This is a genomic window from Pandoraea pneumonica, assembly GCF_049918595.1.
Lineage (GTDB): Bacteria > Pseudomonadota > Gammaproteobacteria > Burkholderiales > Burkholderiaceae > Pandoraea > Pandoraea pneumonica_A.
Genome location: NZ_JBNCRZ010000002.1, coordinates 57,672 through 115,186, shown reverse-complemented (window position 1 = coordinate 115,186; position 57,515 = coordinate 57,672). Strand labels below are relative to the sequence as shown.

The 57,515-nt window shown below is 61.7% G+C and carries 47 protein-coding genes, 1 tRNA gene and 1 pseudogene (1 of these 49 only partly in view); 18 read left to right on the top strand and 31 right to left on the bottom strand.

The window, feature by feature from the left end; genetic code table 11:
• The first annotated feature begins 31 nt into the window (after window positions 1-31).
• Complete coding sequence (locus tag ACPWR9_RS07085; protein WP_426297771.1) at window positions 32-1,159, top strand: agmatine deiminase family protein; 1,128 nt, start codon at window positions 32-34, stop codon at window positions 1,157-1,159.
• A gap of 10 nt (window positions 1,160-1,169) precedes the next feature.
• Here the strand turns inward: ACPWR9_RS07085 and ACPWR9_RS07080 are convergent, their stop codons facing one another.
• The 5 genes from ACPWR9_RS07080 to ACPWR9_RS07060 form a co-directional block, all read right to left on the bottom strand.
• On the bottom strand, window positions 1,170-2,153 hold the full coding sequence (locus ACPWR9_RS07080) for an aliphatic sulfonate ABC transporter substrate-binding protein (RefSeq protein ID WP_426297773.1): 984 nt from the start codon (window positions 2,151-2,153) through the stop codon (window positions 1,170-1,172).
• A 142-nt stretch (window positions 2,154-2,295) separates the two neighbouring features.
• Window positions 2,296-3,327: a 4-hydroxyphenylpyruvate dioxygenase family protein gene (locus tag ACPWR9_RS07075; RefSeq protein ID WP_426297775.1), complete on the bottom strand. Its 1,032-nt coding sequence runs from the start codon at window positions 3,325-3,327 to the stop codon at window positions 2,296-2,298.
• 20 nt (window positions 3,328-3,347) lie between these two features.
• Complete coding sequence (locus ACPWR9_RS07070; RefSeq protein WP_426297777.1) at window positions 3,348-3,764, bottom strand: RidA family protein; 417 nt, start codon at window positions 3,762-3,764, stop codon at window positions 3,348-3,350.
• Between the two features lie 102 nt (window positions 3,765-3,866).
• Complete coding sequence (locus ACPWR9_RS07065; protein WP_426297779.1) at window positions 3,867-4,547, bottom strand: Crp/Fnr family transcriptional regulator; 681 nt, start codon at window positions 4,545-4,547, stop codon at window positions 3,867-3,869.
• 8 nt (window positions 4,548-4,555) lie between these two features.
• Window positions 4,556-5,161, bottom strand: coding sequence for a helix-turn-helix domain-containing protein (locus ACPWR9_RS07060; RefSeq protein WP_426311984.1), 606 nt, complete (start codon window positions 5,159-5,161; stop codon window positions 4,556-4,558).
• Between the two features lie 262 nt (window positions 5,162-5,423).
• On the opposite strand from ACPWR9_RS07060, the gene ACPWR9_RS07055 reads away from it, so the two are divergent.
• The 4 genes from ACPWR9_RS07055 (at window position 5,424) to ACPWR9_RS07040 (ending at window position 9,637) form a co-directional block, all read left to right on the top strand.
• On the top strand, window positions 5,424-6,332 hold the full coding sequence (locus tag ACPWR9_RS07055) for a DMT family transporter (RefSeq protein WP_426297783.1): 909 nt from the start codon (window positions 5,424-5,426) through the stop codon (window positions 6,330-6,332).
• Between the two features lie 207 nt (window positions 6,333-6,539).
• Window positions 6,540-6,872: a hypothetical protein gene (locus tag ACPWR9_RS07050; protein WP_426297785.1), complete on the top strand. Its 333-nt coding sequence runs from the start codon at window positions 6,540-6,542 to the stop codon at window positions 6,870-6,872.
• Between the two features lie 33 nt (window positions 6,873-6,905).
• Window positions 6,906-8,240 (top strand): NAD(P)/FAD-dependent oxidoreductase, encoded by a 1,335-nt coding sequence (locus ACPWR9_RS07045; RefSeq protein WP_426297787.1) that lies wholly within the window; start codon window positions 6,906-6,908, stop codon window positions 8,238-8,240.
• A gap of 83 nt (window positions 8,241-8,323) precedes the next feature.
• The gene (locus ACPWR9_RS07040; RefSeq protein WP_426297788.1) at window positions 8,324-9,637 is read left to right on the top strand and encodes a spinster family MFS transporter; all 1,314 of its coding nucleotides are present in this window, start codon (window positions 8,324-8,326) and stop codon (window positions 9,635-9,637) included.
• On the opposite strand, the gene ACPWR9_RS07035 is transcribed toward ACPWR9_RS07040, so the two are convergent.
• From ACPWR9_RS07035 to rpoD, 3 genes are all read right to left on the bottom strand, one after another.
• Window positions 9,624-10,541, bottom strand: a complete 918-nt coding sequence (locus ACPWR9_RS07035; protein WP_426298027.1) for a LysR substrate-binding domain-containing protein — start codon at window positions 10,539-10,541, stop codon at window positions 9,624-9,626. The two genes, ACPWR9_RS07040 and ACPWR9_RS07035, sit on opposite strands and share 14 nt — an antisense overlap.
• 203 nt (window positions 10,542-10,744) lie before the next feature.
• Window positions 10,745-10,820: transfer RNA gene (locus ACPWR9_RS07030), tRNA-Ile, on the bottom strand.
• A 28-nt stretch (window positions 10,821-10,848) separates the two neighbouring features.
• Window positions 10,849-12,948: an RNA polymerase sigma factor RpoD gene (gene rpoD, locus ACPWR9_RS07025; protein ID WP_426311986.1), complete on the bottom strand. Its 2,100-nt coding sequence runs from the start codon at window positions 12,946-12,948 to the stop codon at window positions 10,849-10,851.
• 79 nt (window positions 12,949-13,027) lie between these two features.
• Between rpoD and ACPWR9_RS07020 the strand changes: the two genes are divergently transcribed.
• Window positions 13,028-13,528: a hypothetical protein gene (locus tag ACPWR9_RS07020; RefSeq protein WP_426311987.1), complete on the top strand. Its 501-nt coding sequence runs from the start codon at window positions 13,028-13,030 to the stop codon at window positions 13,526-13,528.
• A gap of 14 nt (window positions 13,529-13,542) precedes the next feature.
• On the opposite strand, the gene dnaG is transcribed toward ACPWR9_RS07020, so the two are convergent.
• The 6 genes from dnaG to ACPWR9_RS06990 form a co-directional block, all read right to left on the bottom strand.
• Window positions 13,543-15,426 carry a DNA primase gene (gene dnaG / locus ACPWR9_RS07015; protein WP_426297794.1) on the bottom strand — a complete coding sequence of 628 codons (1,884 nt, stop codon included), beginning with the start codon at window positions 15,424-15,426 and terminating at the stop codon, window positions 13,543-13,545.
• 69 nt (window positions 15,427-15,495) lie between these two features.
• Complete coding sequence (locus tag ACPWR9_RS07010; protein ID WP_426297795.1) at window positions 15,496-15,942, bottom strand: GatB/YqeY domain-containing protein; 447 nt, start codon at window positions 15,940-15,942, stop codon at window positions 15,496-15,498.
• Window positions 15,943-16,238: 296 nt separating this feature from the next.
• Window positions 16,239-17,489: an NAD(P)/FAD-dependent oxidoreductase gene (locus ACPWR9_RS07005; RefSeq protein ID WP_426297797.1), complete on the bottom strand. Its 1,251-nt coding sequence runs from the start codon at window positions 17,487-17,489 to the stop codon at window positions 16,239-16,241.
• A gap of 217 nt (window positions 17,490-17,706) precedes the next feature.
• Entirely contained in the window at window positions 17,707-18,987 is a 1,281-nt protein-coding gene (locus ACPWR9_RS07000; protein WP_426297799.1) for an MFS transporter, read from the bottom strand.
• A gap of 142 nt (window positions 18,988-19,129) precedes the next feature.
• A complete protein-coding gene (locus tag ACPWR9_RS06995; RefSeq protein ID WP_426297801.1) occupies window positions 19,130-20,230 on the bottom strand; it encodes a M14 family metallopeptidase in 1,101 nt (366 codons plus the stop codon).
• Between the two features lie 229 nt (window positions 20,231-20,459).
• Entirely contained in the window at window positions 20,460-21,368 is a 909-nt protein-coding gene (locus ACPWR9_RS06990) for a LysR family transcriptional regulator (RefSeq protein WP_426297803.1), read from the bottom strand.
• A gap of 279 nt (window positions 21,369-21,647) precedes the next feature.
• Between ACPWR9_RS06990 and tsaD the strand changes: the two genes are divergently transcribed.
• A complete protein-coding gene (tsaD, locus tag ACPWR9_RS06985; RefSeq protein WP_426297805.1) occupies window positions 21,648-22,679 on the top strand; it encodes a tRNA (adenosine(37)-N6)-threonylcarbamoyltransferase complex transferase subunit TsaD in 1,032 nt (343 codons plus the stop codon).
• A gap of 67 nt (window positions 22,680-22,746) precedes the next feature.
• Here tsaD and folE2 read toward each other — a convergent pair whose 3' ends face one another.
• The 4 genes from folE2 to ACPWR9_RS06965 all read right to left on the bottom strand — a co-directional run bounded on the left by folE2 (window position 22,747) and on the right by ACPWR9_RS06965 (window position 27,108).
• Entirely contained in the window at window positions 22,747-23,550 is an 804-nt protein-coding gene (folE2, locus tag ACPWR9_RS06980) for a GTP cyclohydrolase FolE2 (protein ID WP_426297807.1), read from the bottom strand.
• Between the two features lie 200 nt (window positions 23,551-23,750).
• Window positions 23,751-25,676 carry a 1-deoxy-D-xylulose-5-phosphate synthase gene (dxs, locus tag ACPWR9_RS06975; RefSeq protein ID WP_426297809.1) on the bottom strand — a complete coding sequence of 642 codons (1,926 nt, stop codon included), beginning with the start codon at window positions 25,674-25,676 and terminating at the stop codon, window positions 23,751-23,753.
• Window positions 25,677-25,856: 180 nt separating this feature from the next.
• Window positions 25,857-26,753 carry a polyprenyl synthetase family protein gene (locus tag ACPWR9_RS06970; RefSeq protein WP_426297811.1) on the bottom strand — a complete coding sequence of 299 codons (897 nt, stop codon included), beginning with the start codon at window positions 26,751-26,753 and terminating at the stop codon, window positions 25,857-25,859.
• Between the two features lie 88 nt (window positions 26,754-26,841).
• Window positions 26,842-27,108 carry an exodeoxyribonuclease VII small subunit gene (locus ACPWR9_RS06965; protein WP_426297813.1) on the bottom strand — a complete coding sequence of 89 codons (267 nt, stop codon included), beginning with the start codon at window positions 27,106-27,108 and terminating at the stop codon, window positions 26,842-26,844.
• Window positions 27,109-27,337: 229 nt separating this feature from the next.
• Here ACPWR9_RS06965 and ACPWR9_RS06960 point away from each other — a divergent pair, with 229 nt between their 5' ends.
• From ACPWR9_RS06960 to ACPWR9_RS06950, 3 genes are all read left to right on the top strand, one after another.
• Window positions 27,338-28,453, top strand: a complete 1,116-nt coding sequence (locus ACPWR9_RS06960; protein WP_426297815.1) for an aromatic ring-hydroxylating oxygenase subunit alpha — start codon at window positions 27,338-27,340, stop codon at window positions 28,451-28,453.
• 232 nt (window positions 28,454-28,685) lie between these two features.
• The gene (locus ACPWR9_RS06955) at window positions 28,686-29,540 is read left to right on the top strand and encodes a DMT family transporter (RefSeq protein WP_426297817.1); all 855 of its coding nucleotides are present in this window, start codon (window positions 28,686-28,688) and stop codon (window positions 29,538-29,540) included.
• Window positions 29,541-29,594: 54 nt separating this feature from the next.
• Entirely contained in the window at window positions 29,595-30,479 is an 885-nt protein-coding gene (locus ACPWR9_RS06950) for a sulfurtransferase (RefSeq protein WP_426297819.1), read from the top strand.
• A gap of 193 nt (window positions 30,480-30,672) precedes the next feature.
• On the opposite strand, the pseudogene ACPWR9_RS06945 reads toward ACPWR9_RS06950, so the two are convergent.
• The 4 genes and pseudogenes from ACPWR9_RS06945 to polA form a co-directional block, all read right to left on the bottom strand.
• Window positions 30,673-31,542: pseudogene (locus ACPWR9_RS06945) on the bottom strand (ZIP family metal transporter).
• A 42-nt stretch (window positions 31,543-31,584) separates the two neighbouring features.
• Complete coding sequence (locus tag ACPWR9_RS06940) at window positions 31,585-32,460, bottom strand: dienelactone hydrolase family protein (RefSeq protein WP_426297821.1); 876 nt, start codon at window positions 32,458-32,460, stop codon at window positions 31,585-31,587.
• 259 nt (window positions 32,461-32,719) lie between these two features.
• On the bottom strand, window positions 32,720-34,126 hold the full coding sequence (locus ACPWR9_RS06935; protein ID WP_426298029.1) for an NAD(P)/FAD-dependent oxidoreductase: 1,407 nt from the start codon (window positions 34,124-34,126) through the stop codon (window positions 32,720-32,722).
• Between the two features lie 158 nt (window positions 34,127-34,284).
• Window positions 34,285-37,023, bottom strand: a complete 2,739-nt coding sequence (polA, locus tag ACPWR9_RS06930) for a DNA polymerase I (RefSeq protein WP_426297823.1) — start codon at window positions 37,021-37,023, stop codon at window positions 34,285-34,287.
• Here polA and ACPWR9_RS06925 point away from each other — a divergent pair, their 5' ends adjacent.
• On the top strand, window positions 37,024-37,758 hold the full coding sequence (locus ACPWR9_RS06925; protein WP_426297825.1) for a TIGR00730 family Rossman fold protein: 735 nt from the start codon (window positions 37,024-37,026) through the stop codon (window positions 37,756-37,758).
• Window positions 37,759-37,828: 70 nt separating this feature from the next.
• On the opposite strand, the gene ACPWR9_RS06920 is transcribed toward ACPWR9_RS06925, so the two are convergent.
• Window positions 37,829-39,073: a YeeE/YedE family protein gene (locus tag ACPWR9_RS06920; protein ID WP_426297827.1), complete on the bottom strand. Its 1,245-nt coding sequence runs from the start codon at window positions 39,071-39,073 to the stop codon at window positions 37,829-37,831.
• A gap of 359 nt (window positions 39,074-39,432) precedes the next feature.
• Here ACPWR9_RS06920 and ACPWR9_RS06915 point away from each other — a divergent pair, with 359 nt between their 5' ends.
• The 3 genes from ACPWR9_RS06915 to ACPWR9_RS06905 all read left to right on the top strand — a co-directional run bounded on the left by ACPWR9_RS06915 (window position 39,433) and on the right by ACPWR9_RS06905 (window position 41,784).
• Window positions 39,433-39,801 carry a hypothetical protein gene (locus ACPWR9_RS06915; RefSeq protein WP_426297829.1) on the top strand — a complete coding sequence of 123 codons (369 nt, stop codon included), beginning with the start codon at window positions 39,433-39,435 and terminating at the stop codon, window positions 39,799-39,801.
• 170 nt (window positions 39,802-39,971) lie between these two features.
• Window positions 39,972-40,943, top strand: a complete 972-nt coding sequence (locus ACPWR9_RS06910; RefSeq protein ID WP_426297831.1) for a homoserine kinase — start codon at window positions 39,972-39,974, stop codon at window positions 40,941-40,943.
• A 31-nt stretch (window positions 40,944-40,974) separates the two neighbouring features.
• Window positions 40,975-41,784, top strand: coding sequence for a BPSS1780 family membrane protein (locus ACPWR9_RS06905; RefSeq protein WP_426297833.1), 810 nt, complete (start codon window positions 40,975-40,977; stop codon window positions 41,782-41,784).
• Window positions 41,785-41,888: 104 nt separating this feature from the next.
• Here ACPWR9_RS06905 and ACPWR9_RS06900 read toward each other — a convergent pair whose 3' ends face one another.
• On the bottom strand, window positions 41,889-44,210 hold the full coding sequence (locus ACPWR9_RS06900) for a UvrD-helicase domain-containing protein (protein WP_426297835.1): 2,322 nt from the start codon (window positions 44,208-44,210) through the stop codon (window positions 41,889-41,891).
• 111 nt (window positions 44,211-44,321) lie between these two features.
• Here ACPWR9_RS06900 and ACPWR9_RS06895 point away from each other — a divergent pair, with 111 nt between their 5' ends.
• Entirely contained in the window at window positions 44,322-47,183 is a 2,862-nt protein-coding gene (locus ACPWR9_RS06895) for a valine--tRNA ligase (protein WP_426297837.1), read from the top strand.
• 29 nt (window positions 47,184-47,212) lie between these two features.
• Window positions 47,213-48,097 carry a UTP--glucose-1-phosphate uridylyltransferase GalU gene (gene galU / locus ACPWR9_RS06890; protein ID WP_150681348.1) on the top strand — a complete coding sequence of 295 codons (885 nt, stop codon included), beginning with the start codon at window positions 47,213-47,215 and terminating at the stop codon, window positions 48,095-48,097.
• Window positions 48,098-48,169: 72 nt separating this feature from the next.
• Here galU and ACPWR9_RS06885 read toward each other — a convergent pair whose 3' ends face one another.
• The gene (locus tag ACPWR9_RS06885; protein ID WP_058380179.1) at window positions 48,170-48,397 is read right to left on the bottom strand and encodes a sulfurtransferase TusA family protein; all 228 of its coding nucleotides are present in this window, start codon (window positions 48,395-48,397) and stop codon (window positions 48,170-48,172) included.
• 136 nt (window positions 48,398-48,533) lie between these two features.
• On the bottom strand, window positions 48,534-49,064 hold the full coding sequence (locus ACPWR9_RS06880; protein WP_426297839.1) for an NUDIX domain-containing protein: 531 nt from the start codon (window positions 49,062-49,064) through the stop codon (window positions 48,534-48,536).
• 243 nt (window positions 49,065-49,307) lie between these two features.
• Here ACPWR9_RS06880 and ACPWR9_RS06875 point away from each other — a divergent pair, with 243 nt between their 5' ends.
• A complete protein-coding gene (locus tag ACPWR9_RS06875; RefSeq protein WP_426298031.1) occupies window positions 49,308-50,603 on the top strand; it encodes a chloride channel protein in 1,296 nt (431 codons plus the stop codon).
• Window positions 50,604-50,651: 48 nt separating this feature from the next.
• On the opposite strand, the gene ACPWR9_RS06870 is transcribed toward ACPWR9_RS06875, so the two are convergent.
• The 5 genes from ACPWR9_RS06870 to alaS form a co-directional block, all read right to left on the bottom strand.
• Window positions 50,652-51,788 (bottom strand): threonine aldolase family protein, encoded by a 1,137-nt coding sequence (locus ACPWR9_RS06870; RefSeq protein ID WP_426297841.1) that lies wholly within the window; start codon window positions 51,786-51,788, stop codon window positions 50,652-50,654.
• Window positions 51,789-51,851: 63 nt separating this feature from the next.
• Window positions 51,852-52,046, bottom strand: a complete 195-nt coding sequence (locus ACPWR9_RS06865; protein ID WP_426297843.1) for a 4-oxalocrotonate tautomerase — start codon at window positions 52,044-52,046, stop codon at window positions 51,852-51,854.
• 41 nt (window positions 52,047-52,087) lie between these two features.
• Window positions 52,088-52,858 carry a class II aldolase/adducin family protein gene (locus ACPWR9_RS06860; RefSeq protein WP_426297845.1) on the bottom strand — a complete coding sequence of 257 codons (771 nt, stop codon included), beginning with the start codon at window positions 52,856-52,858 and terminating at the stop codon, window positions 52,088-52,090.
• Window positions 52,859-52,882: 24 nt separating this feature from the next.
• Complete coding sequence (locus ACPWR9_RS06855; RefSeq protein ID WP_426297847.1) at window positions 52,883-54,121, bottom strand: YbfB/YjiJ family MFS transporter; 1,239 nt, start codon at window positions 54,119-54,121, stop codon at window positions 52,883-52,885.
• 245 nt (window positions 54,122-54,366) lie between these two features.
• Entirely contained in the window at window positions 54,367-56,991 is a 2,625-nt protein-coding gene (alaS, locus tag ACPWR9_RS06850) for an alanine--tRNA ligase (RefSeq protein WP_426297849.1), read from the bottom strand.
• Window positions 56,992-57,235: 244 nt separating this feature from the next.
• Between alaS and ACPWR9_RS06845 the strand changes: the two genes are divergently transcribed.
• Window positions 57,236-57,515 carry the start of a CaiB/BaiF CoA transferase family protein gene (locus ACPWR9_RS06845; protein ID WP_426297851.1) on the top strand. 944 nt of this gene lie beyond the right edge of the window, so the window shows 280 of its 1,224 coding nt (coding positions 1-280); its start codon is at window positions 57,236-57,238; the stop codon falls past the right edge of the window.

Here is a 57,515-nt window from a genome sequence, read left to right as displayed (position 1 = left end):
TCGTGCGGAAATGCTTCGACAGGATGGAGATATGCAAGCAAGACGTCGTTTTCTGAAGCGCGGATTGATGGCCTCGGGCGCGGCTCTGATGAGTGGCGCCGTCACGGGTGGCTTGGCCCGTAGCGCCTTCGCGGCAGGTGCGCCGGACGGGGCCGCACCTACGTGGACCATGCCGGACGAGGGCGAACGTCACTCGGCCACGTGGATGGCATTCGGGCCAAGCGAAGACATTTGGGGCCGCCGTATGCAAGGGGCGGCCCAAGACGGTTTGGCGCGCATCGCGCAAGCGATCGGCGACTTCGAGCCGGTGAACATGCTCGTGCGCGAAGAGGACTATGACGTCGCCCAGCGCAAATGCGGCGACACCGTGAACCTGATCGTGCAACCGATCGACGATTTGTGGATCCGCGACACCGGCCCCGTGTTCGTGCGCGCTCGCACGGGCGAGAAGGCCGGGATCAATTTCAACTTCAATGGTTGGGGCAGGAAGCAAGCGTATGGCGACGATGCCAAGGTGGCCGATTTCGTCGCACAGGAAGCGGGCGTGCGAGCGCTGCATACCCGGCTCGTGCTGGAAGGGGGTGGCATTGAGGTCGACGGCGACGGCACGGCGATCATCACCGAGAGTTGCGTGCTCAACCGCAATCGGAACCCGGGCGTCGATAAGGCGGCGTGTGAAGTTGAGTTGAAGCGGCTGCTCGGCCTTCGCAAGATCATCTGGCTACCCGGCATCGCGGGCAAGGACATTACGGACGGTCACACCGATTTCTACGCACGATTCGCACGCCCCGGCGTGGTGATCGCCCACTTGGACAACGACACCTCGTCCTACGATCACGCGGTCACGATGCGCCATCTCGACTTGCTGCGTCAGGCCACGGATGCCGCAGGCCGTAAGTTGCAAGTGGTGGTGCTGCCGGGGCCTAACAGCGTTCGCAGCACGTATGAGTCCGATGAATTCGCCGCCGGGTACGTCAACTTTTACGTGTGCAACGGCGCGGTAATCGCGCCGCAATTCGGCGATAGCCAAACGGATAAAAGCACGCGCGACAAGTTGCGCGACTTGTTCCCCAAGCGAGAGATCGTGCAGCTCAACATCGACGGTATTGCAGGCGGCGGCGGTGGCATTCATTGCACGACACAGCAGCAGCCCGCGTGATCCGGGTCGATTAACCCAAGGAAGGCGGCGCAGCTTGTGCGACGTCGATACGCTTGGGCAACAGATTAAGCTCGAGGAAGGCGTCGGCGATTTGCTGCTGTTCGGCGAGCGTGGCACGTGTGATCCGCTCGATGCCGAAGCGTTGGCGCGACAGCACTAACTCGACCGCATCGCGTGGCACGTTCCATAGCTGCGCATATTCGGCGGCGGCGGCCGCGCGATTCGCCTCGACCCATTTGTCGACGATATTGAGTTCGTCGATGACAGCGCGCAATACGTCCTCGTTGTGTTGAACGTACGTGCGCGATGTGAAGAAGTACAAGCGATTGCCGACCAGGCCGGTGCCATCGGTCACGAGGCGCGCGTCGAGTGATTTTTGCGCGACAGCGAGGAAGGGATCCCACACCAGCCACGCGTCGATGGCGCCTCGCTCGAACGCCGCACGTGCGTCGGCGGGTTGCAGGAACACCGGCGTAATGTCCTGCGGCTTGAAGCCCGCCTGTTGCAGCAGGCGCACGTACAGGTAGTGCGTGTTTGAGCCCTTGGTGAAACCGACGCGCTTGCCCTTGAGCTGGGCGAACGATGTGATCGGTGATGCTTTCGGCACGAGCAGCCCTTCGCTGTTAGGCCGCTGCACACCTTGCCCGAAGTAGACGAACGGTGCACCGGCTGCCAGCGCAAACACCGGCGGGGCTTCACCGACGTCGCCAAAGTCGATCGAGCCGACATTGAGCGCTTCAAGCTGCGGCGGCCCTGACGGAAACTCCGTCCACGTCACGTGTACGCCAAGCGGCGCCAGCCGCTTTTCCAGCGTGCCGCGCCCCTTGAGTAGCGTGAGCAACCCCTTCTGATGCCCGATGCGCAACACGCGCGCACCGGTGGCACCGGTCGCCCCCGATTGCGCGGATGCGATGGGCGCGGCAGCGGCATAAGCAAGCGCGGCGGCGCCCGTCGTCAGCAAGCGGCGGCGGGCAGCGGAGAAGTCAGAAGACATAGCGATTCCATCGAAGTTGAGCGTGGCGTCCAGACTAATCGGGCACTGGCACGATGGGAACGAATCGCTTGTGGAATGCTTATGACGTTGCGGCCGGATTTCCCTTATTGCACGCGAAAATCGGCCCCCTCAGCGTCTGTCGTCATGCGTTCAAGCCACGCGATTGCTGGTCCTGCTCCTGCGATTCGAACAAGGCCTTGAAATTGCCCTCGCCAAATCCGTCTTCGCCGCGCCGCTCAATGATCTCGAAAAACACCGGACCGATCTGACGCTTCGTGAATCGCTGCAACAGCACGCGCTTCGGCCCTTTGCCGTCGACGAGAATGCCGCGTCCGGCGAGGCGTTCAATGTCGAGTCCGTGATTAGGCAGGCGCTGCGCGATACCGTCGTAGTACGTCTGCGAAGGCGCTGGCATGAATTCAATCCCCGCCTGACTCAACCTGTCGATGGTGTTCTCGATGTCGGAGGTCAGCAGTGCAATGTGCTGAATGCCTTCGCCACCGTAGTCACGAATAAACTCGTCGTTCTGGTTCAGTACGCCGGGTTGGTCGTGGGCGGCAGCGGCCACCGGAATCGATACACGCCCGCACGGGCTGACCATCGAGCGCGCGCGCATGCCCGACATGTGCCCTTTGACTTCGAGATACTGCTTCTCGGCAAAGCCAAACGTATCGCGATAGAAGTTGGCCCAGCGGTCGAGGTTCTCCGGATGCACGATGTTCGACGTGTGGTCGACGGCCACAATGCTGGCACCGCCGTCAGCGATGTTCCACGCCTCGGCAGATCCATTGAAAATCTGGCGGAAGTCGAAGTCGACGAAATACACCAGGCTATCCCCAATGCCGAGAATGGCTGGCGCGTCGACAACGAAGGCCCCTGCTTTGCTCGGCAGTGCTACGTCAGCACCACCCGCGAACGCTTGTGATTGCGCACGCGCAGCGTCATCGACGCGAATGCCAATGGCACGCACCGACGCGCCGTGCGTGTCGCGGAAGGCATTCGGCATCCCATTCACGATGAACGCTGCGGCGCCTTGCGTCAGGAGATAAACCTCACCTTGCGCCTTGCCGCGAACGCGAAACCCCAGGTGCTGAAAAAGCTCGATGAGCTCACGCGGATTCTCGGAAACGAATTCGACAAACGCGAATCCGTCGGTTTTGACTTGGCTAGTCATTGATGTGTCCTCGCAGCGGGTCAGGGCTTGCGCGTGGCGGCAACGACTTTGATTTCGACGATCAACTCAGGGCGAGCCAGTGCGGCGATGCCGAGAATGGTCCACGCCGGGAAGTCCGAGCGAATGTACTGCTCCTTCACCGCACGGAAGTCGGCCAGATGGTTTGTGAGGTCCGTGTGGTACGAGACCAATTCGACGACATCGGTGAAATCGAGCCCCAAATGCGTGAGCACCGCAGCGATGCGCTTGAAGGCCGCATCGATTTGTTCCTTCGGCGATTCGGGGATGGTGCCGTCGGCGCGCAAACCGATTTGACCGGCGATAAACACCAGTCCATTGGCCGTGACTGCGGGCGAGTATTGAAACAGGTCGAAGATGCGATTGCCGCCGAATGTGGCGTCGTCGTCAGGCAGCCGCAGGCGTTCGATAGTGGTCATGGCAATTCCTTCTCGTTGAGTTGAATGGGCAAATACCGGGAGGCGGCATGCACATCACTCTATCGAGGCGAAAACGCCAAGTCTGTATATCGCGCTACCAAGTCATCCAAGCAGTCGTGAGGCGTCGATCACCCAAATGCGACGTTGTTTTATCTCGATCACGCCGAGATCGGCGAGTCGCTTTAAAGCGCGGGTGACCGTGACACGTGTGGCACCGGTCATGGCGGCGATTTGCTCGTGAGTCAGCGCGATGGAGATAAGCGTGCGGCCATCGTGGTCTTCGCCGTAGAGCTCGGACAAGCGACCGAGGAGCTCCCCGATACGGGCTTCCGGTTTGGGCAGCGCCAGGTATTGAATGCGCGAGGCGAGTACGCGCTGCTTGAGCGCAATGATGCGCATCAACGACACCGCGATTTCGGGGTGCGTCGGAATAGCGTCGATGATGGCGCGAATGTCGAATTCGATAAGTTCTGAATCTTCCACCGTGATGGCCGTGGCAATGCGGCTGTCACCTTCTACAGCGGGGCTTTCACCGAACATCGACCACGGCCCCATCACTTCGAGAATGAACTCGGCGCCGTCGTGCTGAAAAATGGAGACTTGGACGCGTCCCGAGAGCAGGAAATAGAAAGTGGTGCCCTGCTCGCCCTGCCGATAGATCACCGAGCCTTTCACGTATTTCTTTTTGTGGCCGAGATGCGCCGCTTGGATCCACGTGTCGGCGGTGGCGCCGTCAAGGTGCCAGGTTTGTGTCGTGGGAAGCGCGAGTTTTTTTATGGGCATAAGTTACCTCACGTCCCTTCGTTGGAAAGGTACGACGGACTGGTCCCCGTCTGGCGGCGGAACATGGCAATGAATGCCGACGGCGAACTGTAGCCAAGATCGTCGGCAATCTTCTGGACGGATTTACCTTCTTCAATCTGCGTCAACGCGGCGACAAGCTTCAGGCGTTGCCGCCACTCGTTGAACGATATGCCGAGCGCCGCCTGAAAACGCCGGGATACCGTACGTTCCGTTGTGCCGAGAGATTCAGCCCAGTCGGCGAGCGAGCGCCGATCGCTCGGGTGCGACTGCAATGCATCGGTGATGGGTTGAAGCAGCGGATCGTCCGATAGCGGAAGGTAACTGTCTCGTCGAGGAGCCTTGCGCAACTGATCCATCAAAACCCGTACGAGCCGCAGGTCGTCGTCGGTCTCCGGTGTCACGACCTCGCGCGTCAGAAAGTCCGAAAAAATGGCGCGAATCAGGGGACTGAGTGCCAACGTGCACGCTGTCTCCGGCATGTCCGCACACCACGCGCGGTCGATGTAGATCGTGACGAATTTCACGCTGTTGCGGTTGTGGCAGTGATGATGCGCGTCGACGGGTATCCAGGTGGCGTAGTGCGGTGGCGACAAGAATCGCTTTCCCTCGACGCTCACTTCCATCACACCCGTAAGCGCAAAGCCAATCTTTCCCCAAGGCTGACGCCGGGGCATATAGGCAGCGCCGCCTTCATAAGTTGCCGACCTGAATGTCAGCGGTGCCGGTGGCGGTAGTGCTACCGAATCGGCTGCCGCGATTCGCTGTCCGGTTCTCTTCATGATTGTCTGAAAGTCGTTATATATCGACAAACGGATATTGGCTATTCTAGCCCCATTGCGCCGATGGAGCCGTGGCATGCCCCCGAAATACCTTTTCCTTAGTCTGCTCGCTGTCTGTATTTGGGCGGGCAATGCGATCGTGAACAAGCTTGCCGCCGGTGCCATTCCGCCCGGTGTCATCGCCTTTGATCGCTGGTTCGTCGCCTTCGTAGTGTTGACGCCGTTTGTCGCCAAGAGCGTTGTGCAGCATCGTGCGGTGATATGGACTCACCTTCCGAAACTCGCCGGGCTGGGATTGCTCGGCATGGCGCTTTGTCAGGGTGTCGGATACTACGCCGCGAGTTTTACGACCGCGACGAACATGGGCATTTTGCTGTCGTTGGTCCCGCTGCTAACGGTGCTGCTCAACACGGCACTCTTCCGTGATGTGCCGTCTCGCCGGGCCATGCTCGGTATCGCGCTGTCCTTCGTTGGCATTCTGCTTGTGATGACCAAGGGGGACGCGCTCGTTTTGCTTTCGCAAGGCGTTGGCCGAGGCGATGCACTGATGCTCTTAGTCGCGTCGACGTTCGCCGCATACGGCATCTTGCTCAAGCGCTGGGCCAGTCCGATGCCCGCATTCACGTCGATTTACGTGCAAATGGCGTGTGCGTTGGTATTTCTGCTGCCTACCTTCTTGCTCGCACCAGCCATGCAGTACTCGTCGTCGAACATTGCGATGGTGCTGTACGCCGCGATTCCCGGATCGATCGTTGCGCCGTTCGTCTGGATGCTGTCGGTGCAACGCCTCGGCGCGAATCGTGTGGCTGTATTCATGAACCTCATTCCGATCCTGACGGCTGTCGTTGCGGCGATTTTCTTGGGCGAAGCGCTGCACGCTTATCACCTGTGGGGCGGTGGGTTGACGATCTGCGGGGTCGCGCTGAGTCAGGCCAAGCGAGTGCAATCGGTTCAACAAAGGACGGGGGTTGCGACAGAAGCTTGAATTGCCGTGGAGCTTGCCGCACGGCGACAGGAGAACCTAGCGTTTACCCACGACCGCTAGTCGCCAATCATCAAGCGAGCCTGTAGATTCGGGACGTTTGCCGTGCCTTACATTCCCGCATGCATTGCATACCGGATTGCTGGTTTCGCCGTTCCAATGCGCGCCCTAGAATTTTTCTCCATATAACGTCACTTAAGTGAGAGAAAAATGGAGACAAATCAAGGCGTCGCGATCACGCATGCGGCGGATGTCAGTTGGCGTTCTCGTGAAGGCGCTGGCGATGGATCACTGGCGTGGGCAAATAGCTGTACCGGCAGCCGTCTCGCATCAGGGTTGGGCCGCTGGGCCAACGGGCGTTCATCCGCCAAGACGCTCGACTACGACGAAGCGCTTTTCGTCTTGAGTGGGGTGCTTGGCGTCTCCACTGAGGACGGTGACTTCACCGCTACCGCCGGGGAATTTCTGCACATCAAGCGAGGGACAACCGTTACGTATTTCGGCGCCGATGCCGAGTTTGTGTTTGTCGTTACAAAAAATTGAGCGCCGTTCACTCCTCAGACATCAGAGCTCAACATGACGACAACGCAATCGAATACATGGATGCTACCGGCCGATGACCGGTCTAATGGTTGGTCCGCAATCCTTTCCCCCAGAACGCCCCGCCCACCTGTATCAAAAGACGAAACATTTGACTGGCTGGTTATCGGCGGCGGGTATGCCGGCTTGGCTGCGGCGAGACGACTCGCAACACTCAATCCAACACAGACGATTGGCGTTCTGGAGGCCCAGCAGTGCGGAGAAGGCGCGCAGGGGCGCAATGCAGGGTTTGCAATTGACCTACCGCACAACGGAGACCACGACCCAGCCAATCCAGAAAAAGGTCACCGCAACATGCGGCTGAGCCGCTTTGGCATCAGCTACTTGGAAGCGGTGATCGCTGAGCACAGTATTGCGTGCCAATGGAGCAAGCGAGGTCGCTTCGACGCAGCAGTCTCGCCCGAGATGACGCGAAAATTGCTCAGGCCGACCATGTCCGAACTGGACGCGCTCGGGGAGTCATACGAGTTTCTACAGGGAGACGCGCTCGCAGCCAGGATTGGCACGGCCTACTATGACGCCGCGATTTTCACGCCTGGCACGCGTCTGCTGAACCCGGCCGCACTGACACGTGCGCTCGCCGAGACGCTGCCGGCAAGCGTGCAGTTATTCGAAAACAGTCCAGTGTTAGCGCTAGAGACAAGCCCGAATATTGTGGCGACGGTCGCCAGCGGCGCAAGCGTTCGCGCGCGCAAGGTCATCCTTGGCAACAACGCCTTCATCAATCGATTTGGCTATTTCCGCGGGCGAGCGCTGCCGTTTGTTCTCTTCGCGAGTATGACCCGGCCGTTAGCGGCGGAGGAACGGCAGCGTATTGGGAACGTATCCGATTGGGGGATAACGCCTGCGCACGCTCTTGCCGGGCCGACGCTGCGATACACGCAAGACCATCGAATCCTGGTGCGATACGGATTCGCCTACGCGCCGACGCTTCGTCATTCACCGGAACTTCGAGCTCATATGCAGCAGGCGCATCGCGAGCGCTTTCGCGAGCGGTTTCCGACACTTCCGAATGTTGGCTTCGAGCACTTCTGGGCCGGATATTTGGCGATGAGCCGTAACGGTGCCCCCGGGTGGGGAAAGCTGGCTGAGAACGTCTACGCAGCGGTTATTTGCAGTGGCGTCGGAATCGCAAAACAGACGGCAGCGGGCGTGTTGGCTGCCGAGTTAGCGAGCGATACCGAACACCCTTACATCGAGGACATGCTCAAACAAGGAACACCGGCGCCATTGCCTCGACGCCCGTTCCTAGATGTCGGCGTCCGAGCCTACGTTGCCGCCGAGAAGTGGCGCGGGAGGTCCGAACGCTAAGCCTGAAAAGCTGCTACCTGAAATTTCAGAAATAAAAAATACAAGGACCGACTTCCCTCGGGAAGCGAATGGAGTGAGACATCATGACCGACAACAAATCTGAATCGGCATTTGGCAAGTGGTGGGCGTTGATTCTGCTCACCGCGGTTTATGCCGTGAATATCGCAGACCGATTCGTGGCATCGACGCTGATTGAGCCAATAAAGCACGAATTTTCTCTCACCGACAGCGAAGTCGGCCTGCTGACTGGCACAGCTCTAGCGCTGTTCTACGTGACACTCAGCATGCCGTTAGGCATCCTCGCAGACAGAGTGCACCGAAAACGAATGGTGGCAGCCGCATTGGCCATCTGGTCAACGTTCACGATGATCTGTGGAATGAGCACGTCGCTAGTTTCGCTGTTCGTCTCACGCCTTGGCGTGGGCATGGGCGAGGCTGGCAGCATGCCAGCCTCCGTGTCGCTGCTGGCCGACAAGTTCGCACCAGCAGCACGGGGCACGGCGATGTCGCTATTCTCGATTGGTGCCGCTATCGGCGCATACCTTGGCGCGACTGGAGGTGGTTGGATTGCAGACCACTACGGTTGGCGTGCGGTGCTTCTGGTGTTTGGTGCGGCGGGCATTCCGTTGGCCCTGCTTGTCCTGCTGGGAATGCGCGAACCCAAGCGCGGAACGTTCGACTCCGGTTCCGAACAATCGGCTAAAGCGTCGTTTGTCGACACGCTTCGCTTCATTGGCAAATCAAGGCCGCTCCTGCACGTGGTCTTGGGCAGTGCAGTGGTGACGTTTTGGGGCTGGGGGTTGCTTTGGTGGACGCCAGCATTCTTGTCGCGAAGCTTTCACCTGACCACCGGGGCGGCTGGAGACGCGCTAGGCACGATTTACGGTGTCGGCGGAACGGCAGCCATGCTGCTGACTGCCCTTGTACTACGCAAGCCCAAGGGCAACATCGATAAGTTCCAGGCGCGCCTTGTCGCGGTCGTGACCATGATGGCGACCATCCCGTCGGTGCTTTCGTATGCTAGCCATTCGCTTTCAGTCGTCACGGTGATGTTGTGGGTGTTTATTCCGACCGTATACGTGTACATCGGACCGACCATCTCGCTGGCGCAGAATCTTGCTCCGCCGTCAATGCGAGGTCAGGTTATCGGCATTATTGTGTTCGCCACAAACGTTGCGAATCTGGTAATCGCCCCGCAATTACTTGGTTTTCTCTCTGATGTAGTGGCCGCGAAAGTGGCGCTTCCAGGTGAATCGCTACGCTATGTGCTCACTTGCACAGCATTGACTGGATTCTGGGCCGCGGGGCATTTCTTCTTGGCTGCCCGCCATGTCCAACGTCGGGGCGATATGGCATCAGACGGGCGCACGCAACAAGGTTCGGTCACGGCAGCTTGAGTTCGATATCTCCCTCCAAAATCTCCTGAATCTCCTCCCGTTGCCGAGCGGCGTATTGGAGGAGCCATTTGATGAACAAGGCAGTAGACGCGCGAGGAATCTCGTTGGCTGAGGTAACGATGTATTCGGCGAAGCCAGTACGCAGGTGCATTCGCGTCGCCTTAACAAGCGTGCCGTCTTTGAGGTCACGGAGGGAGCCATAAGACCAGCCCAGGCCGATTCCCTTCCCGGCATACACCGCCCGATACACAAGGTCTGACGTCGTCATATGAAACGCGAAGCGTGCCGGAGGTGTGTCCACTCCGGCCGCTTGCAGCCACGGCCCCCACTTGCCATAGGCCGTTATCCGAGAGTCGAGTTCGACGAGCGGTTCGTTGGCAAGGTCGCCCAGCGCCAGTGAGTCTTTCCCTCGCAGGAGCGATGGTGTACAGACCGGAAAGACAATCTCGTCGAACAGTTTGGAGGCCTGAAGTGAGCGCTGCGCAACGATGCCATAGCGTATGGACAAGTCTGCGCCCACCGGCACAGAGCTACTCGTTTCTTCACTGGCTAGGACACGGATGAGGATGTCGGGATGTGCTTCCCTGAATTCCAGAATCGCTGGCATTAGCCAAAAACTTGCCATCGCAAGACTGGCCGAAATCGTCACAGATGTGTCTTGCAAGCCTTGAATGTGAGAGATGGCGTTGCGGATTCCGGCGAGTCCCTCGGCGATAGCTTCCTGGAAGAGCAGCCCGGCCTGCGTCAGCGCAATCTCTTTGTGTCGCCGCACGAATAGGTCGACACCCAGGCGGCTCTCCAACGACTGCACCTGCCGACTGATGGCCGCTTGAGAAAGGTGTAGCTCCTCGGACGCGCGAGTGAAACTGAGATGCCGAGCCGAGGCTTCGAACGCGGCAATCATGTTCAACGAGGGTAGACGCGTGTGGTACGTCGACATAAGTGCGGTCTTTGCGGCTAAATCAATCTAGGCATGATAGCGCCTGCCATTGGCTGCTGCGACGTGAAGTTGGATGTCCTGGGAGCATAGACCATTGCAAAACATAGCCCATAGCTGAATCCAACAACAAAAAGGGCCAGCAGACTTTCGTCTGCTGGCCCTATTCTTGGTAGGCCGTGCTGGGTTCGAACCAGCGACCAAGGGATTATGAGTCCCCTGCTCTAACCGCTGAGCTAACGGCCCTTAACTACCGGCGCTCGCTCAGCAGCAATCAATTGCCTTCGAGGAACGACTTGAGCTTGTCGGAACGGCTCGGGTGACGCAGCTTACGCAGCGCCTTGGCTTCAATCTGGCGAATACGCTCACGCGTCACGTCGAATTGCTTACCCACTTCCTCGAGCGTGTGATCCGTGCTCATCTCGATACCGAAGCGCATGCGCAGCACCTTGGCCTCGCGCGGCGTCAACGAATCAAGCACGTCCTTCACGACGTCGCGCATACTACCATGCAATGCCGCATCCGCAGGCGCCACCGTGCCGGTATCTTCAATGAAATCGCCCAAATGCGAATCATCGTCGTCACCGATCGGCGTCTCCATGGAGATCGGCTCTTTCGCGATCTTCATGATCTTGCGGATCTTGTCTTCCGGCATTTCCATCTTCTCGGCCAGCGTCGCCGGATCCGGCTCAACACCGGTTTCCTGCAGGATCTGACGCGAAATCCGGTTCATCTTGTTGATCGTTTCGATCATGTGCACCGGAATACGGATGGTACGGGCCTGGTCAGCAATCGAACGCGTAATCGCCTGACGAATCCACCACGTCGCATACGTCGAGAACTTGTAACCACGACGGTATTCGAACTTGTCCACGGCCTTCATCAAGCCGATGTTGCCTTCCTGAATCAGATCCAGGAATTGCAAACCACGGTTCGTATACTTCTTCGCGATCGAAATCACCAGACGCAAGTTCGCCTCGGTCATCTCGCGCTTGGCCTTGCGGGCACGACGCTCGCCTTCCGACATCTTGCGATTGACGTCCTTCAACTCCGCCAACGGCAACACGACACGCGCTTGCAAGTCGATCAGCTTCTGCTGAAGTTCCTGCACAGCCGGCACGTTACGCTCGACCACCGAGCTGTAGGCCTTGTTGTCGGCCACAACGGTGTAAATCCAGTCAAGATTCGTTTCGTTGCCGGGGAAGCGTGCGACGAAATCGGCACGCGGCATGCCGCACTTGTCGACCACGATGTACAGAATCGCGCGCTCGACGTTACGCACTTCGTCCACTTGCGAACGCAGCGTGTCGCACAGACGCTCGACCGTACGCGCCGTGAAGCGAATCGTCATCAGCTCGGCCTGGATGGCTTCACCAGCCTTCACGTACGGCTTCGACTGATAACCTTCCTTCTCGAACGCACGGCGCATCTTGCCAAACCAATCGGCAATCGCGGCAAACTTGGCCAGCGAGTCACGCTTGAGCTGCTCGACCTGCGCTGCCGAAGCACCGCCGCCGTTGCTGCTGTCGTCTTCCTCGTCGGCTTCTTCTTCCTCTTCTTCCGCCTCTTCGTCCGCATCCGCGTCGAAGTCTTCGTCGTCAGAGGCCGAAGCCGCCGCATCAGCGTCCGCATTCGGATCGATCAAGCCATCGACCACTTCGTCAATGCGCATTTCTTCGCGCTCGACCTTTTCGGCCATCGCCAAAATCTCGGCGATCGTCGTCGGGCACGCGGAAATCGCCTGCACCATGTGCTTCAGGCCTTCCTCGATACGCTTGGCGATCTCGATTTCGCCCTCGCGCGTCAGCAGCTCGACCGTCCCCATTTCGCGCATGTACATACGCACCGGGTCCGTCGTGCGGCCAAACTCGGAGTCGACCGTCGACAGGGCCGCTTCCGCTTGCTCCTCGACTTCGTCGTCCGTTGCTGCATTCGGCGCATTGTCGTTGAGCAACAGCGTTTCGGCATCCGGCGCCTGCTCGTAGACGGCCACGCCCATGTCGTTAAACGTCGCGATCACGCCTTCCAGCGCGTCGCCCTCCACCACGTCGTCGGGCAGGTGGTCGTTGATCTCTGCAAAGGTCAGGAAGCCACGTTCCTTGCCCAGCTTGATCAGTGTCCTCAGTTTGCCGCGACGTTCCTCAAGTTCCTCGGCCGTACCGGGCTGGTGCGAGGAAAATGCGTCCTTGAGCAGTGCTTTCTCTTTTGCCCGGCGATCACGCGCCTTCTGCTTTTCCACTTTGGTCTGATCTTCGTTCACGGGTTGATCGTTAGTATTCGCTGCGACGTTCTGCTCATCCGACATGGCGGTCTTCGCGGCTTTGCCACGCGTCTTGTGAACGCGCAACTCAACTTCTGCCGCCGTGACTTCCACAGCTTCGGATTTGCGGGAGGCCCCGGTCTTGCGTGGAGCCTGCGTCGCAGGTGTACTGCGGCCCGCCGAGGTCGCTGCCTTGGCGGTAGTTGCGCTCTTCGCGCTTTTTTCAGCGGGTTGTCGGGCCTGCGGTTTCTCGCCGGCCGTCGCCTTCGGGTTGGTCGCCGCCTTCGTCGCCTTGACGGGCGGCTCGGACTTCACCGTGGGCTTGGCAGCTTTCGCCACCCCCACCTTTGCGGCGGTCGCACTCTTGCGCGTGGTGACATCGGTCACCTTTGCAGCCGTCTTGCCGGTCGTCGTCGATTTTGCGCCGGCGGCTGCCTTAACTTGCGTAGTACGTTTCGCCGAACTTGCTGGGCTGGCTGTCTTCTTCGTGGCTTGCGATGTCTTTGCGGCCTTCACTGCAACGCCAGCCTGCGCAGAACGAGACGCCCCCTTCCCACCGGATGCCGCCGCCGCGCTTGTCGCGCGCTTTGCCTTCGGTGCAGGGATAACCGTCTTTTTTCCGCTGGTCGTTGTCATCTTTGCCATAGCGATCTCGCTTGCCAGAAAACAGCCCACTGAAAACTTTCTATTATAGCACGCGGACTTACCTCAACTTCGCGCGCCTCCTGTGCTGACCGGAGCCAGCAGCCGCTTCAGTTCGTCGCGCTGCCGCGACACCGCCTGAGCGTGGCGGATTTCATCGGGCGTCAGTGACGTCCGTTTGAAAATTGTTTCGAGCTCGTCGCAAAGACTGTCGTACTGCAAGCGCCGAATCGCGCTACGCAGCTCGGTCAGCCGCAACGTCACCTGCTCCTCTCGACGCTCGACCTGCGCCTCGTCTGCCGGATCGAACAGCATCAAATCGCGGGCATTTTCCTCGAAAGCGAGAATTTCCCGGACGATATCGTCAAAACTGGCCCAATTCGGCGACGCTCGCAGGCGATCGTGCATAAAGCGGAAATCGGCCTGCTCACCCAGTTCGCGGCAGTGCCCAAGCACTTCCGAGAAGATTTCCGCATGCTGCGTCACTTCCCGCAATATCTTGGTCTCGTCCTCGGTCAATTCGTTTCCGAGGGCCGGGAACATCAGCAGGTTCTGCAAAGCACGATGCTCAGTCCCAACCACGCGCCGCTTTTCCCGCTTGGCAGGCGCCTTGTCCCAGGCGTTGGCACGGCGCACCGCGCTGACCTGCAACTCGCACAACTCCGCCACTTCTTCTACGGAATTGCCTACGCGCTCGGCCAAAGCATGCAGAATCTGTCCACGCAGCGCATTCGCGGGAAGCTGCTGCAACAGGGGCTTGGCTTCGAACAGCGCCCGTGCGCGGCCTTCCGGCTGCTGCATATCCTTACCCGATGTCACCTCACCGATCAGGAACTGCGACAACGGCATGGCGCGCGACACTTCGCCCGCGAACGCGTCGGTGCCGTACTCACGCACGAAACTGTCCGGATCGTGCTCGGTCGGTAGAAACAGGAATTTGAAGCTCCGGTTGTCGTCGGCATGCGGCAAACACGCTTCAAGCGCCCGACGCGCCGCGCGACGTCCCGCGGCATCGCCATCGAAGCTGAACACCACCGTCTCGGTCTGGCGCAGCAGCTTCTGCACATGCATCGGCGTGCAAGCCGTACCGAGTGTCGCCACCGCCTGGGGAAAGCCCAGTTGTGCCAGCGCCACCACGTCCATATAACCTTCGACCACGAGCACATAGCCCGCATCGCGAATACCGGCGCGTGCCTCGAACAGGCCGTAAAGCTCGCTGCCCTTATTGAAGAGCGGCGTCTCCGGCGAATTCAGATACTTCGGCTCGCCCTTATCCAACACCCGTCCGCCAAAGGCAATCACCTGCCCCTTCGTGTTCCGGATGGGGAACATGATCCGGTCGCGGAAACGGTCGTAACGACGTTTCGCGGTACCCGGCTCACCCTTATCGCTCTCGATAACCAGCCCGGCATCGAGCAACTGATCGTCGCGATAATCCTGGAATGCCGCCTCGAGGTTTTGCCACCCATCCGGGGCATACCCCAGACCGAAATGGGCGGCAATTTCGCCCGTCAGGCCACGCCCCTTCAAATAGTCGATGGCCGTGCGCGCACCCCGCAATTGCTTGCGGTAGTAGTCGCACGCACGCGTCATCACATCCACCAGGCCCAAGGTCTGCGCCCGCTGCTGGGCTGCGGCGGGTGCGCCCGGTAGCGGCGTCTCACGCGGCACGTCCAACCCGACGTTGCGGGCCAACTCTTCGACGGCCTCGACAAAACCAAGACCGGCATGCTCCATCAGGAAGCTGATCGCGCTGCCGTGCGCGCCACACCCAAAGCAGTGATAGAACTGCTTGGTCGGACTCACTGTAAATGAGGGCGACTTCTCGTTATGAAAGGGACAAAGTCCCATGAAGTTCGCCCCGCCCTTCTTCAACTGCACGTAACGACCCACCACCTCGACAATGTCGACGCGGTTGAGCAAGTCCTGCAAGAACGGCTGGGGAATCACTGGATAGATGCCATCGCAACGCAGTCTGACGCCATCGCCCAAGCGACGGTGCCGAACCGCATTTTCGGATTACGCAGTCAGCGCCGCCTTGACCTGCGCCGACACGGCCGTCATATCGGCGCGCCCGGCCAACTGGCCTTTGAGTACGCCCATGACCTTGCCCATGTCCTGCGGACCGGCCGCGCCAGTCTGCGCCACGGCGGCCTTCACGGCCTGCGCCACCTCATCTGCCGAGAGTTGCTGCGGCATGTAGACCTGAAGCACTTCGACTTCGGCGGCCTCCTTGTCGGCCAGATCGGTTCGGCCGGCTGCCTGGAACTGACTGATGGAATCTTTGCGCTGCTTGATGAGTTTGTCGGTCACGGCCACTACCGCCGTGTCGTCGAGCGTGATGCGCTCGTCGACTTCCTTCTGTTTGATCGCGGCGAGCAGCAAGCGGATGGTCCCCAGTTTGTCGGCGGCCTTGGCACGCATGGCCGTCTTCATGTCTTCGGTGATGCGTTCTTTCAGACTCATGAGCAGGGGTTCCGGAATTCGAATACGTTTCAGTGTAGTGCATGCCGCCCCAAAGAAAAGGACGGCCGGCAAGGCTTGACGCACACCGCTTGCGGCCGCAGCCAAGGCACCGGCGCAGGCAACAAACAGTGGCAAAAACACAAAAACCCGCTTGGAGGACGATTCACAAGCGGGCTCGACAGAGACGCAGATGCCGCACATCGGCGGCATCGGAACGGGTTTCGGCGGACGTTTGACCTACCAGAAAGCGCCGTCTCCACGAAGGAGAGAGCGTATCACAGCGATCTAGTCGCCGTCTACGACAGGGCGTCGCCTCCTGGGGCCGCCGCGCGCACGCTTTCGGACATCGCCTGCGCACAGGCCACTGCCGACGCCCACGCCCATTGGAAGTTGTAACCGCCCAGCCAGCCCGTGACGTCGACGACTTCGCCGATGAAGTGCAAACCCGGCTGCTTGCGCGCTTCGAGCGTCGTCGACGACAGCGCCCGCGTATCGACGCCCCCGCGCGTGACTTCCGCCTTGCGCCACCCCTCGGACCCGCACGGCTTCAACGTCCAGCCGGAAAACGCCTGTGCCAGCGAGCGCAAAGCCTTGTCCGACAGCTCCTGAACGCGCGCCTGGGGCGAAAGGCCGCTATTGGCCACCCACGCCTCGGCCAACCGCGCCGGCACCCATTGGGCGAGCAGATTGCCAAGCTGACGTTTCGACGTGGCTTTCGCCTCGAACAGCGCCGCCTCGATGTCGGTTGCGGGCGCCAGATTCAGCGAAATAGGCTGTCCCGGCGTCCAAAAGCTGGAAATCTGCAAAATCGCAGGCCCAGACAAGCCACGGTGCGTAAAGAGCAGATCTTCCAGGAAACTACCGGCTTCTTTGCCCTTCCCGGTGCTAACGTCCACTTCCAGCGAAAGCCCCGACAAACCGGCAAATGGCGCCCACGTCGCCGCATCGAACACCAGCGGCACCAGCGCCGGACGCGGCTCCACGATCTCCAAACCGAACTGCTTTGCGATGCGATAGCCCCAATCGGTCGCACCGATCTTCGGGATCGACAGCCCGCCCGTGGCAATCACGAGCCGTTTTGCCGCGATATGCCCCGCATCTGTCGTCAAATGGTACGGATGTGCACCGCCCGCCTCGGTGTGCGTGACGGTATGCACCGTACAAGGCATACGCCAGTGCACGTGCCCGGCGGCGCACTCCTTGCGGAGCATTTCGATGATGTCTTCGGCGCTTTCGTCGCAGAAGAGCTGCCCGCGGTGCTTTTCATGCCACGCAATACGGTGGCGCTTGAGCAAATCGAGAAAATCACGCGGCGTATAGCGTGCCAGCGCCGATCGGCAAAAACGCGGGTTCTCGGACAGGTAATTCGCCGGTCCGGCATTGATATTGGTGAAATTGCAGCGTCCGCCGCCCGAAATACGGATCTTCTCCGCCAGACGCGTCGCATGATCGATGAGGACGACGCGCAGCCCGAGTTGCCCGGCCGCCGCCGCGCACATCAGGCCGGCCGCACCGGCACCCACAATCGCTACATCGAACTTTTCCATGGCGCGCAACGTTCAAAAACCCGCACAGTATCAGGCGAATTATTTATATTTATCAATCGCTTACAGAAAGCGGCAGACGGACTTCATAAGGAGGGGCGAATGATACCTGAAGCACCGCGGAACTCAATGCTTAATTCGCACGCACCTCAGAAGCAGAAAAGCCCTCGATGGTGACGTCGAAGGCTTTTTATCTTGCGCGACACGAACGCCGCCTGTTTTACCGCAGTTTCAACGCCCGAATCCGCAGCAGCGCTGCCATGCTCAATACCGCAGCGCCCATCAGATAGAAGCTCGGGGCGAGCTTGCTGCCGCTGACCTGGATCAGCCAAGTGATGATGAACGGGGCGAAGCCGCCGAAGATCGTCACGGCAAGGTTATAGGCGATGGACATCCCCGTCGTGCGAATCTGCGTCGGGAACAGCTCGCTGAGCAGCGCGGGCATGCCGCCGTAGTAGATCACCGTCACGATACCGATGCCGACCTGCACGGCGATCATCACACCAAACGTCGAGTGCATGTCGAGCAGATAGAACGCGGGCCACGAGAGCAGCAGGAACAGCACAGCGGCGCCGAGCATCATCCCCGTGCGCCCATGTTTATCCGACAGATGACCGACGATCGGCGCCCCCACGGTTTGGATCACACCGGTAGCGATGATGGCGGTAAAGACCGTCGACGCCGACACGCCAAGCTGCTTGACCGCATACGTGGGCATGAACAGGATCAGATACGCCGAGACCGTCGCGAGGATGACCACACCGATGGCGAGCACCAACCGTTCTTTCTGATGGGCGAACGTATCGGCCAGCGGCGATTGCGTGGCCTCGACGGCCTGGAACTCGGGCGTCTCATCCATGTGCGTGCGGATGTAATACGCCACCGGACCGATCATCAGACCGAACAGGAACGGAATGCGCCAGCCCCAGCTCTGCATCTGGGCGTCACTCAACTGGCTCGTGAGCACCGCACCGAAGACCGATGCCAGCAAGGTCGTCATGCCCTGACTCGACGCCTGCCAACTGGCGAAGAACCCACGGCGAGCCGGGTTCTGCTCGGCCAGAAACGCCGTCGAGCTGCCGAATTCCCCGCCTGCCGAGAAGCCCTGAATCATGCGCGCCAGCACCAGTCCGACCGGCGCCAGCACGCCAATCGACGCGTACGTTGGCATCACGGCGATGAGCAGCGTGCCGACCATCATTAGCGTGATCGATAGCGTGAGCGCCGCCTTGCGCCCGGCCTTGTCGGCATACACCCCGAGCACGATCGCGCCGAGCGGGCGCATGAAGAACGAGACGCCAAACGTGCCGAGCGTGAGCAGCAGCGACACGGTGCCGTCACCGGCCGGGAAGAACAGTCTGGAGATGGTGACGGCAAAAAAGCCGTAGACGACGAGGTCGAACCACTCGAGCGCATTGCCGATGGTGGCAGCCGCAATGGCCCGCCACGCGGGCGGGGCCGATTTCGCTTCGGCGGGCAGTACAAGCGACGCATTGTTCATGGCGATTCCTTGGACAACGAAAGACCTGCTTGATCGATGGAGATATGGCGAACGCCCTGCCGCGACGGCGAGGCGCCACTGGCCGCAGACTTAGGCCGCAGACTTAGGCCGCAGACTTAGGCCGCAGACTTAGGTCACAGTCTCAGGCCGCTGCCAGGCCGCACAGCGCCTGGAGCACCGCCACGCGGCTCTGGCCGAGCACCATGCCCTTCCACGCGGTGTGGTCGCAATAGAACGCGTCGCGCACACGCTGGCGCAGCGCAGCCGCAACGTGAGCCGGCGCATCCGGGTGCGCACGCAGCCACGCCTCGCCGCGCAGCGCGCCGACGACAGCCTCAAACGGCTGCGTGCCGTACTCCATCGCCATCAATGTCGGGCGCGACTCGGGGCAGCAGGTATAGATCGTCGACGCCAGTTGACCGGTGACGTCCACCGACGCCGATGTCCCGGCGAACGGCACCGCGATGTCTGCGCCCCACCACTGCCGGGCGCGTTCGACCTCCTCGGCATTGCGCCTACCGGCGAAGATCTTCTCGCCGTGGCCTTCCGGCCCGAGCCCCGTGTGGTAATCGATCCAGCCGATATCGGCAAAGCTCGCCGCCTGTGTGCGCAGCACATGCGAGAGGGTCTGGAGCGAGCGGCTTTGCGCGTGTCCGCCGTAGAACAGGCCATCGGCGTGCGTGTATTGCCCAGCGGACACGGCATTGCGAAAACGTTGCAGGCCATTTCGCTCGATGTATGCCGCAATCGCCTGCTCGTTCTGTGGCGTGGGCGGCCACTCCGCAGGCACAAGCCAGCCATGCACGTCGGCGTAGTCGGCGTTGACCGGCAGCGGCTGCTCGCCGAAGGCCTGCGCGTTGCGATTCAGGTCGATGTTGTCTTCGTTGGTGCGGCTGCTCCACGAAAAGCCGTACGGATTCACCGCGTGGACAAATAGCAGTGCAACGCCGGACTCGGCCGCACGCGCGAGCATCGAGGCGTCGTCGAGCAGTGCGAGCTGGCAACCCGAGCCGCAGTGGCCCTCGGCGCCGTGCGTAGCAGACGTCAGGATCAGAAGCCGCTTGGCATTCGGTGGCGCAATCATCGCCACGTCCGTTGCCAGGGCCTCGCCCTGCGCACCTGTCGCCTCGACGGCGTACGAGTCGATGCGGTCGGTGCGCTGCCGTGCAGCCGCCAGAAAACGCTCGCGCGCCTGCGCGTACGTCGCCGAAAAATAGCGGTCGATGTGTTGTGAAGCCGTCATCTCCATCCTCCTCGGTCGCCCATTGGCTTCGCCAGCGAGCGTGTCGGTTGTCGTGACTCGTTGACGCTTGCGTTCGATGCGACGCGGTAGTGATCTGCGCTCTGACGAGTTCAGAGGATCTTATCCCCGCGACCCTATACCCAAAAGATAAGAAATTTATTCCTGATATCAGTGTTTGTTATCACACCACGCAACCGAGTGCCGGTGTCGAAACGTGCCCACCGCCCACTTAGCCGTCGAGCGACGCTACGCTTGCCGCAGCTTCGGCGAGGCAGTCCATCAGACAACGCGCGGCCGGTGTGGGCTGCGATTGGGGGCGCGTAACCAGCGACAACGCCGCCATTGGCAGCGGCTCGGCCAGGTGGAACATGCACAAGCTCGCGATGCGCTGGCGCCGGTCGAGCACGACACGCGAGAAGATACCGAGGGCGTCGGAATTCTCCATGATGCTCAATGCCGTCACGATCGAGCGGCAAGAGATCACGTCCTGCGGCGGGCTCACGCGATGGTCGTGGAATACGCGGCTCAGGTAGTCGGTTGCCGTGTCGCCAACGCCCGGCACGAGCCAAAGACTGTCGCGCAACTCGGCGATCGACTTCGCGTTGCGTAACGGATGACGCTTGCGCCCCGCAACGACAAGTTGCATCGGCATGAGGATGGTGCGGTCGAACCCGTCGGTGACCACGCCTTCGAGCTCGGTCAGCACGGCGAAGTCGATCCGCCCGGCTTCAAGCTGGTCCTGCGTGTGCGGCGGCGACGATTCGCTGATCGTCAGCTCGACGCGCGGCATGCGCTCGCGAAACTTCTGCAACGCCAGCGGAAACAGCGACAGCGCCGACGTCGACGAGATGGCGATGTTCAGGCTGCCGCCCGCACCGTCGCGCATCTGATCGAGTTCGTCCTGCGCTTTGCGCGCTTCTTCGAGGATCAGGTGAGCACGCTTGAGCAGGGCGTGGCCGTACGGCGTCAGCTCGATGCCCTTGCTCCCGCGGTGCAACAGATGCGTGTCGACGTTGCGCTCGAGCTCGCGCATGATGCGCGTGACCGCCGGTTGCGACAGACCGAGGACACGTGCTGCGCTACGGATACTTTGCTGTTGAGCGACGATCGTGAATGCATGCAGATGCTGGAGGTTCATGCGGAGCGCTCGTGCGAGATCGGGATGTGGCAGGGGCGGCGAGGCGGTCAGTGGTAAGTGGGGACCGCCCCGCCCGTCGTCATCGGTTTCTGGACCGACGTCTGGCGATGCCGGTGATCAGGAAATGATATCGCGAGATCCAAAATCCGCCGTTCTCCGCATCATGCCACCCGGGATGCTCCCTGGGATTGCGTCCGTGATACCAAACGGGGGGACGGAGCGACTGGTATACTTCCCGGTTATTCATTTTGATAGACGCCACGCGCCTCTCCTCCCGCCATGCTGGTTCTAGGCATTGAAAGCTCCTGCGACGAAACCGGACTCGCCCTCTACGACACCGAGGCCGGTCTGCTGTCGCACGCCTTGCATTCGCAGATCGCCATGCATCGCGAGTATGGCGGCGTGGTGCCGGAACTCGCATCGCGAGACCATATTCGACGCGCCCTGCCGCTCGCCGAGGAAGTGCTCGCACAGGCTGGCAAGCCGCTCAGCGCGGTCGATGCCATCGCCTACACACAAGGCCCCGGGCTTGCTGGCGCGCTGCTCGTCGGCGCCAGTGTGGCGAACGCGCTGGCCTTTGCGCTCGACCGGCCCGTGGTTGGCGTCCATCACCTGGAAGGCCACCTGCTCTCCCCGCTGCTGGCCCCCGATGCGCCCGGTTTTCCGTTCGTTGCGCTGCTCGTCTCCGGTGGTCACACGCAATTGATGGAAGTACGTGCTTTCGGACAGTACGCCATGCTCGGCGAAACACTCGACGACGCCGCCGGCGAAGCCTTCGACAAGACCGCCAAGCTACTCGGCCTCGGCTATCCGGGCGGGCCCGCAGTGTCGCGGCTGGCCGAGTTCGGCACCCCGGGGCGCTACGATTTGCCGCGTCCGATGAAACACTCCGGCAATCTCGACTTCAGCTTTAGCGGCCTGAAGACCGCCGTACTTACCCAAGTGCGCAACTTGGGCGGCAATGTCTGCGAGCAGGAGAAAGCCGATCTTGCGCGCGGATTCGTCGACGCGATTGTCGATGTCCTCGTCGCCAAGTCGATGGCAGCACTCAAGCAAACCGGCATGAAGACCCTCGTCGTCGCGGGTGGCGTAGGTGCCAACAAGCAACTGCGCGAAGGACTCAACGAAGCCGCCAAGCGACGCGGGTATCGCGTGCACTACCCCGACCTCGCGTTCTGCACCGATAACGGCGCGATGATCGCATTTGCAGGGGCGATGCGACTCAAACACTGGCCGGACGAAGCCGACAGCGAATACGCCTACACCGTGCGCCCGCGCTGGGATCTGGCCGATATCGTACGCAGCGTCTGAGCCGTATCGGACGCCCAATAAAAAACCGCTCCGAGGAGCGGTTTTTTATTTCAGCGAAACAGATCGCTTAAGCGCGCTTATCACGCTCAATCACGGCGTAGGCGCTGTGATTGTGGATCGACTCGAAGTTCTCGGCCTGAAGCACGTAAGCCACCACGCGCGGCTCATTGTTCAGACGCGTCGCCACGTCGCGCACCAGATCTTCCACGAACTTCGGATTTTCGTAGGCACGCTCGGTCACGTACTTCTCGTCCGGGCGCTTGAGCAGCCCCCACAGTTCGCAAGACGCTTCTTCTTCCGCCATGCGCACGAGGTCTTCCACGGCGATGTCGCCATCGATCTCCGCGTCGATCGTGATGTGCGAGCGCTGGTTGTGCGCGCCGTACTGCGAGATCTTCTTCGAGCACGGGCACAGGCTGGTCACCGGCACCAGCACCTTGAGCCACACGCCCGACACACCGTTGCGCACGTCGCCCGTGAGCGTCACCTCGTAGTCCATCAGGCTCTGCACGCCGGAGACCGGCGCCGTCTTGTTGATGAAGTACGGGAAGGTCACTTCGATACGCCCCGCTTCGGCTTCGAGCTTGACGAGCATGTTGTCGAGCATCGTGCGAAATGCGGCGAGATCGAGCGGCGCGCGATTTTCTTCGAGCAGTGCCACGAAACGCGACATGTGCGTGCCCTTCTGATCGGCAGGCAGATGCACATCGAGATTGAACAGGCCGACGCTTGCCTGCACGTCACCACCAGCAAGACGCACCGACAGCGGGTGACGCACACCACGCACGCCAACGCGCTGAATCGGGATCTGCCGCGTGTCGACGCTGCTTTGCACGTCCGGCATTACGAAAGCGGGGTTCATCTGGTTCATCTATTCGTCCTTCTGTGCCGGCAAGCCGACTTGGGGGGAGGCAATGGGCAAACGCATTCCGATGCCGGGCTCGCGAGCCTCTGGCGAGAGTCATCGGGAACGTGCCGGAGAACCCCGGCACGAGATGTGGGAAGCGCTTCTTAAAACGAAACGATCCGGCGCGCAAGCCGGATCGTTTAGGCACTACGACGACCGACCGATCAGGCGACGAGCTTTGTCGTCACCTTGTCCGATGTCTTCGATGCCTCTGCCGCAGCTTGCGACTTGAGGTCGAATCGTTCGGCGATCGACTTTGCGATACCCGTGGCATCGAGGCCGACCGAAGCCAGCAGCAATGCCGGGTCGCCATGATCGATGAAGCGATCGGGCAGGCCCAATTGTAGTACGGGGCGAGTAACCCCACCCGCGAGCAGGGATTCCGCGACAGCCGAGCCTGCGCCGCCCATGATGCTGCCCTCTTCCACCGTCACGAGGTAGTCGTGCGTTTGCGCCAGACGCGCGATCAACTCATCGTCGATCGGCTTGACGAAGCGCATGTCGGCGACCGTCGCATCGAGCTGTTCCGCCGCAGCCAGTGCCGGAGCGACCATGCTGCCGAAGGCGAGAATCGCAACGCGGCGACCAGCTTCGGCCTGCGACTCGCGACGCACCACACCCTTGCCGATCGGCAGAGCCGTCATCGTCTGTTCGATCGCAGCGCCCGTGCCGGCACCGCGCGGATAACGCACGGCGGACGGACCGTCGAACTGCACGCCGGTGTACAACATCTGGCGGCATTCGTTCTCGTCGGACGGCGCCATCACGACCATGTTCGGGATGCAGCGCAGGTAAGCGACGTCGTACGCGCCCGCGTGCGTCGCACCGTCGGCACCCACCAGACCCGAGCGATCCAGAGCGAACACGACCGGCAGGTTTTGCAGCGCCACGTCGTGGATCAACTGATCGTAGCCCCGTTGCAGGAACGTCGAGTAGATGGCGACGACCGGCTTGAGCCCTTCGGTCGCCATACCGCCAGCGAACGTCACGGCGTGCTGCTCGGCGATACCGACATCGTAATAACGTTCCGGGAAACGCTTCTCGAACTCGACCATGCCCGAGCCTTCGCGCATCGCAGGCGTGATACCGACGACGCGCTTGTCTGCGGCAGCCATGTCGCAGAGCCAGTCGCCGAACACTTGCGTGTACGTCTTCTTGCTGCTCGTGCTCGGCTTGATGCCTTCGGCCGGGTTGAACTTGCCTGGGCCGTGATAGAGCACAGGGTCGGCTTCTGCCAGCTTGTAGCCGTAGCCCTTGCGTGTGACCACGTGCAGGAACTGCGGGCCCTTGAGATTCTTGATGTTTTCGAGCGTCGGGATCAGCGAATCGAGGTCGTGACCGTCGATCGGGCCGATGTAGTTAAAGCCGAACTCTTCGAACATCGTTGCCGGCACGACCATGCCCTTGGCATGCTCTTCGAACTTGCGCGCAAGTTCGAGCACCGGCGGCGCCACGCTCAGCACCTTCTCCACGCCCTTCTTCGCTGCGGCATAGAAGCGGCCCGACATCAGGCGTGCGAGATAGCGGTTGAGTGCGCCGACCGGCGGCGAGATCGACATGTCGTTGTCGTTCAGGATGACCAGCAGCGGCACGTCTTCGTGCACGCCCGCGTTGTTCATCGCTTCGAACGCCATACCGGCCGTCATCGCGCCATCGCCGATCACGGCGATACCGAAGCGGTGCTCGCCCTTGGTGCGCGCGCCCAGCGCCATGCCGAGCGCTGCCGAGATCGACGTGCTCGAGTGCGCCGTGCCGAACGTGTCATACGGCGATTCGTCGCGCTTCGGGAACCCCGAGATACCGCCCAGTTGACGCAACGTGCCCATGGCTTCGCGGCGTCCGGTCAGGATCTTGTGCGGGTAGCTCTGATGGCCCACGTCCCAGACGATGCGATCTTCCGGCGTGTTGAACACGTAGTGCAACGCAATCGTCAACTCGACCGTGCCGAGGTTGGACGACAGGTGCCCGCCCGTGCGCGACACGCTCTCGAGCACGAAAGCGCGCAGCTCTTCGGCCAACGGTGCCAGTTGGCGACGCTCCAGACGCCGCAATGCGGCCGGGTCATCGATGGTATTTAGCAGTTCGTACATCGTCGTTCCATATGTAGGCGTATTGTCGGGCAGCGCCCCCAGAGCGCTGTCGCCGATGTCCTGCCGGTGCGTTCTGTGGGGAGATCGCGCCGACCCTCCTTGCCCTTGCTTGTCACTACCGCGACGGTTCCGGGTCCCGTAACCCTCAGCCGAAACCGCCTCTACAGCTGTTCACTTCAATCAGTTGATGCGATCGACCACGTAATCGGCCAGCGCACGAAGGCGCTCGGCGTTACCCAGCGATTCGCTTGCCTTATGGGCATCGGCACGCAGCTTTTCTGCGTAACCACGCGCGCCGTCCAGCCCCATCAGCGACACATACGTCGGCTTGTCGTTGGCGGCATCCTTGCCAGCCGTCTTGCCAAGCGTGGCCGAGTCGGCCGTCGCGTCGAGAATATCGTCTACTACCTGAAATGCTAGGCCGACTGCCGCTGCGTAGGCGTCGAGCGCTGCGCTTTCGTCGTCAGACAACGCGCGGCCGCAAATGGCGCCCATACGCAGCGAAGCGCGCAGCAATGCACCGGTCTTCAGACGATGCATATTTTCGAGTTGCGCTTGCGTGAGCTTGATGCCCACGCTTTCCAGATCGATGGCTTGACCGCCCGCCATGCCCAGTGCGCCCGAGGCCACCGCGAGTTCGCGCACCAACGCGAGCGATTGGGCAGCGCTCAGATCCGACGTCGCTTCGCCCAGCAGAGCAAATGCCTGTGTTTGCAGACCGTCGCCAGCGAGCAGACCGGTCGCTTCGTCATATTGCACGTGTACCGTGGGCTTACCGCGGCGCAGATCGTCATCGTCCATGCACGGCAAATCGTCGTGCACGAGCGAGTAGGCGTGGATCATTTCCACTGCGCTAGCCGCGCGATCGAGTGCCGTTTCGCTGGCTTGCGTCACTTCGCCCGCAGCGAAGCAAAGCAGCGGGCGCACGCGCTTGCCGCCGCCCAGTACTGCATAACGCATTGCATCGTTGAGTCGCGCCGAGCCGCCATCGGCCGCCTTGGGCAGCGCGGCGTCGAGCGCCTGTTCCACACGAGCCTGCACCGCCTGCATCCAAGCCTTGATATTCTGATCCGCCATCGTCTTCGTCCTGCACGTGCCTTTGAGGCCGTGCGTGTTATGGGTCGCCATGCGGCGCGCTTCACGCGCCTTTGTATTCACATGCCGTTTATTCGTCGCGGGTCGCGTCGAGCGGCTTTAACGTTTCGCCTTCGAGCACCTTGACCTGCTGCTCTATCTTTTCGAGCAAACCCTGGCAGTATTTCACCAGCGCTGCACCGCGCCGGTATGCCCCCAGCGATTCCTCCAGACCCAGCTCTCCGCCTTCCATCCGCGCGACGAGCTGTTCGAGCTCGGCGACGGCGGCTTCGTAGGTCTCGGGCAGGTCTTGCGGCACGTCGGGTGCCGCGTCTTGCGACTTTGCAGTCTTGGCCATAAACGCAAAATTCGGGTCGAATGTTCCATTTTACGGCAAAAGCGTCCCAGCTCGCAGAGCGCGAATTGCCTGAAAAGGGCTTGAGACGACATTTTTCGGACATTATTTAACGCAAATCATGGACTTAGCAGCCCTTTGATGCACATACCGGGTATAATCGTCGGTTCCCCTAAATCGATTTTTCGATGGTTGGGTTGTTCACTGCTTTCCAAGCTCGACGGGAGTGGGAATGTCCAATCTAAGCAGCGCATTGCAATTGAAACCGGCCTCGAGCCAATTGCCGGTCTACACGTACTTCGACGAGGCCCTCCTGGCCCGCGAGCGTGAAGTCCTTTTCCAACATGGCCCACGTTACGTGGGCCATGAACTGATGGTCCCGGAAGCGGGCGATTATTTTGCCCTTCCGGCTGAGCAGGAAGGCCGCATGCTGGTCCGCAATGGCGCGGGCGAGCACGGCGGCATCGAACTGCTATCCAACGTCTGCCGCCACCGCCAGGCGGTCATGCTGAATGGCCGTGGCAACGCGCGCAACATCGTGTGCCCGCTTCACCGCTGGACTTACGACACGAAGGGCGAACTGCTCGGCGCGCCGCATTTCCCGGAAAAGCCCTGCCTGAATCTCGGCAAATTCCCGCTGCAACGCTGGAATGGTTTGCTGTTCGAGGCAGAAGGCCGCGATGTGCAGGCCGATCTCGCCCGTCTGGGCGTGAAGCACCATCTCGACTTCTCGAACTTTATGTTCGATCACGTCGAAGTGCACGAATGTAACTACAACTGGAAGACGTTCATCGAGGTTTATCTCGAGGACTATCACGTCGTGCCGTTCCACCCGGGCCTCGGCAGCTTCGTCTCGTGCGAAGACCTGAGCTGGGAGTTCGGCGACTGGTACAGCGTTCAGACGGTTGGCGTGCATGACGGCCTCGCCAAACCGGGCAGCCCGATCTATCGCCAGTGGCACGACGTGCTGCTGCGCTATCGCGAAGGCGTCCCGCCCGACTTCGGCGCGATCTGGATGGTGTATTACCCCCATCTGATGATCGAGTGGTATCCGCACGTGCTCGTCGTGTCGTGGTTGATTCCGCGTGGCCCGCAGAAGACGACGAACATCGTCGAATTCTATTACCCGGAGGAAATCGCCCTCTTCGAGCGCGAATTCATCGAGGCAGAACGGGCGGCATACATGGAAACGGCGCGCGAAGACGACGAGATCGCCGAGCGCATGGATGCCGGACGCCGCGCCCTGTACGAGCGTGGCGTGTCAGAAGTCGGCCCTTACCAAAGCCCGATGGAAGATGGCATGCAACACTTCCACGAGTTTCTGCGCCGCCAGATGGGTGACTTTTAGGCCACATCCCGTTGGAATCTCACTACATGAGACAACGATGTCGCGCCTGAGAGACTGAATTAAATATTTGCCGAAAAATGCAAAAGCGGCGGGCCATGTGCCCGCCGTTTTCGTTAGAATCGTCGCCATGCTTTCGATAGTGACCGAGCGACGAAGGCACCATCCGCCATCCCATTCGGCTCAGATGCGCGCTCGATAGCCCCTCATCGCCGCCTGTCGGCCACCACTCGCCATGCAATCGCTCTGGATGTTGGTCTCCGCCTTCATGTTCACGTTGATGGGGCTCTGCATCAAGCTGGCGGCAAACGAATACAACACCGGCGAAATCGTCCTCTACCGAAGCCTGATCGGCGTCATCGTTCTATTGGTGATTGCGCGCATGCGCGGCCAGACGATTCGTACGCGTCACTTCGGCTCCCACGTCAAACGCAGCACGGCTGGCGTCATCTCACTCGGCTTGTGGTTCTATTCGCTGACGCAGTTGCCGCTGTCGACGGCGATGACGCTCAATTACATGTCGCCAATCTGGATTTCGCTGCTTGTGATGGCAACGGCGGCCATGCGCGGTAGTTTTCGCACCGATTTCCGGCTCGTTGCCGCCATCTTCGCGGGATTTGTCGGCGTGGCACTGCTCCTGCAACCCACCATCGACAGTCAGGCATGGGTGGCCGGGTTGGCCGGCGTGATTTCCGGCGTGTTCTCGGCCATTGCTTATATGCAGGTGAAGGAGCTGGGCGCCGCCGGTGAACCGGACTGGCGCATCGTCTTCTACTTCTCGGCGGGTGGTGTGTTGCTCGGGTTGGGCTGGGTCGCTATCGACGGCATGCACGCGCTAACCTGGCGTGGCGCGGGCCTGATGCTCGGCATCGGTATCGCCGCACTCATCGCCCAGACGGCGCTCACGCGGGCGTTCAGTCTCGGCAATACGCTCGTCACGGCGAATCTGCAATATTCCGGCGTAATCTTCGCTACACTGATCAGCATGCTTGTCTGGGACGATTGGCCTGCGCTCGCCGGCTGGATCGGCATGCTGCTTATTGTGGCGAGCGGCATGACCGCACTTCGCCGACCCGCGACCACCGCCTGAGTGGCCGCCGCGGCCTCGTCCGCCCCCTCCCCCACGCCCGTCTGCGGAGTCGTCATGGTTCACACGCATTTCACCACGCTCATCAGCCCGCAAAATCTCGACGCGCTGATGCAAACGGCCGCCGGTGGCGGCGCCCCGGTGATCATCTTCGATTGCCGCTTCGATCTCGCCAACCCGGCCGCCGGTGAAGCGGCCTACGTCGAAGGCCATATCTTCGGCGCGTTCTACGCCCACCTCGAACACGATCTGTCCGGCAAGCCCACTGGCAAGAACGGTCGCCACCCGCTGCCCGAGCGCGACGCCCTGGTGCGCCATCTGGCCGCTTGCGGCTTGTCGAAGGGACAACAGGTCGTGGCATACGACGCGCAGGGCGGCATGTATGCCGCTCGCCTGTGGTGGCTGCTTCGCTGGCTCGGCCACGAGTCTGTCGCCGTGCTGGATGGCGGCTTGCAGGCTTGGCAAAGCGCAGGCTTCAAGCTCGACGCCGCACCGCCCGAGGCACCGCCCGAAGGCGACTTCACGCCGGGCGAACCGTTGGCCACCACGGCCGATGCCGCCGCCATCGAGCGCAACCTCAGCTCGCATGAACGGCTGGTGATTGACGCCCGCGCGCCGGATCGTTATCGCGGCGAGAACGAAACCATCGACCCGATCGGTGGCCACATTCCCGGCGCCGCGAACCGCTTCTTCAAGGACAACCTCGGACCGGACGGACGCTTCAAGCCAGCAGCGACGCTGCGCGAAGAATTTATTCAGGTCATCGGCAAAGATCGCCAGCCGGAGCGCGTGATTTCGCAATGCGGCTCGGGCGTCACGGCCTGCCACAATCTGCTCGCGATGGAAGTCGCCGGTCTGCACGGTGCCAGCCTGTACCCAGGATCGTGGAGTGAATGGTGCGCCGACAAGCGCCGCCCCGTGTCAACAGGCTCGCAGCCCTGAGTTGCCGGACGGGCATCGGGACGGGCCGCCGTAGCCCCCGCCCCTGACTGACGGCTACGACATTCGAAACACGGTCAAGGCCGCAGTCGTGAATCTCGCAAAATGAAAAAGAGCATCCCTCGGGATGCTCTTTTTCATTCGGGCCGTCCGCCACTTCGTTGCGCGTCAGCGACACGCCTTGCGGTGAATCCCGCTACTGCCCCGCCGACTTCCGCGCATCGTGCCCGCCCACCAACGCCAGCGCATTGCCGCCGTTGTCATGGTCATGGCCGTGACCATGTTCGTGATCGTGGCCGTTCAGCCAAACCACCAACGCAAGCCCCACGGCGATCAACAGAATCTGCGGCAACGCATCGCGTGGTGACGTGCGGCGCTGCATTTGCGGCATCAAATCCGACACAGCAATGTAGATGAAGCTGCTCGCGGCCAACGCCAGCAAATACGGAATCAGGCTTTGCAAGCGGTCGAGCATGAAATAGCCAAGCACACCCCCGGCCAACGCGGTCAGGCTCGATGCCAACGTCAGGACAAGCGCCTTGCGACGCTTGAACCCGGCGTTGAGCAACACCATGAAGTCGCCAAGCTTGTGCGCCACTTCGTGCACCGTGATCGACACCGTCGCCGCCACCCCCAGCCTCGGATCCGTCAGGAACGCGGCGGCAATCACCACGCCGTCGGCAAAGTTGTGGATCGCACTGCCCACGAGGATCATCCAACCGCCCTTACCGGCCTCATGCGCGTCGTGCCCATGCTCGTGATGATGCCCGTCGCCTTCGTGATGATGGCTGTGACGCAGCAGCGCCAGCTTTTCCAGCAAGAAGAAGCCGAGCAAACCGCCAAGCAGTCACCGCGTGATGACATGGGCGTCGACATGCGACTCGAGACTCTCCGGCAACAGATGCAGCAAGGCCGTGCCGAGCAGCACGCCCGCCGAGAAGCTGACCATCTTGTCGATCAGCCGCGACAACAGCCCCAGCGAGAGCGAGGCCGCACCGGCCAGACTCAGCGCGCCCGAAGCGAGCGTGGCGATAACAATAAAAACAAGAATGACGTCGATGGTGATTCTCCCGCAGGCAAGGCGGCGATTTAACCAGCTTTTCCGTTGTCAGGCAACGCCGTGCTTGCGGAACCACTCAAGCGCTTTCGCCCAACCCGCCTTGGCATCGGCTTCCACGTAGCTCGCGCGATAGTCGGCGAAGAACGCGTGCCCCGAGTTCGGGAAGACCACCAGTTCCGACGCCTTCGACGCCGCATTGCCCTTGGCGAGTGCCGCGCGCGCCTGCTCGACGCTTGCCACCGGAATGCCGGTGTCCTTGCCGCCGTACATGCCGAGCAACGGCGCATGCAACTGACCGGCGATGTCGATCGGATTGCGCGGGAAGCTGGCATTCGTGTCGCCAACGATGCGCCCGTACCATGCGACTGCCGCCTTCACGTTCGGGTTATAGGCGTCGTACAGCCACGTGATGCGTCCGCCCCAGCAGAAGCCCGTGATCCCCAGACGTTTCTCGTCGCCGCCATTGGCCATCGCCCACTTCACCGTGGCGTCGATGTCGGTCAGCACTTGTTGATCCGGCGTTTTGGCGACAATCTGCGACTGAATTTCGGCGATGGTGCCCAGCGACTGCGGATCGCCCGCGCGGGCAAACAATTCCGGTGCCAGCGCCAGATAGCCCAGCTTGGCGAAGCGGCGGCAGATGTCGGCGATGTGCTGGTGCACGCCGAAGATCTCCGAGACCACGATGATCGTCGGCAGATGCGTCTTGCCTGCGGGTTTGGCGTAATACACCGGCATCTTGATACCGGGCACATCGAGCATGACCTCGCCCGCATCGAGCCCCTGGGTGTCGGTGGTGATCGTTTCGGCCGCCACCGGCAAGACCGCCAGTGCGAATGCCGAGCCGACGGCCGTCTTCAGAAAATCGCGCCGGTTACGCGGCGCCACTTCGGGCACGAGACTATCCAGATCTGCTTGCGACATGTCGCACTCCAGGAGAAAGCGGTGGATGAGAAAACGATGGGAAGACAACGAGACAACGGGAAGGCCGCATCGCGCCGCGGATTCAGGTCGCGATAGGACGTTTGGATATTACTAGAAAGCGTGTGTGACTTGCACTAGGCGGGACGCTAGCCAGCCCTCGGAGATGTCCGAAAACTGGCGAGCGCAGCAAGTCGTCTGGCAGCGGCAAGCGCGACGCGGTCTCTCCGGAGAAAGACCGCCTGCACCGCCAGCATCAACATCAGTGGAGCTTCACCCGCGGCACCGTCGAGCGGCGCAGGCGATTGGCGACCGTATCGAGCATCATGCGCCACACGCCGTGCAGCGCCGCCACGTGCATGCGGTAGAGCGAGGTGTACATCACCCGGGCGAACAATCCTTCGATGAACATGCTGCCGCCGATCAGCCCGCCCATCAGGTTACCCACCGCGCTGAACTTGCCCAGCGAGACGAGCGAACCGAAGTCGCGATAAGTGAAGGTCGGCAATGTCTGCCCCTTCAACCGCGCTTCGATCGCCTTCACCAGAAAGCTAGCCTGTTGGTGAGCCGCCTGCGCACGCGGGGGTACGAAACCGTGGTCCGGCCACGCGCAACTGGCGCAGTCGCCGAACGCGAAGATGTCCGGATCGGTCACGCTTTGCAGCGTCGGCTGCACCTCGATCTGGTTCAACCGATTGACCGCCAGGCCCAGCGTGCCAAGCACAGCCGGTGCCGTGATACCGGCCGACCACACGGTGATATCTGCCGGCAACACTTTGCCGCCCGTCGTGGTCACTTCGTTCGGACGCACTTCCGCCACCGAATCGCCGCACAGAATGTCGACATCGAGCTTGCCGAGCAAACCGGCCACTGCACTCGACACGCGTTCCGGCAACGCCTTGAGAATGCGCGGACTCGATTCGATGATGGTGATGCGCACGTCCTTGCGCGGGTCGAGCTTCAGGCCATACGAACGAAGCACTTCCGCGGTATTGCGCAGTTCTGCCGAGAGTTCGACGCCCGTCGCCCCTGCGCCGACGATGACCAAATTGACCTTACGGCGATCTTCGGCGCTGATGGTGACGCCCGCCACTGCTCCCGCCGCTGGTACGGCCTCGGCCGACCCCGCATCGGCGATCGACGCGGCAACCGGGGCTGCGGCCACCACTGGCGTCTGCGCCGCGTTCTGCGCGCGAACGCATGCGGCCATCAACCGGCGGCGGAAACGCTCCGCCTGTTCGACGGTATCGAGCGCAATCGTGTTTTCCTGCGCGCCCTTCACGCCGAAGAAGTTGGTGGTGCTGCCGATGGCGAGCACCAGCGTGTCGTACGGCAGCGTGCGCTCGGGCAGCAGATCGCCCTCGCCTTCATCGGCCGCCGCCGGCAGCGCGGCGAGCGTGATTGTCTTGGCCGCGCGGTCGAGACCGATCATCTCGCCCGCCGCAAATTCGAAGTGATGCCAGTTGGCCTGCGCAACGTACGAGAGCTGATGCGTCGCCGTGTCCATCACACCCGCTGCCACTTCGTGCAGCAACGGTTTCCAGATGTGCGACATCGAACGATCGACCAACGTAATCTGAACGTCCTTGCCACGCCCGTACTTGTCACCCAAGCGGGTAACCAGCTCCAGACCACCGGCGCCACCGCCGACCACCACGATACGATGCACACTCACGATAACTCCCCGCGCTTGAAAACCAACCGGCCGGTCGGCGTTTAGCCACCCGGCAATAGCGATCACCTTACCGCAGAGTGCGGTCATAGGGTATGGCCTAATCCCTATTTCCGCTATTGCGTAACACCGGTGTCAGCTGGTGTCAGCCGGTATCAGTGCGCCTGCTCCCAGTTTTCGCCCACACCGACTTCGGCCACGAGCGGCACACGCAGCTTCGCCACACCGCACATCAGCTCCGGCAAACGCTTTTTGACTTCCGCCAGTTCGTGATCCGGCACTTCGAGCACCAGTTCATCGTGCACTTGCATGATCTGGCGCGTCTGCAAGCCGCTGTCGTCGAGCCAGCGCTGTACCGCGATCATCGACAGCTTGATGAGGTCGGCTGCCGTGCCCTGCATCGGCGCATTAATGGCGGCGCGCTCCGCGGCCTGACGCCGCGGTCCGTTACCGCCGTTGATATCGGGCAGCCACAGGCGACGGCCGAAGACCGTCTCGACAAAACCGCGCGCCTTGGCGCTCTTGCGCGTCTCGTCCATGTAGCGCGCCACGCCCGGATAGCGCATGAAGTAGCGGTCGATGTATTGCTTGGCCGCATCGCGCTCGATGCCGAGATTCGCCGCCAGCCCAAATGCGCTCATGCCGTAAATCAAACCAAAGTTGATGACCTTGGCATAACGGCGCTGCTCCGAGGACACTTCGAGCGGCGTCACCGCGAAAATTTCGGCAGCCGTAGCGCGGTGAATGTCTTCGCCATTGGCAAACGCGCGCAGCAGGCTTTCATCGCCCGAGATATGCGCCATGATGCGCAACTCGATCTGCGAATAGTCGGCCGACACCAGTTGACTGCCCGGCGGCGCCACGAACGCCTCGCGGATGCGGCGGCCTTCGGCCGTGCGCACGGGGATGTTCTGCAAGTTCGGATCGTTCGACGCCAACCGTCCCGTGATCGCCACCGCTTGCGCGTAATTCGTGTGCACGCGCCCGGTGTTCGGGTTGACCATCTTCGGCAGCTTGTCGGTGTAGGTCGACTTGAGCTTGGCGAGGCCCCGGTTTTCGAGCAGCACCTTCGGCAGCGGGTAGTCTTCAGCGAGCTTCTGCAACACTTCCTCGTCGGTCGACGGTGCACCGCTCGCGGTCTTCTTGACCACCGGCAGTTGCAGTTGCGTGAAGAAGATATCGGCGATCTGCTTCGGCGAATTCAGGTTGAACGTCTGACCGGCCAGGGCATAGGCCTCGGCTTCGAGCGTGACCAGACGTCGGCCGATCTCGTCGCTTTGTACCGCGAGCCGTGCGGTATCCACCAGCACGCCATTGCGCTCGATGCGTTGCAGCACGCGCGCGGTCGGCATTTCGATATCGCCGTAGACGAATTCGAGCGTCGCTTCGCGGGCGATATCGGGATACAACGCGCGGTGCAGTCGCAGGGTGATGTCAGCGTCTTCGGCGGCGTACTGTGTCGCCTGCTCTACGCTCACCTCGTCGAAGCCGATCTGCTTTGCGCCCTTGCCGCAGACGTCTTCGTACTTGATCGTCGTCAAGCCGAGATGGCGCGATGCGAGGCTATCCATATCGTGACTGCGGTGCGATTCCAGCACATACGATTGCAGCAGCGTGTCGTGCGCGATGCCGTTCAAATGGATGCCGTAGTTCTCGAGCACATGCGCGTCGTACTTGAGGTTCTGTCCGACCTTCTTGTGCGCGGGATCTTCGAGCCAGCCCTTCAAGCGAGCGAGCACTTCGTCACGCGGCAGTTGCTCGACCTCGCCCGGCGCGCGATGCGCCACGGGAATGTACGCCGCACGGCCCGGTTCGCACGAGAACGACAAGCCCACCAGTTGCGCCTGCATCGCGTCGAGCGACGTGGTTTCCGTGTCGAATGCCGTGAGCTCGGCCGCCTCGATGATCTTCATCCACGCGTCGAACTGCTCCCACGTGAGGACGGCTTCGTAGTGACGCTCAATGGTGTCTGCCTGCGGCACGGGCGCTTCGTCGCCAGCTTTCTCTGCTACCGCGGCTTCGGCTTCGCGCAGCAGCGTCTTGAAGCCATGGCGTGCGAAGAAATCGCGCAGCGTCGCGGCATCTTCTGGCTGGGTCTTCAAGCTCGCTTCGATGGAGGTCACTTGCGGCGTGAGGTCGCAATCGAGTGCGACGGTCACGAGCTTGCGGCCCATCGGCAGCCAGTCGAGGGCGCGTCGCAGGTTCTCGCCGACGGCACCCTTCACTTCGGCTGCGTTGGCGACGAGATTATCGAGGTCGCCGTATTGCGTGAGCCACTTCACCGCCGTTTTCGGCCCGCACTTATCGACGCCCGGCACGTTATCGACCGTGTCGCCCACCAGCGTGAGGTAGTCGACGATACGCGCGGGCGGTACGCCGAATTTGGCTTCGACAGCAGCGGCATCGAGCGTTTCGTTGGTCATCGTGTTCACGAGCGTGACGCGATCGTTGACCAGTTGCGCGAGATCCTTGTCGCCCGTGGAGACGACCACACGCATGCCGAGTTCGGCGGCGCGTTTGGCGAGCGTGCCGATCACGTCGTCGGCTTCGACGCCGTCGATCATCAGCAGCGGCCAGCCCATCGCGCGCACGGCTTCGTGAATCGGTTCGATTTGCGCACGCAGATCGTCGGGCATCGACGGACGGTTTGCCTTGTACTCGGGGTACCAATCATCGCGAAACGTCTTGCCCTTGGCGTCGAAAACGCAGGCGCTATACTCTGCATGTACGTCTTTACGCATGCGACGCAGCATGTTGACGATGCCGTGCAGCGCGCCCGTGGGCTCGCCATTGGGGCCGCGCAAATCCGGCAGGGCGTGATAGGCTCGATAAAGATAACTCGAACCATCGACCAATAAGAGCGTCTTACCTTCCAGACTTTGCTGTTCCGACATATGACCAAGAGAAGAAAAGTGATACCGAGTCTGCGCATGCTGGCAGACCATGAGCGCGCCACTGCCAAGAAGGCGCGCGCGTCGTGGCAGATGTTCACGATTATGGCAGAGTTCATCGAGGCGACCGAGTACCTGTCCGAGATCCGGCCGGCCGTGAGCATCTACGGCAGCGCGCGTATCAAACCCAAGTCGCCGTTCTACAAATTGACGATGACCATCGCCCGCAAGTTCTCCGACAGCGGCTTCGCGGTGATCTCCGGTGGCGGCCCCGGCATTATGGAAGCGGCCAACAAGGGCGCGCACGGCGGTGCCTCGCCGACGGTGGGTCTGAACATCGAACTGCCGCACGAACAGAAGGGCAACCAGTACCAGGACATTTCGCTGCGTTTTCGCCACTTCTTCACGCGCAAAGTCACGTTCGTGAAGAACTCGGATGCGTTCATCATCATGCCGGGTGGCTTCGGCACGCTCGACGAGTTGTCCGAAGTACTCACGCTCATCCAGACGCAGAAGTCGCGGCATGTGCCGGTGATTCTGGTCGGCACGGAGTTCTGGAAAGGGTTGCTCGACTGGGTGCGCTCGACCATGCTGCCGATGGGCCTGATCGGCGAGAAAGACCTCGATCTCGTGAAAGTCATCGACGATCCAGACGAGATTCTCAAGGCCGTGTTCGACTTCTACGACGGACACATCGAGCCCGAGACCGAGACGAGCGAGAAGATGTTCTATCTGTAACGCGTTCTCTGAAGTCTCAAATGAAAACGGCGCCGAAAGGCGCCGTTTCTCGTTCTACCGTGGAGCGACCTCAGCAGCTGGTCTCGCGCGGCGTGGTCTCGACTTCCAGACCGAAGAGCGGGCGCAGGCGCGTGCCGAACACGTTGCCGAAGAACGCGGCCACGAGCCACAGCCAGCCATGCAGGCTGCCCGAGATGATGCCGCTGAAGTAGGCGCCGATATTGCAGCCGTACGCCAGACGTGCGCCATAGCCGAGCAACAGGCCGCCCACCACAGCGGCGAGCAGCGAGCGCACAGGAATCTTCCAAACCGGTGCGAACTTACCGGCAATCGAGGCCGCGGCAAGCGCACCGAGGATGATGCCGATGTCCATGACCGTGGTGACGTCCTGCGTGACCGGCGCGTTCAGCACGGCAGTCTGCTTGGCCCAGTACGGCCACGAGGCCACATCGATGCCCATGGCCATGAAGGCCTTGGCACCCCACAATGCAAACGCCGACGTCACACCCCACGGACGGCCCGCGAGCGCGAGCGTCGCGAAGTTGAGCAGCACCAGCGCCAGCGCACCCCACAGCAGCGGCCACGGCCCGCGCAACAATGCCGGACGTCCCTTCGCACTCTGCGTCATCGGCACGCCGACGACACGGCCATGACGGCGCTTCTCGGCCCACAACGTGAACGCACCGATAGCGGCAAACAACGCGAGATTGGCGATCAGCGCTGGCCACAGGCCCCACACCTTCACGAGCGACACCGGCTTGATATGCGGCAGCGACTCCCACCACGGCAGGTGTGCCGTCGCGACGACCGATCCGACGATGAACGCCGCGAGCGTCACGATCATGCGCGTGCTGCCGCCGCCCACGGTGTAGAGCGTGCCCGACGCGCACCCGCCGCCGAGCTGCATGCCCACGCCGAAGATAAATGCGCCGAACGCCACCGAGACGCCGACCGGCGAGACGAGCCCAACGACCTTATTCCCGAACAGCGTGCCGTCGGCCAGCGCCGGGAAGAACAGCACGACACCCACGGCGAGCATCACCATCTGCGCACGCAACCCGGCACCACGACGATCGGCGATGAACACGCGCCAAGCCGACGTGAAGCCGAACGCTGCGTGATACAGCGCGACACCGAGCAGCGCGCCGACACCAGCGAGCGCGGCCTGCTTCGGGCCGACCGTGGCTTGCAAATAGGCAATGCCAACGGCGATCAGCACCAGCGCGATGGCGAGCGGACGAGCGTTATACGACGTAGGGGACGACGGCGAAGGGGGCGCCGTTTTGACGGCGGCCGAGGCGGCGGAAGACGACATGGCTTGCAAACTCCGAAAATGCAGATGGGTGGCACCGGGCCACCCATTAAGACAACTTCGCAGCATGCCAGAACGTCACGCTCGCGAAAACGAACGATTCGTGATTCGCTTATAAGCACAGGTAATAAGCAAATCTTCCCCGCGCACGATGGTTTCGGTCGACAGCACGGGCACCATTGTTATGAATTGTGAAGAATCGGCCGCAAAATGGCTGAACGCAAGTAACCACGGTGCTTAGCGCCATATTTCACGATGCGAAGTGGGGCACGTTTGATAGAATGCACATATTGGAACCCATTGCGCCGGCACGCCGTACAGCCGCCTCGACGCGGATGCGTTCCCGCCCTCGGAGAATAATGATGAAAACGCTCTTGTCACGCGCCCTCCCCCTGGCCCTCGGCGCCAGCCTGCTGTTCGCCGGCCAGGTTTTCGCCCAAGACACCAAGGAAACATCCGCACAAGCCGCCAAACGTGAAGCCGACGCGCGTGCCGCCGCCACCAGCAACGCGACGGTCGATGTCAATCAGGAACGCAAGCCTAGCTTCTACGTCGACGACAAGGGCACGACCGTGACCGAGTACCGCGATCGCGGCAAGCCCACCGAAATCGACGTGCATTCGCGCTTCGGTACCAATTACCAACTGACCACGCCGCAAGACAACGCACCGAAGATTCGCGACAACACGTCGCAAACCGATCGTCTGCCGTCTGTCGGCCTGAAGTTCTAACGTTTGTTCAGGGGGCTCGAATGAGACCTCTGCGAATACGTCTGTTATCCTGCCCCACTCACCGCTGACACGCGAGCGCCCCGAATTTCTGCGCTCGCCCCAGTTTTCGCCAAGCGGCCCGTTGCATGTGCGCGGGCCGTTTGTTTGAGTCTTATCCACCCGACGCACGCATGGCCGTTTTCACTACCGTCTCGCCCGAGCAGCTCGATGAGTGGCTGCAACGCTACGATTTGGGGAAAGTTATCGACTTCCGAGGCATCAGCTCCGGCATCGAGAACACCAATTACTTCCTGACGACCGAGCGCGGCGAGTTCGTTCTGACGCTGTTCGAAAAGCTCACCGCGACGCAGTTGCCGTTCTACCTGCAATTGATGGGGCATCTGGCGCATCACAGCGTGCCGGTGCCCGACCCGATCCCCGATCGCACGGGCGAGATTCTCGGCGAGTTGAATGGCAAGCCTGCCACCATCGTGACGAAGCTGGCCGGGCGCTCGGAACTCGCGCCCACGCCTGCGCACTGCGCCCACGTCGGCGCGATGCTCGCGCGCATGCATCTGGCCGGGCGTGATTACACGCTGGAGCAAGCGAATCTGCGCAGCCTGCCGTGGTGGCGCGAAGCCGCACCGGCCGTCAAGCCTTACCTGAGCGCTGCGGAACTCGCGCTACTGGAAAGTGAAATGGCGCATCAGGAAGCGTTTTTCGCCTCCGACGACTATCGCGCCATGCAAGCCGGCCCGTGTCACTGCGACCTGTTCCGCGACAACGTGCTGTTCGATAAAGACGAAGACGGCGCTCCGCGTTTAGGCGGTTTCTTCGACTTCTACTTTGCCGGTTGCGACAAGTGGTTGTTCGACCTTGCCGTGACGGTGAACGACTGGTGCTGCGACTTGACCACGGGCGTGCTCGACGACGCCCGCGTGCATGCGATGCTGCGTGCGTACGAGACTGTGCGTCCGCTCACCGACATCGAGGCGTCGCACTGGCGCGACATGCTCAGAGCCGGCGCGCTGCGCTTCTGGCTCTCGCGCCTGTATGATTTTCATTTGCCGCGCGCGGCCGAGATGCTCAAACCGCACGATCCGGGGCATTTCGAACGAATCTTGCGCCAACGCATCGAAGCCGTTTCCATTCCATGGCTGTGACCCGACGCCCAATCGGAGCAAATCGAACCTTATGCAATTGCTTGAAGTCCCGCCGAAGACTGGTTATGTGTGGCTGCGCCAAGGAATTTGGCTCTTCCGCAAAAACCCGCTCGCCATTCTGACGCTGCTCTTCGCCTACCTGTTCGGCGTGATGCTGCTCTCGATCCTGCCGGTCGTGGGCGCATTCTTGCCGCTACTGTTCATTCCCGGCCTGTCGGTCGGCTTTATGGCGGCGTGTCGCGACATCATCAAGAACAAGCCCGTCCTGCCGCCCGTGCTGCTCGACGGTTTCCGCGGCCACGGCAAGGATGTGGCGCGTCGCCTGCTCGCGCTCGGCGGCTACTACATCGCGGCGATGATTGTGGTGTTTCTGTTCTCGGCGCTCTTCGACGGCGGCGATCTGCTGGGCAAGATGTTGTTCGGCACCCGCATCGACGAAGATTCGCTCACCGGCGGCACGATGCCGCAGGCCATGCTGGCCGCAGCCATCGCCTACGTGCCGGTCGCGATGGCGTTCTGGTTTGCGCCGGTGCTCGTCGCTTGGCACGACGTCTCGCCCGTCAAGGCCTTGTTCTTCAGTTGGACGGCCTGCGTTCGCAATATGCGTGCATTCGTCGTCTACGGCATCTGCACGGCGCTTGTCGCCACGGTGCTGCCGGTCATCATCGCGCTCGTGATGACGGTGATCGGCGCGGGCAAGTACGCCATGATCGTGCTGATGCCGTACTCGATCCTGTTCACGGCCGTGCTGTATTGCTCGTTCTATGCGAGCTATCGCGGCTGCTTCGGCGTGCAGGAAATCGGCGCGATCGATCCGAACGTGGCGCCGCCGGAGGCGTAATCGCCTGAACGGCGGCCACCGAATATCTTCCGGTATCGCAAAAACAAAGGGCACCCTCGGGTGCCCTTTGTGCGTCTTGCAGACCAGCGAACCGATGATTGGGATTATTCGATCGGTTGCAGCTTCGCGACAGCCAGCGCCAGCCACTTTTCGCCGTGCCGCCCGAACTTCACATGCGCGCGCGCTTCGTCACCGGCCCCCTCCAGCCCGATGATCTTGCCTTCGCCGAACTTGGTGTGGAACACCCCCTGCCCAACCTTGAAGCCCGTGCCCGCCGAGCGGGAGCGGTCGGCGAGCGCCTGCTCCGACTTCGTCGCGGCCCATTCTTCCTGACGCGGCGCACTGACCTGCGGGCGCGAGAACCAATCGCGGCCCCATGCGGGTTCGGCTTGCGCCAGACGCGCGCCCGGCTGGGCACGCGGCGTCAGAAACTTCAGCACTTCCTCGGGAATTTCTTCGAAGAAACGCGAACGCACGTTGTAACGCGTCTGACCATGCAGCATGCGGCTTTGCGTGAACGAGAGATACAGGCGCTCCTTCGCGCGCGTAATCGCCACATACATCAGGCGTCGCTCCTCTTCGAGCCCGTCGAGCTCCTGCGCGCTGTTTTCGTGCGGGAACAGCCCTTCCTCAAGCCCCGTGACGAAAACCGCCGTGAACTCCAGCCCCTTGGCCGCGTGCACCGTCATCAGTTGCACGGCATCCTGACCTGCCTCGGCTTGATTGTCGCCAGCTTCGAGCGAGGCGTGCGACAGGAAACCTGCGAGCGGCGTCATCTCGACCGGCGTGTCGGCATCGACCACGCCGTCGGGCGATGCCAGCACATCGGGCGCCCCCGGCAAGGCGGGCCGCATGGCGATCAGGCGCGCCGGCGCGTCCAGCCCATAGCCCTCTTCCGCAATGAATGCGGTCGCGGCGTGCACCAATTCCTGCAAGTTCTCGATGCGGTCCTGGCCTTCTTTTTCCGTCTGGTAATGCGTAATCAGCCCGCTAGCATCGACGACGTGCGTCACCACTTCCGGCAGCGTCAACCGCTCCGTGTCACGACGCATCTGCTCGATCATGCGCACGAAGGCCGTCAGGTTGGTGCCCGCTTTGCCGGTCATATAAGGCACGGCGGCGTACATCGAGCAGTTGTACAAGCGCGCCGCGTCGGCGAGTTGTTCGAGCGACCGCGCGCCGATGCCGCGCGTCGGGAAGTTCACCACACGGGCAAACGCCGTGTCGTCGTTCGGATTCTCGATGAGTCGCAGGTACGCGAGCGCATGTTTGACTTCCTGACGCTCGAAAAAGCGCAGCCCGCCATACACGCGATAGGCAATACCCGCACCGACCAGCGCATGCTCCATCACCCGCGACTGGGCGTTGCTGCGGTAGAGAATGGCGACATCCTGACGCGACAGCCCTTGCGCCACGAGCGCCTTGATCTCTTCGACGAGCCAGCTCGCTTCCTGAAGGTCGGTCGCTGCCTCGTAGACGCGAATCGGCTCGCCGTGCCCCGCATCGGTGCGCAGGTTCTTGCCCAGACGACGGGCGTTGTTCGAAATCAGCGCGTTGGCGGCGTCCAGAATATTGCCGTGCGAGCGGTAGTTCTGCTCCAGCTTAATCAGGTGACGAACGCGGAATTCGCGCTCGAAGTCAGCCATATTGCCGACGTTGGCACCACGAAACGCGTAAATACTCTGATCGTCGTCACCCACGGCGAACACGGCGCTGTTGCCGCCCGCGAGCATCTTCAGCCACGCATATTGCAGCTTGTTTGTATCCTGAAACTCGTCGACGAGAATGTGTCGGAACCGCGTCTGGTAGTGCACGCGCAGCGGTTCGTTGTGCTTGAGCAACTCGAAGCAGCGCAGCAACAGTTCGGCGAAGTCGACCACGCCTTCGCGCTGGCACTGCTCCTGATACGAGGCGTACAGCTCGACAAACTTCTGGTTGAACGCGTCGTTGGCCTCGACCTCATGCGGTCGCAGGCCCTGCTCCTTGGCGTTATTGATGAAATATTGAAGATTTTTCGGCGGAAACTTCTCATCATCGACATTGGCGGCCTTCATCATCCGCTTGATCGCGGAGAGCTGGTCGGCCTGATCGAGAATCTGGAAGCTCTGCGGCAGCCCGGCGTCCCGAAAATGGGCGCGCAACATCCGATTGCACAGCCCGTGGAAGGTGCCGATCCACATGGCCCGGGTGCTGATCGGGAGCATCGCGCCCAGCCGCGCCTGCATTTCCTTGGCGGCCTTGTTCGTAAAGGTCACGGCCAGAATACCGGCCGGACCCACGTGGCCCTGCTGGATCAGCCAGGCGATACGCGTCGTCAGCACGCGCGTTTTGCCGGAACCCGCACCCGCGAGAATCAGGGCAGGCTCGTCGGGCAGGGTCACGGCGGCCAGTTGTTCCGGGTTCAGATTGGCGAGCAAATCGGGCATGTCGGGAAGGATTTTCGAGTGAAGCCCGATTATAAATCCTGCTGCGGCGCGGAAAACGCCCCGAATCTTTTATAATTCAGGGTTTCACGCATTACACGGTCCATCCAATCCATGAGCGACAGCGACAATACGCTTGCCAAGAGCTTCGAGCCGCAGGACGTCGAAGCCCACTGGGGCCCCGAATGGGAACGCCGCGGCTATGCCCGGCCGACGTTCGACGACGCCCGTGAAGATTTCAGCATCCAATTGCCGCCGCCGAATGTCACCGGCACGCTGCACATGGGTCACGCGTTCAACCAGACGATTATGGACGGTCTGACGCGCTATCACCGTATGAAGGGCGCCAATACCCTCTGGGTACCGGGCACCGACCACGCGGGCATTGCCACGCAGATCGTCGTCGAGCGCCAGCTCGACGCGCAGAAGGTCTCGCGCCACGATCTCGGCCGCGAGAAGTTCGTCGAGCGCGTGTGGGAATGGAAGGAAAAGTCGGGCAACACCATCACGAGCCAGGTGCGCCGTCTGGGCGCCTCGATCGACTGGAGCCGCGAATACTTCACGATGGACGAGAAGATGTCCAAAGCCGTGCGCGACGTTTTCGTCACGCTGCACGAGCAAGGGCTGATCTATCGTGGCAAGCGTCTCGTGAACTGGGAATCGACCCTGCTCACCGCCGTGTCCGATCTGGAAGTGGTGAGCGAGGAAGAAGAAGGCTGGCTGTGGCACATCCGCTATCCGCTGGCTGACGGTTCGGGCTCGCTCACGGTCGCCACCACACGCCCGGAAACGATGCTCGGCGACGTCGCGCTGATGGTGCATCCGGAAGACGAGCGCTACAAGCACCTGATCGGCCAAATGGCCAAGCTGCCGCTCTCGGACCGTGAAATCCCGATCATTGCCGACGACTACGTCGATCGCGAATTCGGCACGGGCGTAGTGAAAGTCACGCCGGCGCACGACTTCAACGACTACGCCGTGGGTCAGCGTCACAACCTGCCGCAAATCAGCATTCTCACGCTCGACGCGAAGATCAACGAGAACGGCCCGGAGAAATACCGTGGTCTCGACCGCTTCGACGCGCGCAAGCAAATCGTCGCCGATCTGGATGCGCAGGGCCTGCTCGAATCCGTCAAGGCACACAAGTTGATGGTGCCGCGCAGCGACCGCACGGGTACGGTCATCGAGCCGATGCTCACCGACCAGTGGTTCGTGGCGATGAGCAAGCCGGCGCCGGAAGGCACGTTCCACCCGGGCAAGTCGATCACCGAGACCGCACTCGACGTGGTGCGCAGCGGCGAGATCAAGTTCGTGCCCGAGAACTGGACGACCACGTACAACCAGTGGCTCGAGAACATTCAGGACTGGTGTATTTCGCGCCAGCTCTGGTGGGGCCATCAGATTCCGGCGTGGTACGACGACGCAGGCAATGTCTACGTCGCCCGTTCGGAAGAAGAAGCGATCGCCAAGGCAAGCGCCGCCGGTTACACAGGCGCGCTCAAGCGTGACGAAGACGTGCTCGACACGTGGTTCTCGTCGGCGCTCGTGCCGTTCTCGTCGCTGGGCTGGCCGCAAGAAACGCCGGAGCTCAAGCACTTCCTGCCGTCGTCGGTCCTCGTGACCGGTTTCGACATCATCTTCTTCTGGGTGGCGCGCATGGTCATGATGACCACGCACTTCACCGGCAAGGTGCCGTTCAAGACGGTATATGTGCACGGTCTCGTGCGCGATGCCGAAGGCCAGAAGATGTCCAAGTCGAAGGGCAACACGCTCGATCCGATCGACATCGTCGACGGCGTGACCCTCGACGCGCTGCTCGCCAAGCGCACCACGGGTTTGATGAATCCGAAGCAGGCGGCGACCATCGAGAAGAAGACGCGCAAGGAATTCCCGGAAGGTATTGCACCGTTCGGCACCGATGCACTGCGCTTCACGTTCGCGTCGATGGCCACGCTGGGTCGCAACATCAACTTCGATCTGGCGCGCTGCGAAGGCTATCGCAACTTCTGCAACAAGCTCTGGAACGCCACGCGCTTCGTGCTGATGAACTGCGAAGGCCACGACTGCGGCATGGCGCCGTGCGTGGGCGATTGCGGCCCGGACGGCCAGCTCGACTTCTCGCGCGCCGACCGCTGGATCGTGTCGCTGTTGCAGCGCGTGGAAGCGGACATCGAGAAGGGCTTCGCCGACTACCGTTTCGACAACATCGCCACGGCGATCTACAAGTTCGTGTGGGACGAGTACTGCGACTGGTACCTCGAACTGGCCAAGTGGCAGCTTCAGAACGGCACCCCGGCGCAACAACGCGCCACGCGCCGCACGTTGCTGCGTGTGCTGGAAACGGTGCTGCGTCTGGCCCACCCGGTCATTCCGTTCATTACCGAAGCCCTGTGGCAAAAGGTGGCGCCGATCGCCGGCCGTTACCCGGCCGACAAGGCCCCGGGCGAAGCCAGCATCATGATGCAGCCGTACCCGGTGGCCGATGCCGGCAAGATCGACGAGAGCGACGAAGCGTGGATGCAGCAGTTGAAGGCTGCCGTCGACGCCTGCCGCAACCTGCGCGGCGAGATGAACCTGTCGCCTGCACTGCGTGTGCCGCTGCTGGTGGCGGGCGATGTCGACTTCCTCAAGTCGATTGCACCGTACTTGCAAACGCTGGCCAAGCTCTCCGAAGTGCAGGTGCTCGACGACGAAGCCGCGCTCGATGCGCAAGCCGCGGGTGCACCGCTGGCCATCGTCGGTGCGAACAAGCTGGCGTTGAAGGTGGAAATCGACGTGGCGGCCGAGCGCGAACGCCTTGGCAAGGAAGTCAAACGCCTTGAAGGCGAGATCGCCAAGTGCCATGGCAAGCTGTCGAACGAGAGCTTCGTGGCACGTGCGCCGGCAAACGTGGTGGAACTCGAGAAGCAACGATTGGTCGACTTTGAAGCTGTTCTCGGTAAATTGCAGGCTCAGCTCGCCCGCCTGCCTGCCTGAGAACCGCACAAACCAGAAGGGAGATACCAATGAAAACAGTGGTAACCAAGGCCGTTTTCCCCGTTGCGGGTCTCGGCACTCGATTCCTCCCGGCAACCAAGGCGAGCCCGAAGGAAATGCTGCCGGTCGTCGACAAGCCGTTGATTCAGTACGCCGTGGAAGAAGCGGCTGCGGCCGGTATCACCGAGATGATTTTCGTCACGGGCCGTAACAAGCGCGCGATCGAAGATCACTTCGACACGGCTTTCGAGCTCGAGGCGGAGCTCGAAGCCAAGAACAAGCAGGCATTGCTCGACGTGGTGCATTCGATCAAGCCCCCGCACATCGATTGCTTCTACGTGCGTCAGCCCAAAGCACTCGGTCTGGGTCACGCGGTGCTGTGCGCAGAAAAGCTCGTGGGCGACGAGCCGTTCGCGGTCATCCTCGCCGACGACTTGCTCGACGGCCAGCCGCCCGTGCTCAAGCAGATGGTCGATCTGTACAACCAGTATCACAACTCGATCATCGGCGTGGAAGAGATCCCCATCGAGCAAAGCCGCTCGTACGGGATTGTCGCGGGCAACGAGTGGGGCGAGACCGACATCGTCAAGTTGACGAATATCGTCGAGAAGCCGGCACCGGAAAATGCACCGTCGAATCTGGGTGTGGTCGGCCGCTATGTGCTGCGTCCGCGCATCTTCGATTGCATCCGCGAGATCGATCCGGGCTCGGGCGGCGAAATTCAGCTGACCGACGCCATTCAGAAGCTGATGCAAGACGAAGTCGTGCTGGCCTATCGCTACAAGGGCAAGCGCTTCGATTGCGGCAGCAAGCTGGGGTATCTGAAGGCGACGGTGGAATTCGCGCTGCGTCACCCGGAACTGAAGGATGCGTTCCGTGAGTACCTGCGTGAGTCGCACGGCGATCTCATCTGACGACGAGACTGCGGCAACGAAAAAGCCGACGGATGTCCGTCGGCTTTTTTTATCTTCACAGCACGCAGCGATTTAGCGGCGGCGCATCAGGAAGTAGAAGGTCTTCTCTTCTTCACGCGATTCGAGCAGTTCGTTGCCCGTCTGCTTCGCGAACGCAGCGAAGTCGCGCGCCGAACCCGGGTCGGTCGCTACGATCCGCAGCACCTCGCCGCTCTGCATGTCGGCGAGCGCCTTCTTGGCGCGCAGAATCGGCAGCGGGCAATTCAGGCCGCGGGCGTCGACTTCTTTCTGAAATTCCATGCTCATGTCCCTCGTGTGAGTCTCATTCGTATTGTCTACCGGACTTCGCCCGGAAACGAAGATTCTACCGTAGTCGTCGCACGCGCATCCTGAGTCGCCCATTCCGATTCAGGCATCTCGCACGGTGGCGCCCCACTCACCCGGCAATTGACAATCGCGCAGACTCCACATATTCGACCGGCAGATTGCGCCGGCGCAGCCATTCCGCCACCGCGTGTCCCGTGCCCGCAGGCCATGGGCGCACGTGCTCCGGTTTAACCAGACGAAACTCCGCCAGTTCCTCCGAGAGCAGAATGTCGCCATCGCACACCGCGTGGTAAGCGATGATCAGCTCGTTCTTGCGCATGAATTCGTAGACACCGAGCAGCGAGATCGCATCCGTTTCGAGATTGGTCTCCTCCTTGATCTCGCGACGAATGCCGTCTTCGGGCGTCTCGTCGCGCTCTAGAAAACCGGTGATGAGGGCGAACATGCCTTCCGTCCAAGCGGCATTGCGCGCGAGCAGAATCTGTCCGCGATACTCGACGAGACCGGCCACGACGGGCAACGGATTGTCCCAGTGGACGAAACCACAAGCGGCGTCGGGGCATGCCCGGCGAACACGCCCGGCAACGTCACGTGAGTCTAGCGGGGAGGCACAGCGGGGACAAAAGATGAGTTCGTTCATGATCGTTCTTCGGCGAATCCGAATATCTTAATTGAACTCATGACGCGCTGCACATTCGGTAATTTCCGGGACGCCCCGGGGCCGGTGTCCCGAAATCCGAAGCGTATAATCGACCGACGTCTTACAAACCTCACTTGCCCCGTGTCAGACACTACGCCCCCCTCCTCGTCTGCACCACCTCCCGAATCCGAAGCGCCGCCGCCGCGGCCTGCTGCCACCCCCAACGCCTCGCTTCCCGCACGCATTGCCCGCACCAGCGCCCATCGCTCGCGTCGCCTGTGGCGCAATTACGGCGTGTTCTGGCTGGGTGCCGTGCTCGTCGGTCTGGTGTCGGTGGCGTACGCGAAGTTCATCGATTTCGGCTTCGAGTTGTTCCAGCGCATGTTGGCCTACGGCTTCTGGGTGCCGCTGATCATTACGCCCTTGGGCGCCGCCCTCGCCATCTGGCTGACGCAGACCTTTTTCCGTGGCTCGGAAGGCAGCGGTATTCCGCAAGTCATCGCCACGCTTCAGGACGGCCGCCTCTCGAAGTCGCTGCTCACGCTGCGCATCATGTTCGGCAAGATCGCGATGTCGTTTCTCGGCATCTTGTGCGGCTTCACGATCGGACGCGAAGGCCCGACGGTGCAGATCGGTGCATCGCTCATGTATGCGATGCGACGTGGCTACGGCCGCAGCAGCGCCCATATCGAACGACAACTGACGCTTGCCGGTGCCGCCGCCGGGCTGGCCGCAGCCTTCAATACGCCGCTCGCCGGTGTGGTGTTTGCGATCGAAGAACTGAGCCGCAGCTTCGTGGCGCGTAACAGCGGCACGTTGATTACCGCGATCATCTTCTCGGGCGTGGTTGCGCTGGGCTTGCAGGGCAACTATCTCTACTTCGGACAGATTAAAGCGCTCAGCGAATTCCACTGGGCGTTGATTCCGGTGCTGATTGGCGCGAGCGTGCTGACCGGCGTGGCGGGCGGCTTGTTCTGCTGGCTGATGATTAACGTGCCGCGCTGGATGCCCGGCGCGCTCGTGAACCTGCGACGCGCTCATCCGGTGCGTTTCGCGTTCTTGTGCGGCTTGGCGATTGCCGTGATCGGGATCGTATCGGGCGGCACGACCTTCGGCAGCGGCTACGCCGAAGCGCGCGGCCTGCTGGAATCACACGAGGCACTCTCGCCGTTCTACGCGTTGTTGAAGTTCGCTGCGCTGTCGGTGTCGTACCTCTCGGGCATCCCGGGGGGCATCTTCGCGCCGTCGCTGGCGATCGGTGCGGGGTTGGGCAACGTGCTGTCGCACATCACGTCCGTGGTGCCGCTACCGGCCATGGCCGCGCTGTGTATGGTGGGGTATCTGGCAGCGGTGACGCAATCGCCGATCACGTCGTTCGTGATCGTCATGGAGATGATCGACGGCCATCAGATGGTGATCCCTCTCATGGCCGTCGCGTTGCTCTCGACGCAGGTCTCGAAAGCCTTCTCGCCGTCGTTCTATCACACGCTCGCGCACCGTTTCCTTCCGTCGGAGACGGCAGCGCCGAAGCACGCATAAAGCACGCATAAAGCACGCATAAAGCACGCATGAAGCCCGCGTGAACGGTTAGCCCTTCACACGCAGTTCGCGACTCAGGTCACGAATATCGGCCGCGAGACGCTCGACCGTCTCCGGCCGCGTATCCCACGCGCACATGAAACGGCAGCCGCCCGCACCGATGAACGTGTAGAACTTCCAGCCCTTCGCACGGAGCGCTTCGATCACGTGCAACGGCAACTCGGCAAACACCGCGTTGGCCTGCGTCTCGAACATGATCGAGACACCCGGCACGTCACGAATGCGCTGCGCGAGCAACTGTGCCATCGCGTTCGCATGACGCGCGTTGCGCAGCCAGACGTCGTTCTCCAGCATGCCCAGCCACGGCGCGGAGATGAAACGCATCTTCGACGCCAACTGTCCCGCTTGCTTCACTCGGTAGGCAAAATCTTCGGCCAGTGCACGGTTGAAGAACACGACCGCCTCGCCCACCGGCAGCCCGTTCTTCGTGCCGCCGAAGCACAACACATCCACACCAGCGCGCCACGTCACATCGCCCGGATGGCAGCCTAACGTTGCCACCGCGTTGGCGAAGCGTGCGCCATCCATATGCACGCGCAAATTCCGCCGTTTGGCGACGGCCGTGATCGCCTTCACTTCGTCCACTGAATACACCGTGCCAACTTCCGTGGCCTGCGTGAGCGTAACCACCTTGGGCTTGGGGAAGTGAATATCGGAGCGGCGACTGATCACCGACTCCACGGCGTCCGGCGTGAGCTTGCCGTTGTTCTCGCGGCCGCGCGCGGTGAGCAGCTTGGCGCCGTTGGAAAAGAACTCTGGGCCACCGCACTCGTCCGTTTCCACGTGCGCCAGTTCATGGCAAATCACCGAGTGGTACGACTGCGAGAGCGAGGCCAACGCCAGCGAATTTGCCGCCGTGCCGTTGAAGACGAAGAAGACTTCGCAATCGGTATCGAACAGCGTGCGCACGCCGTCGCACACGCGCTGCGTCCAGGTGTCGTCGCCGTACGCTACCTCGTGACCACTGGCATTCGCCTGGGCGAGATAGTGCAGCGCTTCGGGACAAATGCCCGCGTAGTTATCCGACGCGAAGTGTTGCGGCACATCCGCCGGTGGCTGGGCGGCCGCGATGACGGACGCAACCGATGCAGAGGAATGGGAACGATTGGCGGCGTGTTGCGACATGACGACCTCTTCAGTACAACGGGGACCGCCCGTCGATCCCCGACCTTGGCCTGGCTGGCCGAATTACTCGGGACGCGGATCCGACCAGAGCGTGCCGCCCGTGGCCCAGTTCTCGCGTTTGGTATCGGTGATGATGATATCGACCGACTCCGGCGTGCAACCGAGGGTCTCGACCGCCGCGGCAGTCACGGCCTTCACGAACGCGCGCTTTTGATCGACCGTACGGCCCTCGAACATCTCGACGTGAAACGTTGGCATTGCTATCTCTCTCCTTGTGTTGTTGTCATGACCCGCTGCGATCAGTCGCGAAACGAGCCGTCCATTCTATCGAGTTTGCGCAGCAACGCGGGCCATTCCAATTCGCCTTCAATCGCACCGCCGTCTTCGAGTTGCACAGCCGTCTTGTCTTGCACCGCAGCGCTGGGCAGATAAGGCGGCGCGCCACCCACGAGCGCCTGCAATTGAATCTCGCAGGCTTTGATGAGTGTGGCCATCAACACGAAGGCTTCGGCGACCGTACGCCCGACGGTAAGCGTGCCGTGATTGCGCAAGAGCATGGCCGGATAGGCGCCTAGCGACGCCACCAGCCGCTCGCCCTCCGACGGCGAAAACGCCAGCCCTTCATAGTCGTGATAGCCGATGCGCTCGTGAAAGCGCAGCGCATGCTGCGAGATCGGCAGCAACCCATGCGGTTGAATCGAGACAGCAATGCCCGCCGTGTTGTGCAGATGCATGACGCAAACCGCATCCGAGCGCGCGGCATGCACCGCGCCGTGCAGTGCAAATCCGGTGACGTTCACCGGGTATTCGCTGTCGCCGACAATCTCGCCGTCCATCGTGATCTTCACGAGATTCGACGCCGTCACTTCGTCGAACGCCAGCCCGAACGGATTGATTAGAAAGTGCCCCGGCTCTCCCGGCACCATGGCCGAGATATGGGTGTAGATAAGATCGTCCCAGCCGTGCATCGCCACGAGCCGATAGCATGCCGCGAGGTCGACACGCATGCGCCGCTCGGCGTCGCTCATGTCCGCGGCGGCCTTGCGGCCCGCCTGCAAAGTGAAAGCCATGTAAAACGCTCCGGGGAGAATTGATCAGGGGGCGCGATCCAGCGAGCGCCGCCAGTCCCAGACGAAGCCCACGGCACCCAGCACCAGCACCGCCGTCGCGCACAACAGTGCCGCGGTGAAGCTGCCGGTCGATTCGACCAACGGGGCGGCCACCAGCGGCCCCACGATCTGCCCGATGCCGTAGGATGCCGTCACCAGACCGATCAGGCCATTGGCATTGTCCCCACGCAAACGGCGGCATTCGCGCACTGCATAGACGGTAATCGCCGTGAACGGCAGGCCGACGAGCACGCTGCCGAGCGCGAAACCGACAACGTTCGGCAACACGATCCCGATGCCCACACCGATGCCCTGCATCACATAGCACGCGGCAAGCAGCAGGCGGTTATCCCATGTGATGGGCGCACGCGCGCCGATGATCGCACCGGGAATCACCATCAGGCCGAGCAGCGGGAAAAACAAATCCGGCCACGGCGAACCGGGCAAGGCGTGGCGTGCGATCACCGGCAGGAAGGTCGCCGTGATGATGTAGCCGAAACCCGCAAAACTGTAGAACACCGTGATCGGAATGACGTTCTCGCCACTGCCGTGATTGACGGCGTGCGGTGCCGCGTGTGCCGTCGCATCGCCTTCCGGTTTGGCAGCGACCGGCGCATCTGCCACGAACGTGCGCCAGATGACCGCGAGCAACACGAGTGCGAGCCCACCGCACAACAGCCAGCCGCCTCGCGCGGGCCAGCCGAGGGCCGTATTCAAACTGGCGAGCAAGCCCGTCACCACGATGCCTGCACCGGGTCCCGCGAAAATCACACCCCCCAAACTCGGCATACGCAACTCACCCAGCTTGCGAAAGCCCCAGCCTGCCGAGAACACCATGGCCCAAGCGCTCATCACACCAGCGAGCGTGCGCACGATCGCCCAAACGACGAACGACTCCAACAGCCCCATGGCGAGCGTAAGCACCACTGTGGCGGCCAGCGCAAAGCGAATCAGCAACGTGGGGGTGAAGCGCAGCCACATGCACGAGAGTGCGCCGATGAAATAGCCTGCGTAGTTGAGCGAGGCAAGCCAGCTACCGTGTTGAATGTCGACCAGTTGCTCGTGCAGCATGAGCGGCAACATCGGCGTGAACGCAAAGCGCCCGATGCCCATGGCGATCGACAGTGCGAGCATGCACGACAGCGCAATGCGCCATGCGGCACCCTCCGGTGACGGCTGACGCGACGAGGCAGTGCGAGCGGAATCGGCGAGAGTGGCTGACATGGCGTTGGCTGACCCGCGAACGGGGGATATCTGGAAAACGCGCAAACCGGTGCCGCTTTGCGCGTGCTGTCGTGGCGAATACTTTACATGGAAAACATCACGCCATGCGCTGGTTCCCCTGTAACGCGAGGGGCGATTGAATGCACTCGGGACGTGAGCCCGGCACAGGATGCCTGCAAATTCGCCGCCGAAATGCAAAACGCGCGCCGAAGCGCGCGTTTGCAAAAACTACCGGCTGACTGGAATTACAGCTTGCCAGCCACCCAGCCCTGCACGCCGGCCAGCGCCTGCGGCAGTTGCGACGGATCGGTACCGCCAGCCTGTGCCATGTCGGGACGGCCACCGCCCTTGCCGCCGACTTGCTGCGCGACAAAGTTGACCAGCTCGCCGGCCTTGACCTTGCCCGTGGCATCCGCCGTCACGCCAGCGATCAGGCTGACCTTGCCGCCTTCGACGGCAGCCAGCACGATGGCAGCGCTCCCCAGCTTGTCCTTGAGCTTGTCCATCGTCTCACGCAGCGTCTTGACGTCGGCACCTTCCAACTGCGCCGCCAGCACCTTCAGACCGTTCACGTCCACGGCTTGCTCGGCCAGTTCGTCGCCTTGGCTCGACGCCAGCTTCGACTTGAGCGCGGCCAGTTCCTTTTCCAGCGACTTGACCTGGTCCTGCACTTGCGCGATACGCGGCGTCAGTTCGGCCGGTTGCGTCTTGAGCGCCGCAGCCGCTTCGTTCACCTGATCGTCGAGCTTCTGCACGAAGCGCACCGAGTTGTCGCCGGTAATCGCTTCCACGCGACGGATACCCGCAGCGACACCGCCTTCCATCACGATCTTGAACAGGCCGATATCGCCGGTGCGCGTCACGTGCGTGCCGCCACAGAGTTCGCGCGACGAACCGATGTCGAGCACGCGCACTTCGTCGCCGTACTTCTCGCCGAACAGGGCCATCGCACCGCCCTTGACTGCGTCGTCGAACGACATCAGCGCGGCTTGCGTCGGCGCATTGGCCAACACTTCCGCGTTGACGATGTCTTCCACGCGACGGATTTCGTCGGCCGTCATCGCTGCGTTATGCGCGAAGTCGAAACGCGTCTTGTCCGCGTCGACCAGCGAGCCCTTCTGCTGCACGTGGCCGCCGAGCACTTCACGCAATGCCTTGTGCATCAAGTGCGTGGCCGAGTGGTTACGCACGGTGCGCGCACGGCGCACGGCGTCGACCTGTGCCGTCACGGCCTCGCCCACTTTCAGCTCACCCGATTCGAGCTTGCCGTAGTGGCCGAAGACGTCGGCTTGAATCTTCTGCGTGTCCGACACACCGAAACGTGCGCCCGACGTGGTGATCAAGCCCTGATCGCCTACCTGACCGCCCGATTCCGCGTAGAACGGCGTCGTGTCGAGCACGACGATGCCTTGCTGATCGGCCTTGATCGACGTCACGCTCGTGCCGTCGACATACAGGGCCGTGACCTTCGCGCCTTCGAGCACGAGTTGGTCATAGCCTTGGAAACGCGTCTTGTCGCCGTCGTACTCCAGCGCCGTGGCCATCTTGAACTTGCCCGCCGCACGCGCCTGTTCGCGTTGGCGCGCCATGGCGGCATCGAAACTGGCCTCGTCGACCGAGATGCTGCGCTCGCGGCAGACGTCGGCCGTCAGATCGAGCGGGAAGCCATACGTGTCGTGCAGCTTGAACGCGAGTTCGCCGTCGAGCGTCGTCACGCCGCGTTTGGCCAGATCGGCCAGCGCGCCTTCGAGAATCTCCATGCCGTTCTCGATGGTTTCACCAAAGCGCTCTTCTTCTTGCTTGAGCACGTCGGTCACGCGTTGCTGTGCCTGTGCCAGTTCCGGATACGCTACGCCCATCTCGGCGACGAGGTCCGGCACCAGCTTGTAGAAGAACGGTTGCTTGCGGCCCAGCTTGTAGCCGTGGCGAATCGCGCGGCGGATGATACGGCGCAGCACGTAGCCGCGGCCTTCATTGCCCGGAATCACGCCGTCGACGATCAGGAACGAGCAAGCGCGGATGTGATCGGCAATCACCTTGAGCGAATTCGCGGTGAGGTCGGTCACACCGGTCTCGCGGCCAGCCGCCTTGATCAGGTGTTGGAACAGGTCGATCTCGTAGTTGCTGTGCACGTGTTGCAGCACGGCGGCGATACGCTCCAGGCCCATACCGGTGTCGACACACGGCTTGGGCAGCGGCGTCATATTGCCCTGCTCGTCACGGTTGAACTGCATGAACACGAGATTCCAGATCTCGATGTAACGGTCGCCGTCTTCTTCCGGCGATCCCGGCGGGCCACCCCACACGTCTGCACCGTGATCGAAGAAGATTTCCGAGCACGGGCCGCACGGGCCGGTGTCGGCCATCTGCCAGAAGTTGTCCGACGCGTAGCGCGCGCCCTTGTTGTCGCCGATGCGGATGATGCGCTCGGTCGGCACGCCGACTTCCTTGGCCCAGATGTCGTAGGCTTCATCGTCTTCTTGATAGACGGTGACCCAGAGCTTGTCCTTGGGCAGCTTGTAGACGGTGGTCAGCAACTCCCACGCATACTGAATCGCTTCGCGCTTGAAGTAGTCGCCGAACGAGAAGTTGCCCAGCATTTCGAAGAACGTATGGTGACGGGCCGTGTAGCCCACGTTCTCCAGATCGTTGTGCTTGCCGCCGGCGCGCACGCTGCGCTGGGCCGTGGTTGCACGCTTGTACGGGCGCGACTCGAGCCCGAGGAACACGTCCTTGAACTGCACCATGCCGGAGTTCGTGAACAGCAGCGTGGGGTCATTGGACGGAACGAGACTCGACGAGCGCACGATCGTGTGGCCCTTCGACTCGAAGAAGTTAAGAAATTTTTCCCGAATGTCTGCGACTTTCATAGCGTGCTTGAGAGCGTGGGGGCCGGGCCGGCTGCGCCTGGCGGGATATTTTGCAAACTTTTGATTATACGGGAAATCGGCACCCACACAGCGTCGGCGCGCCAACCGCACTGCGAAACGGCGCTAGTCAGACACCGTTTCTCCACCATAGACTCTCCGTCACAAGTTCCGCATTGCAAAACAATGTTTCGCATGTGACGTGCCACGCCGTTGCCGTGCGAAGCGATCAAGGAGAGAGATAACGATGGGCGCGCTGAGTCATATCCGGGTACTGGACCTTTCACGTGTGCTGGCCGGGCCGTGGGCCACGCAGAATCTGGCCGATCTGGGTGCGGACGTGATCAAGGTCGAGCGCCCCGGCGTGGGTGACGACACCCGCAGTTGGGGCCCGCCCTACCAGCGCGACGCCGACGGCAACGACACGGTCGAAGCCGCGTACTACCTCGCGGCGAACCGCAACAAGCGCTCGCTCACGCTGGATATCTCGCGCCCCGAAGGGCAGGCCATCGTCCGCGCGCTCGCCG

Excerpts from the sequence above, each read along its gene's own strand:
- ACPWR9_RS07085 (WP_426297771.1), top strand. The coding sequence starts at position 32 with ATGCAAGCAAGACGTCGTTTTCTGAAGCGCGGATTGATGGCCTCGGGC.
- ACPWR9_RS07080 (WP_426297773.1), bottom strand. The coding sequence starts at position 2,153 with ATGTCTTCTGACTTCTCCGCTGCCCGCCGCCGCTTGCTGACGACGGGC.
- ACPWR9_RS07075 (WP_426297775.1), bottom strand. The coding sequence starts at position 3,327 with ATGACTAGCCAAGTCAAAACCGACGGATTCGCGTTTGTCGAATTCGTT.
- ACPWR9_RS07070 (WP_426297777.1), bottom strand. The coding sequence starts at position 3,764 with ATGACCACTATCGAACGCCTGCGGCTGCCTGACGACGACGCCACATTC.
- ACPWR9_RS07065 (WP_426297779.1), bottom strand. The coding sequence starts at position 4,547 with ATGCCCATAAAAAAACTCGCGCTTCCCACGACACAAACCTGGCACCTT.
- ACPWR9_RS07055 (WP_426297783.1), top strand. The coding sequence starts at position 5,424 with ATGCCCCCGAAATACCTTTTCCTTAGTCTGCTCGCTGTCTGTATTTGG.
- ACPWR9_RS07050 (WP_426297785.1), top strand. The coding sequence starts at position 6,540 with ATGGAGACAAATCAAGGCGTCGCGATCACGCATGCGGCGGATGTCAGT.
- ACPWR9_RS07045 (WP_426297787.1), top strand. The coding sequence starts at position 6,906 with ATGACGACAACGCAATCGAATACATGGATGCTACCGGCCGATGACCGG.
- ACPWR9_RS07040 (WP_426297788.1), top strand. The coding sequence starts at position 8,324 with ATGACCGACAACAAATCTGAATCGGCATTTGGCAAGTGGTGGGCGTTG.
- ACPWR9_RS07035 (WP_426298027.1), bottom strand. The coding sequence starts at position 10,541 with ATGATTGCCGCGTTCGAAGCCTCGGCTCGGCATCTCAGTTTCACTCGC.
- ACPWR9_RS07010 (WP_426297795.1), bottom strand. The coding sequence starts at position 15,942 with ATGAGTCTGAAAGAACGCATCACCGAAGACATGAAGACGGCCATGCGT.
- ACPWR9_RS07005 (WP_426297797.1), bottom strand. The coding sequence starts at position 17,489 with ATGGAAAAGTTCGATGTAGCGATTGTGGGTGCCGGTGCGGCCGGCCTG.
- ACPWR9_RS07000 (WP_426297799.1), bottom strand. The coding sequence starts at position 18,987 with ATGAACAATGCGTCGCTTGTACTGCCCGCCGAAGCGAAATCGGCCCCG.
- ACPWR9_RS06995 (WP_426297801.1), bottom strand. The coding sequence starts at position 20,230 with ATGACGGCTTCACAACACATCGACCGCTATTTTTCGGCGACGTACGCG.
- ACPWR9_RS06990 (WP_426297803.1), bottom strand. The coding sequence starts at position 21,368 with ATGAACCTCCAGCATCTGCATGCATTCACGATCGTCGCTCAACAGCAA.
- tsaD (WP_426297805.1), top strand. The coding sequence starts at position 21,648 with ATGCTGGTTCTAGGCATTGAAAGCTCCTGCGACGAAACCGGACTCGCC.
- folE2 (WP_426297807.1), bottom strand. The coding sequence starts at position 23,550 with ATGAACCAGATGAACCCCGCTTTCGTAATGCCGGACGTGCAAAGCAGC.
- dxs (WP_426297809.1), bottom strand. The coding sequence starts at position 25,676 with ATGTACGAACTGCTAAATACCATCGATGACCCGGCCGCATTGCGGCGT.
- ACPWR9_RS06970 (WP_426297811.1), bottom strand. The coding sequence starts at position 26,753 with ATGGCGGATCAGAATATCAAGGCTTGGATGCAGGCGGTGCAGGCTCGT.
- ACPWR9_RS06965 (WP_426297813.1), bottom strand. The coding sequence starts at position 27,108 with ATGGCCAAGACTGCAAAGTCGCAAGACGCGGCACCCGACGTGCCGCAA.
- ACPWR9_RS06960 (WP_426297815.1), top strand. The coding sequence starts at position 27,338 with ATGTCCAATCTAAGCAGCGCATTGCAATTGAAACCGGCCTCGAGCCAA.
- ACPWR9_RS06955 (WP_426297817.1), top strand. The coding sequence starts at position 28,686 with ATGCAATCGCTCTGGATGTTGGTCTCCGCCTTCATGTTCACGTTGATG.
- ACPWR9_RS06950 (WP_426297819.1), top strand. The coding sequence starts at position 29,595 with ATGGTTCACACGCATTTCACCACGCTCATCAGCCCGCAAAATCTCGAC.
- ACPWR9_RS06940 (WP_426297821.1), bottom strand. The coding sequence starts at position 32,460 with ATGTCGCAAGCAGATCTGGATAGTCTCGTGCCCGAAGTGGCGCCGCGT.
- polA (WP_426297823.1), bottom strand. The coding sequence starts at position 37,023 with ATGTCGGAACAGCAAAGTCTGGAAGGTAAGACGCTCTTATTGGTCGAT.
- ACPWR9_RS06925 (WP_426297825.1), top strand. The coding sequence starts at position 37,024 with ATGACCAAGAGAAGAAAAGTGATACCGAGTCTGCGCATGCTGGCAGAC.
- ACPWR9_RS06920 (WP_426297827.1), bottom strand. The coding sequence starts at position 39,073 with ATGTCGTCTTCCGCCGCCTCGGCCGCCGTCAAAACGGCGCCCCCTTCG.
- ACPWR9_RS06915 (WP_426297829.1), top strand. The coding sequence starts at position 39,433 with ATGAAAACGCTCTTGTCACGCGCCCTCCCCCTGGCCCTCGGCGCCAGC.
- ACPWR9_RS06910 (WP_426297831.1), top strand. The coding sequence starts at position 39,972 with ATGGCCGTTTTCACTACCGTCTCGCCCGAGCAGCTCGATGAGTGGCTG.
- ACPWR9_RS06905 (WP_426297833.1), top strand. The coding sequence starts at position 40,975 with ATGCAATTGCTTGAAGTCCCGCCGAAGACTGGTTATGTGTGGCTGCGC.
- ACPWR9_RS06900 (WP_426297835.1), bottom strand. The coding sequence starts at position 44,210 with ATGCCCGATTTGCTCGCCAATCTGAACCCGGAACAACTGGCCGCCGTG.
- ACPWR9_RS06895 (WP_426297837.1), top strand. The coding sequence starts at position 44,322 with ATGAGCGACAGCGACAATACGCTTGCCAAGAGCTTCGAGCCGCAGGAC.
- galU (WP_150681348.1), top strand. The coding sequence starts at position 47,213 with ATGAAAACAGTGGTAACCAAGGCCGTTTTCCCCGTTGCGGGTCTCGGC.
- ACPWR9_RS06885 (WP_058380179.1), bottom strand. The coding sequence starts at position 48,397 with ATGGAATTTCAGAAAGAAGTCGACGCCCGCGGCCTGAATTGCCCGCTG.
- ACPWR9_RS06880 (WP_426297839.1), bottom strand. The coding sequence starts at position 49,064 with ATGAACGAACTCATCTTTTGTCCCCGCTGTGCCTCCCCGCTAGACTCA.
- ACPWR9_RS06870 (WP_426297841.1), bottom strand. The coding sequence starts at position 51,788 with ATGTCGCAACACGCCGCCAATCGTTCCCATTCCTCTGCATCGGTTGCG.
- ACPWR9_RS06865 (WP_426297843.1), bottom strand. The coding sequence starts at position 52,046 with ATGCCAACGTTTCACGTCGAGATGTTCGAGGGCCGTACGGTCGATCAA.
- ACPWR9_RS06860 (WP_426297845.1), bottom strand. The coding sequence starts at position 52,858 with ATGGCTTTCACTTTGCAGGCGGGCCGCAAGGCCGCCGCGGACATGAGC.
- ACPWR9_RS06855 (WP_426297847.1), bottom strand. The coding sequence starts at position 54,121 with ATGTCAGCCACTCTCGCCGATTCCGCTCGCACTGCCTCGTCGCGTCAG.
- alaS (WP_426297849.1), bottom strand. The coding sequence starts at position 56,991 with ATGAAAGTCGCAGACATTCGGGAAAAATTTCTTAACTTCTTCGAGTCG.